The organism is Massilia orientalis (assembly GCF_030411975.2).
GTDB classification, from domain to species: domain Bacteria; phylum Pseudomonadota; class Gammaproteobacteria; order Burkholderiales; family Burkholderiaceae_D; genus Telluria; species Telluria orientalis.
The window spans coordinates 171459-226837 of record NZ_JASNRB020000010.1 but is presented as its reverse complement, the minus strand read 5'-3'; the positions used below and the strand labels follow the sequence as shown (position 1 = coordinate 226837).

General features: G+C 66.5%; 55 protein-coding genes (1 of these 55 only partly in view). 31 read left to right on the top strand and 24 right to left on the bottom strand.

Features of this window, described 5'->3' with window-relative positions:
* Positions 1 to 124 precede the first annotated feature (124 nt).
* Together QPK29_RS18230 and QPK29_RS18225 are read left to right on the top strand one after the other, a co-directional pair.
* Positions 125 to 772: a PRC-barrel domain-containing protein gene (locus QPK29_RS18230; RefSeq protein ID WP_371770098.1), complete on the top strand. Its 648-nt coding sequence runs from the start codon at positions 125 to 127 to the stop codon at positions 770 to 772.
* A 252-nt stretch (positions 773 to 1024) separates the two neighbouring features.
* Positions 1025 to 2245, top strand: a complete 1221-nt coding sequence (locus tag QPK29_RS18225) for a glycosyltransferase family 9 protein (RefSeq protein WP_371770099.1) — start codon at positions 1025 to 1027, stop codon at positions 2243 to 2245.
* 6 nt (positions 2246 to 2251) lie between these two features.
* Here the strand turns inward: QPK29_RS18225 and QPK29_RS18220 are convergent, their stop codons facing one another.
* From QPK29_RS18220 to QPK29_RS18210, 3 genes are read right to left on the bottom strand one after another with little or no spacing between them, the layout of a single operon-like run.
* The gene (locus QPK29_RS18220; RefSeq protein ID WP_156650953.1) at positions 2252 to 2410 is read right to left on the bottom strand and encodes a nuclear transport factor 2-like protein; all 159 of its coding nucleotides are present in this window, start codon (positions 2408 to 2410) and stop codon (positions 2252 to 2254) included.
* Positions 2380 to 2703, bottom strand: a complete 324-nt coding sequence (locus QPK29_RS18215) for a nuclear transport factor 2 family protein (protein WP_056136471.1) — start codon at positions 2701 to 2703, stop codon at positions 2380 to 2382. Before QPK29_RS18215 ends, QPK29_RS18220 begins: the two co-directional genes overlap by 31 nt.
* Positions 2704 to 2714: 11 nt before the next feature.
* Complete coding sequence (locus QPK29_RS18210) at positions 2715 to 3083, bottom strand: DUF6404 family protein (RefSeq protein WP_371770100.1); 369 nt, start codon at positions 3081 to 3083, stop codon at positions 2715 to 2717.
* Between the two features lie 116 nt (positions 3084 to 3199).
* Between QPK29_RS18210 and QPK29_RS18205 the strand changes: the two genes are divergently transcribed.
* The 3 genes from QPK29_RS18205 (at position 3200) to QPK29_RS18195 (ending at position 5656) form a co-directional block, all read left to right on the top strand.
* On the top strand, positions 3200 to 3646 hold the full coding sequence (locus QPK29_RS18205) for a MarR family winged helix-turn-helix transcriptional regulator (RefSeq protein ID WP_371770101.1): 447 nt from the start codon (positions 3200 to 3202) through the stop codon (positions 3644 to 3646).
* Positions 3636 to 5111 carry an MDR family MFS transporter gene (locus tag QPK29_RS18200; RefSeq protein WP_371770102.1) on the top strand — a complete coding sequence of 492 codons (1476 nt, stop codon included), beginning with the start codon at positions 3636 to 3638 and terminating at the stop codon, positions 5109 to 5111. Before QPK29_RS18205 ends, QPK29_RS18200 begins: the two co-directional genes overlap by 11 nt.
* A 65-nt stretch (positions 5112 to 5176) precedes the next feature.
* Positions 5177 to 5656 carry a VOC family protein gene (locus QPK29_RS18195; protein ID WP_371770103.1) on the top strand — a complete coding sequence of 160 codons (480 nt, stop codon included), beginning with the start codon at positions 5177 to 5179 and terminating at the stop codon, positions 5654 to 5656.
* 4 nt (positions 5657 to 5660) lie between these two features.
* On the opposite strand, the gene QPK29_RS18190 is transcribed toward QPK29_RS18195, so the two are convergent.
* A complete protein-coding gene (locus tag QPK29_RS18190) occupies positions 5661 to 7742 on the bottom strand; it encodes a tetratricopeptide repeat-containing diguanylate cyclase (RefSeq protein WP_371770104.1) in 2082 nt (693 codons plus the stop codon).
* Between the two features lie 405 nt (positions 7743 to 8147).
* Here QPK29_RS18190 and QPK29_RS18185 point away from each other — a divergent pair, with 405 nt between their 5' ends.
* Positions 8148 to 10811 carry a glycoside hydrolase family 3 C-terminal domain-containing protein gene (locus tag QPK29_RS18185; RefSeq protein WP_400189796.1) on the top strand — a complete coding sequence of 888 codons (2664 nt, stop codon included), beginning with the start codon at positions 8148 to 8150 and terminating at the stop codon, positions 10809 to 10811.
* Between the two features lie 19 nt (positions 10812 to 10830).
* Positions 10831 to 11751 carry an alpha/beta hydrolase gene (locus tag QPK29_RS18180; protein ID WP_160410231.1) on the top strand — a complete coding sequence of 307 codons (921 nt, stop codon included), beginning with the start codon at positions 10831 to 10833 and terminating at the stop codon, positions 11749 to 11751.
* 86 nt (positions 11752 to 11837) lie between these two features.
* Here the strand turns inward: QPK29_RS18180 and QPK29_RS18175 are convergent, their stop codons facing one another.
* Positions 11838 to 12281 (bottom strand): FKBP-type peptidyl-prolyl cis-trans isomerase, encoded by a 444-nt coding sequence (locus QPK29_RS18175; protein ID WP_371770106.1) that lies wholly within the window; start codon positions 12279 to 12281, stop codon positions 11838 to 11840.
* A 218-nt stretch (positions 12282 to 12499) separates the two neighbouring features.
* Here QPK29_RS18175 and QPK29_RS18170 point away from each other — a divergent pair, with 218 nt between their 5' ends.
* The 3 genes from QPK29_RS18170 to QPK29_RS18160 all read left to right on the top strand — a co-directional run bounded on the left by QPK29_RS18170 (position 12500) and on the right by QPK29_RS18160 (position 14348).
* The gene (locus QPK29_RS18170; RefSeq protein ID WP_400189795.1) at positions 12500 to 13306 is read left to right on the top strand and encodes an HDOD domain-containing protein; all 807 of its coding nucleotides are present in this window, start codon (positions 12500 to 12502) and stop codon (positions 13304 to 13306) included.
* A gap of 39 nt (positions 13307 to 13345) precedes the next feature.
* The gene (locus tag QPK29_RS18165; RefSeq protein ID WP_160410228.1) at positions 13346 to 13762 is read left to right on the top strand and encodes a secondary thiamine-phosphate synthase enzyme YjbQ; all 417 of its coding nucleotides are present in this window, start codon (positions 13346 to 13348) and stop codon (positions 13760 to 13762) included.
* 85 nt (positions 13763 to 13847) lie between these two features.
* Positions 13848 to 14348 carry a hypothetical protein gene (locus tag QPK29_RS18160; protein WP_160410227.1) on the top strand — a complete coding sequence of 167 codons (501 nt, stop codon included), beginning with the start codon at positions 13848 to 13850 and terminating at the stop codon, positions 14346 to 14348.
* 207 nt (positions 14349 to 14555) lie between these two features.
* On the opposite strand, the gene QPK29_RS18155 is transcribed toward QPK29_RS18160, so the two are convergent.
* Positions 14556 to 15098, bottom strand: a complete 543-nt coding sequence (locus QPK29_RS18155) for an NUDIX hydrolase (RefSeq protein WP_156403722.1) — start codon at positions 15096 to 15098, stop codon at positions 14556 to 14558.
* Between the two features lie 279 nt (positions 15099 to 15377).
* On the opposite strand from QPK29_RS18155, the gene udk reads away from it, so the two are divergent.
* Positions 15378 to 16019, top strand: coding sequence for a uridine kinase (gene udk, locus QPK29_RS18150; RefSeq protein ID WP_371770107.1), 642 nt, complete (start codon positions 15378 to 15380; stop codon positions 16017 to 16019).
* Here the strand turns inward: udk and QPK29_RS18145 are convergent.
* Entirely contained in the window at positions 15994 to 16905 is a 912-nt protein-coding gene (locus tag QPK29_RS18145) for a DMT family transporter (RefSeq protein ID WP_371770108.1), read from the bottom strand. The two genes, udk and QPK29_RS18145, sit on opposite strands and share 26 nt — an antisense overlap.
* Before the next feature lie 101 nt (positions 16906 to 17006).
* On the opposite strand from QPK29_RS18145, the gene QPK29_RS18140 reads away from it, so the two are divergent.
* A complete protein-coding gene (locus QPK29_RS18140; protein ID WP_371770109.1) occupies positions 17007 to 17906 on the top strand; it encodes an AraC family transcriptional regulator in 900 nt (299 codons plus the stop codon).
* Between the two features lie 12 nt (positions 17907 to 17918).
* Here the strand turns inward: QPK29_RS18140 and QPK29_RS18135 are convergent, their stop codons facing one another.
* From QPK29_RS18135 to QPK29_RS18120, 4 genes are all read right to left on the bottom strand, one after another.
* Positions 17919 to 18863, bottom strand: a complete 945-nt coding sequence (locus QPK29_RS18135; RefSeq protein WP_371770110.1) for a tetratricopeptide repeat protein — start codon at positions 18861 to 18863, stop codon at positions 17919 to 17921.
* A gap of 2 nt (positions 18864 to 18865) precedes the next feature.
* Positions 18866 to 19372: a hypothetical protein gene (locus QPK29_RS18130; RefSeq protein WP_371770111.1), complete on the bottom strand. Its 507-nt coding sequence runs from the start codon at positions 19370 to 19372 to the stop codon at positions 18866 to 18868.
* A 288-nt stretch (positions 19373 to 19660) separates the two neighbouring features.
* Entirely contained in the window at positions 19661 to 19852 is a 192-nt protein-coding gene (locus QPK29_RS18125; RefSeq protein ID WP_156403720.1) for a hypothetical protein, read from the bottom strand.
* A gap of 139 nt (positions 19853 to 19991) precedes the next feature.
* Complete coding sequence (locus tag QPK29_RS18120; protein WP_371770112.1) at positions 19992 to 20849, bottom strand: peptidase associated/transthyretin-like domain-containing protein; 858 nt, start codon at positions 20847 to 20849, stop codon at positions 19992 to 19994.
* Positions 20850 to 21066: 217 nt separating this feature from the next.
* Here QPK29_RS18120 and QPK29_RS18115 point away from each other — a divergent pair, with 217 nt between their 5' ends.
* Positions 21067 to 21576 carry a DUF6622 family protein gene (locus QPK29_RS18115; RefSeq protein WP_371770113.1) on the top strand — a complete coding sequence of 170 codons (510 nt, stop codon included), beginning with the start codon at positions 21067 to 21069 and terminating at the stop codon, positions 21574 to 21576.
* A gap of 3 nt (positions 21577 to 21579) precedes the next feature.
* On the opposite strand, the gene QPK29_RS18110 is transcribed toward QPK29_RS18115, so the two are convergent.
* A complete protein-coding gene (locus QPK29_RS18110; protein ID WP_371767704.1) occupies positions 21580 to 22032 on the bottom strand; it encodes a DUF2214 family protein in 453 nt (150 codons plus the stop codon).
* Positions 22033 to 22135: 103 nt separating this feature from the next.
* Complete coding sequence (hrpA, locus tag QPK29_RS18105) at positions 22136 to 26257, bottom strand: ATP-dependent RNA helicase HrpA (RefSeq protein ID WP_371770114.1); 4122 nt, start codon at positions 26255 to 26257, stop codon at positions 22136 to 22138.
* Positions 26258 to 26311: 54 nt separating this feature from the next.
* Here hrpA and argA point away from each other — a divergent pair, with 54 nt between their 5' ends.
* Both argA and QPK29_RS18095 read left to right on the top strand, forming a co-directional pair.
* Positions 26312 to 27625, top strand: coding sequence for an amino-acid N-acetyltransferase (argA, locus tag QPK29_RS18100; protein WP_082577168.1), 1314 nt, complete (start codon positions 26312 to 26314; stop codon positions 27623 to 27625).
* A gap of 187 nt (positions 27626 to 27812) precedes the next feature.
* On the top strand, positions 27813 to 28085 hold the full coding sequence (locus tag QPK29_RS18095) for an oxidative damage protection protein (protein ID WP_056136429.1): 273 nt from the start codon (positions 27813 to 27815) through the stop codon (positions 28083 to 28085).
* A 45-nt stretch (positions 28086 to 28130) separates the two neighbouring features.
* Here QPK29_RS18095 and QPK29_RS18090 read toward each other — a convergent pair whose 3' ends face one another.
* Positions 28131 to 28457: a hypothetical protein gene (locus QPK29_RS18090; RefSeq protein WP_371770115.1), complete on the bottom strand. Its 327-nt coding sequence runs from the start codon at positions 28455 to 28457 to the stop codon at positions 28131 to 28133.
* Positions 28458 to 28459: 2 nt separating this feature from the next.
* Positions 28460 to 29137, bottom strand: coding sequence for a ribose-5-phosphate isomerase RpiA (gene rpiA / locus QPK29_RS18085; protein ID WP_056136425.1), 678 nt, complete (start codon positions 29135 to 29137; stop codon positions 28460 to 28462).
* Between the two features lie 116 nt (positions 29138 to 29253).
* On the opposite strand from rpiA, the gene QPK29_RS18080 reads away from it, so the two are divergent.
* From QPK29_RS18080 to QPK29_RS18060, 5 genes are all read left to right on the top strand, one after another.
* Positions 29254 to 30777, top strand: coding sequence for a poly(ethylene terephthalate) hydrolase family protein (locus QPK29_RS18080; protein WP_371770116.1), 1524 nt, complete (start codon positions 29254 to 29256; stop codon positions 30775 to 30777).
* On the top strand, positions 30774 to 30914 hold the full coding sequence (locus QPK29_RS18075; RefSeq protein WP_371770117.1) for a hypothetical protein: 141 nt from the start codon (positions 30774 to 30776) through the stop codon (positions 30912 to 30914). The genes QPK29_RS18080 and QPK29_RS18075 overlap by 4 nt, the downstream gene beginning before the upstream one ends.
* A 20-nt stretch (positions 30915 to 30934) precedes the next feature.
* Positions 30935 to 31300 carry a VOC family protein gene (locus tag QPK29_RS18070; RefSeq protein ID WP_371770118.1) on the top strand — a complete coding sequence of 122 codons (366 nt, stop codon included), beginning with the start codon at positions 30935 to 30937 and terminating at the stop codon, positions 31298 to 31300.
* Between the two features lie 26 nt (positions 31301 to 31326).
* Positions 31327 to 31866: a gamma carbonic anhydrase family protein gene (locus QPK29_RS18065; protein ID WP_371770119.1), complete on the top strand. Its 540-nt coding sequence runs from the start codon at positions 31327 to 31329 to the stop codon at positions 31864 to 31866.
* A 146-nt stretch (positions 31867 to 32012) separates the two neighbouring features.
* Complete coding sequence (locus QPK29_RS18060; RefSeq protein ID WP_371770120.1) at positions 32013 to 33038, top strand: flagellin N-terminal helical domain-containing protein; 1026 nt, start codon at positions 32013 to 32015, stop codon at positions 33036 to 33038.
* A 27-nt stretch (positions 33039 to 33065) separates the two neighbouring features.
* Here the strand turns inward: QPK29_RS18060 and QPK29_RS18055 are convergent, their stop codons facing one another.
* From QPK29_RS18055 to edd, 4 genes are all read right to left on the bottom strand, one after another.
* The gene (locus tag QPK29_RS18055; RefSeq protein WP_056136415.1) at positions 33066 to 33551 is read right to left on the bottom strand and encodes a hypothetical protein; all 486 of its coding nucleotides are present in this window, start codon (positions 33549 to 33551) and stop codon (positions 33066 to 33068) included.
* 70 nt (positions 33552 to 33621) lie between these two features.
* Positions 33622 to 34185 carry a Rhs element Vgr protein gene (locus QPK29_RS18050; RefSeq protein ID WP_371770121.1) on the bottom strand — a complete coding sequence of 188 codons (564 nt, stop codon included), beginning with the start codon at positions 34183 to 34185 and terminating at the stop codon, positions 33622 to 33624.
* An 8-nt stretch (positions 34186 to 34193) separates the two neighbouring features.
* Positions 34194 to 34817: a bifunctional 4-hydroxy-2-oxoglutarate aldolase/2-dehydro-3-deoxy-phosphogluconate aldolase gene (eda, locus tag QPK29_RS18045; RefSeq protein ID WP_371770227.1), complete on the bottom strand. Its 624-nt coding sequence runs from the start codon at positions 34815 to 34817 to the stop codon at positions 34194 to 34196.
* A gap of 20 nt (positions 34818 to 34837) precedes the next feature.
* A complete protein-coding gene (edd, locus tag QPK29_RS18040) occupies positions 34838 to 36760 on the bottom strand; it encodes a phosphogluconate dehydratase (protein WP_371770122.1) in 1923 nt (640 codons plus the stop codon).
* A 209-nt stretch (positions 36761 to 36969) separates the two neighbouring features.
* Between edd and pgi the strand changes: the two genes are divergently transcribed.
* From pgi to QPK29_RS18015, 5 genes are all read left to right on the top strand, one after another.
* Entirely contained in the window at positions 36970 to 38610 is a 1641-nt protein-coding gene (gene pgi, locus QPK29_RS18035) for a glucose-6-phosphate isomerase (protein WP_371770123.1), read from the top strand.
* A 9-nt stretch (positions 38611 to 38619) separates the two neighbouring features.
* Positions 38620 to 39516 carry an SMP-30/gluconolactonase/LRE family protein gene (locus QPK29_RS18030; RefSeq protein ID WP_371770124.1) on the top strand — a complete coding sequence of 299 codons (897 nt, stop codon included), beginning with the start codon at positions 38620 to 38622 and terminating at the stop codon, positions 39514 to 39516.
* Between the two features lie 164 nt (positions 39517 to 39680).
* Positions 39681 to 41150 (top strand): glucose-6-phosphate dehydrogenase, encoded by a 1470-nt coding sequence (zwf, locus tag QPK29_RS18025; protein ID WP_371770125.1) that lies wholly within the window; start codon positions 39681 to 39683, stop codon positions 41148 to 41150.
* A gap of 10 nt (positions 41151 to 41160) precedes the next feature.
* A complete protein-coding gene (locus QPK29_RS18020; protein WP_056136401.1) occupies positions 41161 to 42015 on the top strand; it encodes an SIS domain-containing protein in 855 nt (284 codons plus the stop codon).
* The gene (locus tag QPK29_RS18015; protein WP_371770126.1) at positions 42012 to 42596 is read left to right on the top strand and encodes a YdeI/OmpD-associated family protein; all 585 of its coding nucleotides are present in this window, start codon (positions 42012 to 42014) and stop codon (positions 42594 to 42596) included. The genes QPK29_RS18020 and QPK29_RS18015 overlap by 4 nt, the downstream gene beginning before the upstream one ends.
* Here QPK29_RS18015 and QPK29_RS18010 read toward each other — a convergent pair whose 3' ends face one another.
* Positions 42597 to 43208: an NAD(P)-dependent oxidoreductase gene (locus QPK29_RS18010; RefSeq protein ID WP_371770127.1), complete on the bottom strand. Its 612-nt coding sequence runs from the start codon at positions 43206 to 43208 to the stop codon at positions 42597 to 42599.
* 142 nt (positions 43209 to 43350) lie between these two features.
* On the opposite strand from QPK29_RS18010, the gene QPK29_RS18005 reads away from it, so the two are divergent.
* Both QPK29_RS18005 and QPK29_RS18000 read left to right on the top strand, forming a co-directional pair.
* Positions 43351 to 43731, top strand: coding sequence for a winged helix-turn-helix transcriptional regulator (locus tag QPK29_RS18005; protein ID WP_371770128.1), 381 nt, complete (start codon positions 43351 to 43353; stop codon positions 43729 to 43731).
* 71 nt (positions 43732 to 43802) lie between these two features.
* Positions 43803 to 46283, top strand: coding sequence for a glycoside hydrolase family 95 protein (locus tag QPK29_RS18000; RefSeq protein WP_371770129.1), 2481 nt, complete (start codon positions 43803 to 43805; stop codon positions 46281 to 46283).
* On the opposite strand, the gene QPK29_RS17995 is transcribed toward QPK29_RS18000, so the two are convergent.
* Both QPK29_RS17995 and QPK29_RS17990 read right to left on the bottom strand, forming a co-directional pair.
* A complete protein-coding gene (locus tag QPK29_RS17995; protein ID WP_160410217.1) occupies positions 46280 to 47575 on the bottom strand; it encodes an MFS transporter in 1296 nt (431 codons plus the stop codon). The genes QPK29_RS18000 and QPK29_RS17995 overlap by 4 nt on opposite strands.
* Before the next feature lie 8 nt (positions 47576 to 47583).
* The gene (locus tag QPK29_RS17990; RefSeq protein WP_371770130.1) at positions 47584 to 48150 is read right to left on the bottom strand and encodes a TetR/AcrR family transcriptional regulator; all 567 of its coding nucleotides are present in this window, start codon (positions 48148 to 48150) and stop codon (positions 47584 to 47586) included.
* Between the two features lie 113 nt (positions 48151 to 48263).
* On the opposite strand from QPK29_RS17990, the gene QPK29_RS17985 reads away from it, so the two are divergent.
* Together QPK29_RS17985 and tal are read left to right on the top strand one after the other, a co-directional pair.
* A complete protein-coding gene (locus QPK29_RS17985) occupies positions 48264 to 48761 on the top strand; it encodes a GAF domain-containing protein (RefSeq protein ID WP_160410215.1) in 498 nt (165 codons plus the stop codon).
* A 42-nt stretch (positions 48762 to 48803) separates the two neighbouring features.
* The gene (gene tal, locus QPK29_RS17980; protein WP_371770131.1) at positions 48804 to 49733 is read left to right on the top strand and encodes a transaldolase; all 930 of its coding nucleotides are present in this window, start codon (positions 48804 to 48806) and stop codon (positions 49731 to 49733) included.
* A 68-nt stretch (positions 49734 to 49801) separates the two neighbouring features.
* Here tal and QPK29_RS17975 read toward each other — a convergent pair whose 3' ends face one another.
* Positions 49802 to 51391 (bottom strand): methyl-accepting chemotaxis protein, encoded by a 1590-nt coding sequence (locus QPK29_RS17975; protein WP_371770132.1) that lies wholly within the window; start codon positions 51389 to 51391, stop codon positions 49802 to 49804.
* A 401-nt stretch (positions 51392 to 51792) separates the two neighbouring features.
* On the opposite strand from QPK29_RS17975, the gene QPK29_RS17970 reads away from it, so the two are divergent.
* Together QPK29_RS17970 and QPK29_RS17965 are read left to right on the top strand one after the other, a co-directional pair.
* Positions 51793 to 52659 (top strand): TauD/TfdA family dioxygenase, encoded by an 867-nt coding sequence (locus tag QPK29_RS17970; RefSeq protein WP_400189794.1) that lies wholly within the window; start codon positions 51793 to 51795, stop codon positions 52657 to 52659.
* Position 52660: 1 nt separating this feature from the next.
* A complete protein-coding gene (locus QPK29_RS17965) occupies positions 52661 to 54067 on the top strand; it encodes an MFS transporter (RefSeq protein WP_371770134.1) in 1407 nt (468 codons plus the stop codon).
* 13 nt (positions 54068 to 54080) lie between these two features.
* Here QPK29_RS17965 and tssK read toward each other — a convergent pair whose 3' ends face one another.
* Positions 54081 to 55379 carry the 3' portion of a type VI secretion system baseplate subunit TssK gene (gene tssK, locus QPK29_RS17960; RefSeq protein WP_371770135.1) on the bottom strand. It continues 36 nt past the right edge of the window, so only the last 1299 of its 1335 coding nucleotides appear in the window; the start codon falls outside the window, past its right edge — the gene reads right to left on this strand; its stop codon occupies positions 54081 to 54083.

Sequence of the window (55379 nt, the reverse complement as noted above, 5' to 3'; positions counted from 1 at the left end):
CGTCGGCGCGTACCGCATTGGCGCACGATTGAGTGGACGCAAACGCGTACGAGGAGGCCCGTCTACCCTTGATGGGTACCGCACACCGACAGCCCTGCAATCATCGACATCAGGAGGACGAGAGATGAGCTACGCAGATCGCGACAAATACGGCATGTACAAGGCCACCGGGCGACATGCCGGCCCCGGCCCGGCGCTGATGGGCGCCGACACCCTGATCGGCGACAGTGTCGTCAACGCCGCCAACGACGACCTGGGCGACATCAAGGAAATCATGCTCGACATGCAGACCGGCCAGGTCGCCTACGCCGTGCTGTCCTTCGGCGGCTTCCTGGGCATGGGCGACAAGCTGTTCGCCGTGCCCTGGCAAGCCCTGCACCTGGACACCGTCAACAAGCGCTTCGTGCTCGACATCGAGAAGGAACGCCTGCGGAACGCCCCCGGCTTCGACAAGGATGCCTGGCCCGACATGGCCGATGCGCAATGGGCCCAGCACATCCACAGCTTCTATGGCACCGACCCGATGCGTTCCGGCGCGCCCAGCATGGGACCGGACGTGGCGATGCGCGGCATGGTCGGCGGCGGCGCTGGCGCCAGCACGGGCGCGGGTGCCGGCATGGGCTCGATGGGCGCGGGGCATGCCGGCTCGTCCGACATGGGCACGGGCAGTGCCATGCCCGGCGGCGGCGCCGGCGGTAGCCTCGATCCACGGCCCGGTACGGCCGGCAGCGACACCGACCTGAGCAAGATCCGCGGCAGCAACCTGGGCTGACGCCGGACCACGCACCATCGGCCCGCAACGGCCGGTGGTGCACGTCGTTACAACTTGTAACCTCAACAGTGCATCGTTTTGCCATGCAATCTGGCAGACTGACGGGATGCAATATTTACTAATCAGCCATTTCCCATTACCCCGGCATGCAATACGGACGTCATCTTGGTCTGGTAATTCTTAACAAAAGCTTTACCCAACTTTACAGCACCGACTGTTTTACCCCGGCCATTCGCCCTCTACAATTTTGCTATGAAGATCTCGAGTGAACAGACGCTGAAACTGGACAGCTGGGGTGGCCACGCACAGCCGGGCGCATTCGATACGGACTGGCTGGCCGACACGGCCGCCCGCACGGCATTGGTCGACCGCGCGCTGCTCGCGCGTGCCGACAGGATCCTGTTCATCGCCCACCTGGCGCTGGGCGATTTCACTTACCTGCAAAGCTGCTTCGCCGCCTTCGCGCACGCCTTCCCGCACCTGAAGATCGACCTGTGGGTCGACGAGCGCCGCCGCACGCGCCGGGCCGCGGACTGGCCGCATCTGAAAAAATACGCGCTGTACGACTGGCTGGCCGAATGCCCCTGCTTCAACAAGGTTTACGACGAAACCTACAGCCCCGCGCTGTACAAGGCCTCGCTGCAGGAGGCAAGGCAGCAGGATTACCCGATCGTCGTGTCGCTCGCCGTGCTGGACCGGCACAAGTACGCGGGCCTGGCCCGCAAGATCAGCCCGCACGGCTTCGTCGTGGGCCAGAAGAAGCGCGTGCGCTCCTATGACCTCCCGAAGCACCTCGCCTACCGCAAGCTGGACGCCTTCATTTCCGCTTACAACACGGCATCGCATCCGGACCAGCACATCAGTGACATCTACGCCGACTGGTTCACGCAGCTGTTCGGCATCACGATCCCGCCGGCCGCACGCTATCCCGTGCTGTCCATCCCCGACCGCTGGCTGGACTACGCGCACGGCCAGTTCGCCGCCTGGGGATTCGGCGGCACCGGCGTGACGGCGCCCAAGGTCGTGTTCCTGAATGCGTACTCGAAATCGGTCGAGCGCTCGTGGCCGCTTGAACGGGTCATCGAACTGATCCGCACGATGCAGCAGGACGCCGCGTGGCACGACGCCGGCTTCATCGTCAACGTCGTCCCGGAAGACCTGGCGCGCGCCCGTGCCCTGTTCGCCCGCCACGACCTCGCGCGCACCCATCTGTTCAGTGCCGAAGACAATTTCTTCCAGCTGCCGGCCATCCTCGGCCTGTGCAAGCTGATCGTCTCCGTCGAGACGGCCGTCATGCATTTGGCGAATGCGGTGCACGTCCCCGTGATCGCGTTGATGCGTCAAAAGAATCCGGAATGGGCACCCATCGACAAGCACAACAGCACCGTGATTACGGTCGCGCGGCGTGACGACTGGGTCGACAGGATCGACGTGGACGAAGTGATGGCCGCACTGGCCTGGCAGACGCTGTAAGCCGCTTCAGGAGGTGATGGGCGCGGCCAGCGCTTCCGCCGTGCCCTTGGCCGCGATGCGCTGCAGCGTCCGCTCCAGCATGGCCGTGTCCGGATAAATGCGCACGCTCGTCACCTTGCCCCAGCGGACCTCGATCAGGTTGACGCCCTCGGCGGACGTCTGCACGCCATCCGTGCCGTGGTCGTCTCGGTCCAGATCGCCTCGACCTGCGTGCGCCACGGCCAGCCCGACACGCGGACCTCGTGCAACGTGAACCGGATGCCCTGCAGCAGGCGCAACAGGCGCTCGTACCATGCGCGGATGGCTTCCGGCGTGCGGCGCGTCCCGGACAGCGCATGCGTACCGACGAAGTAATGCACGGCGTCCGGTGCGAGCTCGTCCGTGATGGCGTCGATGCTTCCCGCGCTGAGGCCGGCAAAGGCGTTGGTGATCCTGCGCCGCACGATGGCGTGGTACATGCGTCCCCCGTTCAGCCTGTCTGTTCGTCCCGGCCGAACGATTCCCAGGCCGGGAGCCCGAATTCCCTGCGTTCGCGCGTATAAAACCACGCCATCATCACGCCGAACGCCGCACCCGCGCCGCCGGACCTGAGCGCCACGCCCAGGAAGTCCAGTCCCTGCTGCGACCACACGAGCAGCCACATGAACAGGCCCCATGCGCACGTGAACCACGTCCCGTAGACGAGGGCGACGTGGGCGAAGCCGAGGAAGTGCGGCGGGCGGACGCGGACGCCAAGCTTCCACAGCAACCGGAACAACGGCGGCGCGGCGTGACGGCGCGCCAGGCCGCGCGCGGACAGCATGGCGAGGGAACGGTCCAGTTGGGCTCGAAAATGCATAGTGCGCCACCTTATCAAATGTGTCGCCGAAAAAATGCGTGCATTGTCACGAAGACACCATTTGCATGCGCGGCGCGATGCGCGTAATATAGTTAGGTAGCCTACCTATATTACCCATGCCCAACTACGACCAACACATCGAACGCCTGTCCGAAGACCTGCGCACGGCCCTCAAGGGCCTCGTGCGCCAGATGCGGCGCGACACGGAGCGCCAGGAACAAGGCCTGTCGCTGATACAGGCGATGCTCCTGCACCTGATCCACGAGCATCCCGGCATCGGCGTGGCCGAGCTCGCGCGCATGCAGCAGGTGCGCAGCCCGACGATGAGCGGCCAGGTCAAGGCGCTGGAAGCGGCCGGCCTCGTCGAGCGCGCCGCCCAGGAACACGACCGGCGCAGGAGCGGCCTGCACGTCAGCCCGGCCGGCCACAAAGCGCTGCGCCAGTTGCGCGACCGCCGCCACGACTGGCTGTCGCAACGCATCGCCCGCCTGCCGCCCGACCAGATGGCCGCGCTCGCCGGCGCCATCGACGCCCTCAACTTCCTCGCCGACCATGAAGATTGAATCTCCCACGCAAGCCGACGCCCACGAAATCCGTTCCGTCTACCTGGCCCTGATGGCCGTGCTGGGCCTCGGGGCACTCGACCAGAGCATCGTCGCCACCGCCCTGCCCCGCATCGTGGGCGACCTGGGCGGCATGAACCACTTGTCGTGGGTCGTGACGGCGTACGTGCTCGCGTCCACCGCCACGATGCCGCTGTACGGCAAGCTGGCCGACCAGTACGGCCGGCGTCCGATGATCTTCACGGCGCTCGCGACCTTCCTGCTGGGCTCCGTGCTGTGCGGCTTCGCGCAGAGCATGACGCAGCTGATCGCGTTCCGCGCCATCCAGGGCATGGGTTCCGGCGGCTTCATGCCGCTGGCGCAGATCATCATCGGCGACCTCGTGCCGCCGAAGGAACGGGCGCGGCGCCAGGGCTCGATCGCCATCGTGTTCGCGGTCACCAGCGTGCTCGGTCCCGTGCTGGGCGGGATGATGACGGACCTGCTGTCGTGGCACTGGATCTTCTTCATCAACCTGCCCGTCGGCGCCGTCGCCTTCTACGCCATCGCGCGCTCGCTGCGCAAGCCCGTGCAGACGCACGCGCACCGCATCGACTATCTTGGCTCCGTGCTGCTCACCGTGACCATCACGGCGCTGCTGCTGATCCTCGCGCTGGGCGGCACGGAATGGGCGTGGGATTCGGTGCAGGTGCAGGTGTGCGCCGCGCTGACGGTCGTGCTCGGCGGTTGGCTGATGGTGCACCTGCGCCGCGCGGCCGAACCCGTGCTGCCGCCGGACCTGTTCCACAGCCGCGTCTTCAACATCGCCAGCATCGTGATGGCGCTGACGTTCATGGGCCTGATGGGCGCGAGCGTGTTCTTCCCGCTGTTCTTCCAGCTCGTGATGGGCAGCAGCCCCGCGCATTCGGGCATGATGACGGTGGCGATGATGGTCGGGATGATCGCGTCGTCCACGCTGAACGGCCGCGTGCTGTCGCGCTCGGGCAAGTACAAGGCCGTGCAGGTGGCGGGACTGTCGGCGGCGGTGCTGGCGTTCGCGGTCCTCGCGTGGGGCATGGACACGGCGCGCGGCTACTGGATCATCGAGCCCGCGATCTTCATGCTGGGCGCGGGCCTGGGCCTCGTGATGCCCAACATGACGATCGCCGTGCAGAACGCGCTGCCCGTCCCGCGGCGCGGCGTGGGCACGGCGATGCTGACGTTCTTCCGCTCGCTCGGCGGGCTGCTCGGCGTGACGGGCTCCGGCGCCATCCTCGCGCACCAGGTGCACGCGCACGGCATCGCCGACGTCGCACGCGCGGCGAGTGCGCTGCCCGCCGCGCAGGCGCTGACGGTGGACGTGTACCGCCACGCCATCGCCAGCATCTTCGGCGCCGGCGCGCTGATCGTGCTGGCGGGGCTCGTCGCGCTGTTGTTCCTGCCGGAACTGCCGCTGGCGGGGCATCCCGCGCAGCCGGAGCGATGAGCAGCCACGCGCCGCGCGCTGTGCTATCGTTTCCGCTCCATTTCCAGACCACGAAGGGAGACGAGATGATCAGCAAGAACACGATTTGCCTGTGGTACGACAACGACGCCCTGGATGCGGCGACGTTCTATGCGCAGACATTCCCCGACAGTGCCGTGGGCGCCGTCCACCGCGCGCCCGGCGACTATCCGGCCGGCCAGGAAGGCAGTGTCCTGACGGTGGAGTTCACCGTGATGGGCATCCCGTGCCTCGGCCTGAACGGCGGTCCCGGCGTCAAGCACACCGACGCGTTCTCGTTCCAGGTCTCGACCGAGGACCAGGAAGAGACGGACCGCCTGTGGAATGCGATCGTCGGCAACGGCGGCGAGGAGAACGCGTGCGGCTGGTGCCGCGACCGGTGGGGCGTGTCGTGGCAGATCACGCCGCGCGTGCTGATGGAAGCGTTTACGGGCACCGACCGGGCCGCGGCCAAGCGCGCGTTCAACGCGATGATGGAGATGAAGAAGATCGACGTCGCCGCGATCGAGGCAGCGCGGCGCGGCTGATCGGTCACGCGCGCACCATGGCGTGCAGGGTGCCGCCGCCCGAGCCGCGCCTGGGCGGCGCCGCCCGTTCCACCACCTGGCGCGGGCCGTGCACGCCCTCCAGCGCCAGCAGCGCGGCGACGTCTTCGCCGTCGCGGTCGAGCGCCGCCATCACGGTGTCCGCCGGCGCGTACAGGCGCGTGACGATGCGCGCCTGGTTGCGGCCCTGCGCCTTGCCCTGATACAGCGCCCAGTCGGCCAGGCGCACGGCGCACTGCCAGTCGAACGCGGTGCCGGCGCCCGGCAGCGCGACGATGCCGGCGGTGAGCGTCACCGGGATCGCGCACGTGCCCGCGTCGACGGGCCTGGCGCCGATCGCGTCCAGGATCCGCTCCGCCATGCCGGCGACGCTGGCCGGGTCCATGGCCGGCGCGTGGATCATGAATTCCTCGCCACCCCAGCGCACCACCATGTCGGTGTCGCGCACGGCCGCGGCGAGTCGGCGCGCGACGTCGACGAGGACCGCGTCGCCCGCGCCATGGCCCCAGCGGTCGTTGATGCTTTTAAAATGGTCGATGTCCATCAGGACGAAGCAGTCGACCGCGTCGGGCACCGGGTGCCGGCGGTCGTCCTTGCGGACGCTCATCCGGTTCGTCAGCGAGCGGCGGTTATGCAGGCCCGTCAGCGCGTCGTGGGTCGAACCGAATTCGAGCTGCACGTTCAATTCCTTCAGCTGCGCGTTGCTGCGCGCCGTGCGCCGGTACAGGACCGTCACGACGGCGCCCGCCAGCACCGTCAGCACGGCGGCGAACGTCGTCGCGAGCTGCACCGTGCGGCGGTTGTTCAGCTCGGCATCCTTCAGCCGGTTTTCACGCTGCAGCAGGACGATCTGCTGGCTGCGGCGGTGGGCGTCGAATTCTTCCTGCAGCGTCGCGATCGCGCGGTCGCGCGCGACCCGGGCGCTCTGCTGTTGCAGCGACTGCTGCTCGCGCACGATCGCCAGCGCCTGCTGGTACTGGCCCGCGCGCTCCAGCATGCGGCCCTTCTCGTCCAGCATCGCCTCGAGGTCGCCGGTGAGCTTGTCCTTGCGCAGGTGCGCGATGACGCCGTCGACCCAGGGCAGGCCCTCGGCGATGCGCCCCTGCCCCATCAGCGAAAAGCCGAGATTGGCGCGCGCCATCTGGATGACGTTCTGGTCGTTGCCTTTTTCCGACACGACCAGCGCCTCGCGCGACTCCGCTTCCGCGCGGACGTAGTCGTGGTGCTGCAGATAATAGTCCGCGATATTGCCGCGGGCCGCCGCTTCCATGCCCTGGAATCCCGCGCGCACCGCCGTCGCCAGCGCATTCTCGAACGCGGCGATGCCTTCGCCGTCGCGGCCGATCCTGACCAGGGCGATGGCACGGGTGAACTGCAGCGACGCGAGCGACCGCAGCGACATCTTCTTTTCCGCCAGCCCCAGGTCGGCATGCTCGATCGCCTTGGCGGGATTGTCGGCATTCGCGTACAGCTGGGCGATCCGGGCGTACAGCACGGCGCGCCTGCCGCTTTCGCCGGGCTGGCCCTGCAACAGCCGCAGGCCGCGCAGGTAGGCCGCCAGCGCCTCGTCCAGCCGGGCGCGCAGGTTCAGGATATCGCCCTGCGTGCGCTCGACTGACACCTTGAACGTCAGCGCCGTGTCTTTCGGCGCCTGGGCCACGATCCTGTCGAGCAGCGCCTGGGCATCGTCCAGCCGATGGGCGTCGAGCAGCTCGCGCACCTGGCCCAGCATGGCCAGCGCCACGCCCGCCGTGTCGCCCCTGGCCTGCGCCAGTTGCAGCGATTCGCGTTCCAGCGTGTAGGCCGAGTCCTGCTGGCCCAGGTCTTCCCTGAGCACCACTTCCGTGCGCAACAGCATCTGCCGGGCGTTGTAGGGCGCGTTCGGCCCCAGGTCGCGGCGCGCGGCCTGTACCCGGTCGAGCGCCGCGCGCGGGGCGTCCTGCGCGATCTCCCGGATCGCGTCCACTTCCGCCCGGGGATCGATGGTCGGGGTACCGGCGTGCGCAACCGGCCCCAGCGCCGTGGCGGTCACGAGCAGGAAGGAGACGAGGCGGTGAGGAAAAGGCATGACGAGGCGCCGGCTGGAAGTCAATACTTCTGTTGAGGCCATTATGGACTCAACTTTGACTTTCCTCAACGAAACAATACGAGCGATGTGCGAGCACAACATTGTGAATATGTTCGCGTATAACATTAATGTTACGTAACAGTAGAGCGCCTGCCGCGACCGATACCCATTCCGATATCGGCTCTCACCAAAAAGTTATTGGCTTCCGAACAATTCCTCCACTACATTGTTCCTCGTCCGGCTCAATGTGCGCATTCCTTCCATCCCGCACCCGTGATCGACCCACGGTTGCGGCAGCGATCGAACGCCGTCTATGAGCCGGGCACCTCTTGTTATCGCAATCATTTCTCACTCATCTATCATGTACGGAGCCCATCCGATGGCATGACCTTTTAAGGTACCCCTATGCAAAAAGATAAGACCAAACGAATTGGTCAAGCAGGAGACTTATCGAGAGGCATCACGCGCACCGCCCTGTGCGGCGCCCTGATGCTCGCCGCGGCGCTGCCGGCCGTGGCACAGACCACCACCACATCCCCTGAAGCGCGCACGGATGCGGACGCCCGCGCCCGCGCCCTGGTCGCGCAGATGACGCTGGACGAGAAGATCGACCAGCTGCTCAACGTCGCACCCGCCCTGCCCCGCCTCGGCATTCCCGCCTATAACTGGTGGACCGAGTCGCTGCACGGCGCGCTGGGGCCGCTGCCCACGACGAACTTCCCGGAACCGATCGGCCTCGCCGCGACGTTCGACGCGCCGCTCGTGCACAAGGTCGCGTCCGCGATCAGCACGGAAGTGCGCGCGCTGCACACGCTGGGCCGCCAGACGGGCCACCTGGGCCGGATCGGCACGGGCCTCGACACCTGGTCGCCGAACATCAACATCTTCCGCGACCCGCGCTGGGGCCGCGGCCAGGAGACCTATGGCGAAGACCCGTACCTGACGGCGCAGCTGGGCGTCGCGTTCATCCAGGGCATCCAGGGGCCGAACCCGGACCTGCCGGACGTCGTCGCCACGCCGAAGCACTTCGCCGTGCACAGCGGCCCGGAGTCGACGCGCCACGTGGCCGACGTGTTCGTGTCGCGCCACGACCTGGAGGACACGTACCTGCCCGCCTTCCGCGCCGCCATCGTCGATGCGAAGGCAGGATCGATCATGTGCGCCTACAACCGCATCAACGGCCAGCCGGCCTGCGGCAGCGACCTGCTGCTGAAGGAGCACCTGCGCGACGCGTGGGGCTTCAAGGGCTATGTCGTGTCCGACTGCGATGCCGTCACGGACATCGACGAGCACCACAAGTACGCGCCCGATCCCGCCGCGGCGGCCGCCGTCGCGCTGAAGGCCGGCACGGACAACGAGTGCAACACGAAGACCCTCGGCGACACGAAGGGCCTGGGCGAGCGTTACCGCGAAGCGTGGAAGCGCGGCCTGCTCTCCATGGGCGACATCGACACGGCCCTCGTCCGCCTGTTCTCCGCGCGCTACCGCAACGGCGACCTCGCGGGCCTCGCGCAGCGCAAGCCGAACCAGACGCCGGTGAACGCGATCGACACGCCCGCCCACCGCGACCTCGCGCTGCAGGCCGCAAGCAAGAGCCTCGTGCTGCTGAAGAACGACGGCACCCTGCCGTTGAAGCCGGGCGTCAAAGTCGCCGTGATCGGCCCGCTGGCCGACGCCACGCGTGTCCTGCGCGGGAATTATTCGTCGACGCAGTCCGCGCCGCCGGTCTCCGTCGTCGACGGCCTGCGCCGCGTGCTGCCGCAGGCGCGCGTGACGCTCGTGCCGGCCGCCGCGTCGATCACGGACGGCGACCCGGTCCCGACCAGCGCGCTGCGCACGCCGGACGGCAAGCCTGGCCTGCGCGCCGAGTACATCAATGGCGGCGACAGCAAACCGGTCCTCGTCCGCACGGAACCGCGCCTCGAATCGCACGCGCTCCAGTTCAAGGACGTCGCGGACAAGCACAAGGTCGTGTGGACCGGCGCCCTCGTCGCGCCGGATACGGGCACGTACCGTCTCGGCGTGACGGGCGTGAAGGGCGAACTGACGATCGGCGGCAAGCCCGCCGTGCAGGCGACCACGTACTCGCAATGGGGCGAACCGCTGAAGCTCACCGACGTGCGCCTCGAGAAGGGCCAGCGCTATCCGCTGCGCTTCCAGGCCGAGACGGGATCCACGGGCGTGCCCGGGCTGTTCTGGAAACGCGTCTCGACGGCGCCCGAGCAGGACCTGAAGGCCGGCACCGCGGATGCCGACGTGATCGTCGCCGTCGTCGGCCTGACGTCGGACCTGGAAGGCGAAGAGATGGCCATCAAGGTCGAGGGCTTCGCCGGCGGCGATAAAACGTCGCTGGACCTGCCGGCCGAGCAGCGCGAACTGCTGGCCCGGGCCAAGGCGCTGGGCAAGCCGCTCGTCGTCGTCGTGATGAACGGCAGCGCCATCGACCTGTCGTGGGCGAAGGACAATGCGGCCGCGATCCTGGAAGCGTGGTATCCGGGCCAGTCCGGCGGCGCCGCCATCGCCGACGTGCTGACGGGCCGCGCCGATCCGGGCGGCCGCCTGCCCCTCACCTTCTACCGCAGCCTCGCCGACCTGCCGCCGTTCGACGATTACTCGATGCACGGCCGCACCTACCGCTACTACGCGGGCACGCCCGTGTATCCGTTCGGCGCGGGTCTCTCGTACACGACGTTCGACTATGCGCCGCTGCGCATCGAACCGGTCGCTGGAGCGCCCGAGAACGGCATCGTCGTCACGACGGAAGTCGCCAACACGGGCAAGCGCGACGGCGACGAAGTGGCGCAGCTGTACCTGACGCCGCCCGCGTTCGAGGGCGCGCCGCGTGTCGCGCTGCGCGGCTTCCAGCGCGTGCCGCTGAAGGCCGGCGAGCGGCGCAAGATCAGCTTCACGCTGTCGCCGCGCGACCTCAGTTTCGTCACGAGAGACGGCGTCCGCCAGCTCACGCCCGGCCAGTACAAGCTGACCGTGGGTTCCGGCCAGCCGGGCACCGGCGTGGCGCAGCAGGACGGCGCGCTGACCTTGAAACAGACCGTCGTGCTGGCGCAATAACCATAACAAAGGAGACTACATGATGAAGACCAGACTGTTGATTGCCAGCGTCATCGCCTATGCGCTCGCGGCACCCGTCCACGCGCAGAACGACAAGATGACGCCCATCGCGGCGCCCGCGCAACCGAACGCCATCGTGCTCAACACCGGCCCGCTGCCGGGCGCGAAAGCGCAGGAGAGCTGGCACAGCCAGTACGGCAGCGTCTTCGCGCGCAACGTCACGGTCGCGACGCTGACGCCGTTCCTGCCCGATCCCGCGAAGGCGACGGGCGCCGCCGTGATCGTCGCGCCGGGCGGCGGCTTCCGTACGCTGTCGATGAACAACGAGGGCTGGGACGTGGCGAAGGCGCTGGCCGACAAGGGCGTCGCCGCGTTCGTGCTGAAGTACCGGCTGAACCAGACCCCGCAGGACATGGATGCGTTCGCGGACGAGATGGCGAAGATGTTCTCGGGCGCGTCCCGCCCGAACCGTCCGCCGACCGATAATCCGGCCGTGACGCTGGCGCCGCAGATCGCCGACGCGCGCGCCGCGTTCGCGCTCGTGCGCGCGCGGGCGGGCGCGTGGCACGTGGACCCGGACCGCATCGGCATGCTGGGCTTTTCCGCCGGCGCGATGCTGACGATGGCGACGACGCTGTACGGCCAGGACGCGAAGCCCGCGTTCATCGGCGACATCTACGGCCCGCTCGCCGCCGTCAAGGTGCCGGCCGACGCGCCGCCGCTGTTCGTCGGGCTGGCGGCGGACGATCCGCTGTTCGGCAACAGCGGCTTCGGCCTCGTCGACAGCTGGCGCGCGGCCAAGCGGCCCGTCGAATTCCACCTGTTCGAACAGGGTGGACACGGCTTCGGCATGTACCAGAAGGCGACCACCAGCACCGGGTGGTTCGATGCGTTCGCGCGGTGGCTGGGCATGCACGGCTACCTGAAGCCGAAGGCGTGACGGACTCGCGCCCTTGACTACGTCGCCCCCGCCTCCGCGGGGGCGACGTCGTCAACGCCGACTGGCCATTAGTCCTGCGGCTCCGCTTACTGCACCGCCGTCAGCGCCACATCGAACACCAGCCCGGCATTCGCGGGAATCGCGCCGTTCCCGCTCGCCCCGTAGCCCAGGCTGGATGGAATCAGCAAGGTGCGCTTGCCGCCCACCTTCATGCCCGTCACGCCCTGGTCGAAGCCGGCGATTACCTGGTTCGCCCCGAGCGTGAACGAGAACGTGCCGGTGTCGAACTGCGTGCCCTTGTGGTCCGTCGCCGTGTCGCTGTACAGCCAGCCGGTATAGGTCACGGTGGCCGTCTTGCCGGTGGTCGCTTCGGTACCGGTGCCCAGCACGACATCCGTCGCGCTGAACTGGGACGGATTGGCCACGACGACGGTGCCGGACGACGACCCGCCGCCACCGCCGCCGCAACCGGCAAGGCTCAGGACGGCGACAAGGATGGCGGTGCAGGCAAAGGCAGGCTTCAGATTCATGGTGTCTCTCGTTATTAGAAGAACCTGCAACCATACCCCATGTACATGCCTGGATTGCCTTTACATTTGTTTTTCTTTGTTACAAATTCAAGCTTGATGTTCTGAGCAGGCGCATCAGCAACAAATTGCCCGTGAGGACGAAAAAATTCGATAGGGCAATAGCAGCGCGGCGTACACTGAATCGGTCGCGTCGGACCGACGACGCTGGATGACGAAAGATGCCCATGATTAGCCTCACGACATTGTTTGACGACGTCAAACTGCCCACGATCTCCGCAGTGGCCCATGCCCTGATCGAAACCCTCGATGACGACGACGCATCCGCCAGGAACGTGGCGGCGATCATCGCGCGCGACCCTGCTCTGACGGCCAAGCTGATGCGCCTGGCGAACAGCGCCCGCTTCGGTTCGCGCCGCAACGTCAGCTCGCTCGACGAGGCGATCTCCCTCGCGGGCATGGCCCACATCCGCACGCTGGCGCTGGCCACGTGCTTCTCCGACGCCTTTCCCGCCCTGCCCGGCCTGGATTCCGACGAGTTCTGGAAAAGCAGCATGGCCTGCGCCGGCTACGCGAAATGGCTCGCGGGCGGCATCGGCCTGGACGGCAGCGAAGCCTGGCTGGCCGGCATGATGCTGCGCCTGGGCGAACTGCTGGTCTACCAGGTGGACCCGACGACCTTCGCCGCGATCGAGCAGCTGCCGCACCTGCCGGGCGGCCGCTGGGAACGCGAGCAGCGCCTGCTGGGCCTGTCGGAAGGCCAGATCACGGCGGAACTGGGACGACGCTGGAACTTCCCCGACAAGATCGTGCGTGCGCTGGAGAACTCGTCCGACCCGATGGCGGGGCACCCGTTCTGCCAGCTGGGCGGCATCATCCACCTGGCCAGCCTGCTGGCCGACACGCCCAGCGACGACCCCGCGATCCTCGACACCCTGCCGGCCGAAGTGGTCGACACGCTGCGCCTGTCGCGCGAATGGATGTCGGTGCGCTTCCCGTCGCATGCGTCGTTCTCGGCCGAACCCTGAACGATCGTGTAGCATGGTCGGATCTGCAAGGAGCCGACCATGTCCTATCAGTCCACCCTCGAATTCAACACGTTCGGCCGCGGCAGCCGCGACATCACCGCGGCCGTCGCCGACGTCGTCACCCGCTCGGGCATCCGCTGCGGCCTCGCGCACGTGTTCGTGCAGCACACGAGCTGTTCACTCCTGATCACCGAAAACGCTGACCCGGACGTGCGCCACGACCTGGAGACCATCATCCGGCGCCTGGTGCCGGACGGTGATCCCGCGTACCACCACGATACGGAAGGACCGGACGACATGGCGGCGCATGCCCGCGCGATGCTGACGTCCACGTTCGTGACGGTGCCCGTCGGCGACGGGCGGCTGATGCTCGGGACGTGGCAGGGGATGTATTTGTGGGAGCATCGGGTGGCGGAGCATCGGCGTAACGTGGTCGTCACGGTGATGGGGGACTGAGTCACGGCATTCCGGTGAGATTCCGAGGAATTCTTGCGAGTGCAAACGGGTATCCTGCAAGCTCGTCAACGACACCCCATCGACCATGCGATTCCGTTCCGCGGCCTTCGGCGCCCTCGCGCTCTGCACGTCCCTGGTATCCCACGCAAGCGCGTACGACGACGCGAGCCGCGCCGCGGCGGCCGCCAGGTTCGTCGCCGCACTCCAGCACCAGCGCTTCCAGGAGGCCGCCGCCCTGTTCTCACCGGAAGTCACGCGGGATACCGCGGCGACGGCGCACACGCTGAAGCGGATCGATGACACCGTCGGCGGATTCTCGACGATGCAGCCGGTGACCCGGCCGCTGGAAGGAAAAACCATCCGCCTGCTGGTGCCGCCGCGTAAAAACGTCCTGTTCGGCGTCCAGAAGTCCATCCAGTTCCGTTACGCCTCCACCGCCGGCGACGGCAAGCCCGTCTATTACGAAGTCCACGTCACGCCGGACGACAAACCGCCGCAGGTCTTGTCGTTCGCGCTGCAATTCCCGGCGGCGGATGCGCAGTCGGCGCAACGCGCGAGCCGGCTTGCCGCTGCCATCGACCGCTGATGCCTGCGCCGTCCGGATTCAAATGGGCGATCGCGCTCCAATGCGCGTGGTTCCCCGCCCTGCTCCGGCCCCGCGGTCCCTTGGCAATTGAAATACGCGTTCCTGCGAGCCGGCGTGCTACTGATCGCCTCCCAGGTTGCTGGAACATACTGTCCGTACAAGCACAGCCGGGACGCAAGGCACTGATTGCACCGGAAAGCGAATTCCTCAGTCCTCGAACCGCAGCGGATCGAACGTGCCGGCCAGGCCGTGGATGCCCTTGTACAGATCGGCCATGGCGCGGACATCGCTGCCCGACCTGTCGAGCAGATGGGCCAGCGCCGGCGACAACGGCTGGGGCAGCCGGTCCAGCTCGCACCATTGATACCCCAGGCATCCGTCGCCCAGGCGCGGTTCGAACTCCTGCGGTACGACGGCGACGTAATTGTGCTGGACGAAGAAGCGCGCATCGGAAAACGGCGTCAACCGGCTCAACGCGAGATCGCCTTCATATGCGCAGCGCTCGGCGATGGTGTTGATCGCGACCTGCAACGGCGACTGCCCGGCGAGGACGTCTGCCGTCCATGTCCCCCACTCGGGGCCCGCGCCATCCGCAGGAATACATTGCTTGACGAGCACGCGGCCCGTGTCCTCGGCAAGCACGATCGCGCAAGCGGCAATGCCCTGCCAGCTTCCACGGGCCGGTACGACCCAGCTCGGCCGCCTGACGAGGTCGGAACCGGCCGTCGACGTACTTTGGAAATTCGCCATCTTTACCTCGCTTGCAGTGCGTGATTCACTGCGTATGCTTAACATTTATTCAACGTAGGATCACTCCTACATAATGTTAATCATCCACGAGATTCGTTTAACGGTCGAGCGATTTCAACCAAGAGTACAATTTCCCGACAGATCATTATGTACTGGTTGCGACGTTGCAACAGAAATGAGTCATTGTCAATACAATGATGACTTGATGCGGAAGGTGATGGGGAGAAGCTGGCCGTACCGGCCCTGTCAGTCCCTGCACCACTCCGGTATCATGCAGGGATGAACCAGATTCCTTTCCAGCCGTTCGTCATTGGCGTCGCCGGCGGCAGCGGCAGCGGCAAGTCGACGGTGACCCAGCAGGTGCTGGCGTCGTTCGGCACCGAGATGGTCTCCGTCGTGATGCAGGACGATTACTACCGCGACCAGTCCGACCTCACCCCGGAAGTCCGCCGCAAGCAGAATTACGACCACCCGCAAGCGTTCGACTGGCCGTTGCTGGTCCAGCACGTGCAGGCGCTGCGCAACGGCGAAACGATCGCGATGCCGGAGTACGACTTCACGATCGACAACCGCTCCACGAAAACGATCCCCGTAAAACCGGCCCCGGTCATCGTGATCGAAGGCCTGTTTGCCCTGTACGACGCGGACCTGCGCGACATGATGTCGCTGAAGATCTTCGTCGACACCGCGGCCGACGTCCGCTTCATCCGCCGCATGCAGCGCGATATCGCGGAACGCGGCCGCACGATGGACAGCATCGTCAATCAGTACCTCGAAACGGTCCGCCCGATGCACAAGCAGTTCATCGAGCCGACCAAGCGCTACGCCGACGTCATCCTCCCCCACGGCGCGAATGATCCCGCGGTCGACGTCATCACCACCAAGGTGGCGAGCGTCATCGGCAACTTGAAGCGGTTTTGATCCCTGGCGCGGCGGCGGCAGCCGGCTTCCTGAAAGCCAGCAGGTTGCCGCCGAGGACCAGCGCGACGCCGCCGAAGGCCGGCAACGTCCAGTGATACCCCTCGAGCACGGTCGATACGCTCAACGCGACGACGGGAAACAGCACCGTCGAGTAGGCCGCGCGGTCCGGCCCGATGCGCCCGACCAGCACCAGGTACGCTGTGAATGCGATGACGGAACCGGGGACGGCGAGATAGAACAGCGCGCCCAGGTAGCGCGGGCTGGCGTCGAGCGTGAACGGCATGCCCAGCAACCATGCGCCACCGCCGACGATGGTCGAGCCGATCAGCATGGCCCACGTGTTGGTCAGCAGCGGCGTCAGGCCGAGCGCCTGCATCCGGCTCGACAGCAGATTCCCCGTCGAAAAGCATACGGTGCCCAACAGCGACAGGCCCAGGCCCAGCAGCATGCCGTGGTCGCTCCAGTGGCCCTGCATCTGCGGCAGGAACAGCAGCGCGATGCCGGTCAGTCCCAGCAGCGAACCGACCAGCACCTGGCGCCGGATCGGACGCCCCATGAACAGGCGCAGGTTGACCGCGTTCCAGATCGGCGCCGTCGAAAAGACCACGGCCACGAGGCCGCTGGGCACCCACTGGCTGGCGTAATAAAAGCACAGGAAATTACAGCAGAACAGGGCGATGCCCTGCGCGAGCAGATAACGCCACGCCTGGCGCGGCGGCCACGCTTGCCGGCGCGTGGCGAGCAGGAACAGGAACAGCACGGCGGCGGCGATCCAGAAACGGTAGGCGATCGACACCGGGGCCGGAACGACGCCGAGCTGGAACTTGATCGCGATCCAGGTGGTGCCCCAGATGACGACGGTGAGCAGGTAAAGGAAGATATTCATGCTGCCATGATGGGCGCGGCCGGCGGCGCCGACTTGTCTGGTCTTGCGCTTTTCCGACGCCCTGTCGGTACGGGCTGCGGAAGAATGCTAGACTTTTTCGCATGCACTCCCGTCCCGCTCCCCGCCCCTCTTCCGTCGCGCACGCCGTCTTCGACACCATGTGCGGCACCGACGCCACGCTCGAACGCTTCGTGTGGCTGGGCGACGGCATGGCCGCGGCGATCTGGCAGCGCGACACCCGTGAAGCGCTGACCGTGTACGACCGGCCCGGCCACCACACCCTCTCCTGCTACCTGGGCGGCGGCTACCGCACGGAACGCAGCGGCATGCACAGGCAGTACGGCGCGCCGCAGCGCCTGTGCACGCTGCCGGACGACCACGAATCGGAATGGGTGGTGCGCGACCATCTGCGCCTGCTGCACGTGTACTTCATGCCGGAGCATTTCACGCGCCGGGCCGTGGTGGAACTGGACCGCGAACCGCGCGAGATCACGCTCACCGACCGCACCTACTTCGAAAGTCCCGCCCTGCTGCGCCTGTGCCAGTCGCTGATCGCGACGCCGTGGGAAGGCGCCGACCATCTGCTGCGCGCCAACGAGATCACCCACGACACGCTGAGCGAACTGCTGCGCTCACAAGGCGTGCTGCGGCGCGAACTGCGGCTCAAGGGCGGCCTCGCGCCGCTGCTGCGCCGCCGCCTCGCCGACTACATCGACGCGAACCTGGCACAACCCATCACGCTCGGCACGCTGGCGCAGGTGGCCTGCCTGTCGGAGTTCCACCTGGCGCGCATGTTCCGCGTCTCGTTCGGCATGCCGCCGTCGGCCTGGATCGCCGGGCGCCGCCTCGAGCAGGCCCGCACGCTGTTGAAGACCACCACCCTGCCCCTGCAGCAGGTCGCCGACCTGTGCGGCTATGCGGACCTGTCGCACTTCGGCCATCGCTTCCGGGCCGCGACGGGCACGTCGCCGCGGCGCTTCCGGCAAGTCGTGGCGCCTTGAGAATCCGCCTCCTCAAGGCCGGAAAGTCGCATTCCAGCCGGCGAAAAACAGGCCGTACGCCCGCTCGCCAACGGCCGCCTTGATCGCCTCCAGCTCGCGCTTCGCTTCCCGGTGCCCCAGTTGCTCGGCAATGAAAAAATGGCGCGCCGCCAGCTTGTAATCGGGATGCGGAGCGCCCGCATGCATCTGTCCCAGAAGGTAGGCCTCGGCCTTGTCGATACCATGCAGCCTGATCCCGGGACCCGGGGGCGGCGGCGGCGGTGGCGGCGGACCCGGGACGACCGTCTTGCGCGGCGGCGGCGCAGGCGGCAGCTTCCTGAGATGACGTCTCGCATCCGCCGACCCCGCGTCCGCGGCCCGACGAAACCAGTGTCGCGCCTTCGCGATATCCTGCGGAACGCCAAACGATTCGTCCCAATACAACTCGCCCAATTGCTCCATGGCGAGCAGCTTGACGTCCCTCTCGTGGGTATGCACGTGATCCAGGATCGTGTCGCACTGCCCCCTGGCATCGGGGCCAGGATAAGGGACCCGCGCCGTGGCCGCGCGTTCGAAGAATTGCAGCGCCAGCGGGATATCCGGCACGACGCCTTCTCCCCGACGATACATTTTCCCCAGCGCGAACAGGGCGCTGATGCATCCATGGTCGGCCCCGTCGCGATAGCGCCGCTCGGCCGTCCTGCGGTTTTTGCGCGCGCCGTATCCGTTCGCATAACACAACCCGGCATAAAAGTTCCCGTACGGGACACCCAGTTCGCCGGCTTTCCTGAACGCGGCCAGGATCGCGTCCGGGTCCTTGAACCTGCGGCTATGCTTGAGCCGAATGAAGGCTTCGACCAGCGACGCATGGGCGTGGTCCGCAGCGTCGAGCTCACGCAGCATTTTGATGGAAACCTTCTCGTCGTCGGCGACGAAGCGGTGAAAAGCGGATCGTGCAAATCGATAGCCGGCGCTCATGGTCAGGCGTTCTCCTGATGATGGGTTGAAACCGGGACACCCGTGACGTCGCCGCCGAACGAGAACACGTTCACGTCGAGCGTCCCGGGCGGCAGCGCGGCGTCGCATCCCAGGCTCTGGATGATCGTGGCAGCAGGGTGCATTGCGGCACGCAGGAGGATGACCGCGTCCAGCGCTTCCTTGCCCGGCAAGGCCGGCCCGGCCGTCGTCACGGAAACGCACACGCTCCCTGCGTCACGCAGACATGCGCCCTGCCGTTCCATGTGCGCCATCGCCGCGGTGCACGCGGCTTCCGCCCGTCCAGCCGTGCCGTAGCCATGACGCGCCAGGCGCGCGCCGCACGCCGGTTTGACGGCGTGGCGGACGTCGCCCCATGCGCAGCCGATCCAGTTGGGCGTATCGTCAGGGATCGTCAGCGCACGCACCAGACGGCGCACGAACTGTGCGCTGTCGGCACGACGGACCACGAACACGGCGTCGAAGGCAGCCAGCAGGACGGGGCTGGCCATGCCCGACCGGGTGTCATCGTCCCGCTCGGGCTCGCATACGGCAATGCGCAGGGCCGGTCCGGCATGACGCTCGGAGAGCTGGACAGCCGTGGCCAGCGCGCCGTGCTGTCCCAGCGGCCCCGATACGATCACCAGGTCCGTCGCGTCGTCCCGCCCACCCGCCGGGACGGCCTTCCTCGCGAAGATGACAGCCGGCCCGCCGTGGCGGCCGTCCGTAGCGAGGTCGTACCGCACCACGGCTGGACAGGACCTCGTTTCGATGTGCGAAAACGTCATCGTCGATGCCGATCAGCGCATGGGAGAAAAGTCGAAGTCCTTCACGAAGGCGACGACGGCGTGCCCTTGCACCAGCAGGATGCTCTCCGTTTTCAGTTGCGCCGCCAGCGCGTCGATGAAACTCTCCTTGATCCGGTCGCGCTCGCAGAACGTGTAGAACCTGGGCCAGCGCATGGTCAGGACATCGAGCGCCTCGCGACGCATGTGGTCCGAAATTTTGTCAGAAATTACCTTCACCGATAATGCCATTTCACCCTCTATCAAAACGCTGTAAGCGGATCACAAGAGTGAGAATATCACATCGTAAGGATTTTCTAAGACATTTTTATGTTTGTTTTACCATTCACAATGACACACCTATCGTCAGCGTAACCACATATCCTTTCACCGGATCCCCGCTCACGGAGGCCATCTGGAGCGACGTGCCGTCACTGAACACGTTGTCCGTCGCATAGCTCATCGAGGCCAGGTTGCGCGAGCTGGTGCTGTAGGCCGTCGTCGCATAGGCTTCGTTCAGGGTCGCCATCGGGAACGTGAACTGCGAGGTCTTGACGCGGTTGGCGGCGCTCGTTGCCTTCGCGAGGCTGGCGTAGATCTCGAAGTGGATGTGCGGCATGCGGCCCGAGTAGCAGCCCGGGAAGACCGTCGTGAACGTCACGGTGCCCGTGCTGTCCGCTTCCTGCACGCCGCGCAGGTAGTTCTCGCTCGTCAGGCCGCTCGCGTACATCGAGTAATTGCCGTCGCGGTCGCAGTGCCACAGGTAGACCGCGGCGCCGGCCGCGCTGGCGCAGCTCGCGCCCACGCTCACGATCTGCAGTTTCAGGGTCGTCGGGATGCCCGCCGCCGTCTTGCCGCCGGGAGAAACGCTCGTGCGGATGTCGCTGCGCACGATGCCGGACAGCGCCAGCGCGTTCGCGATGCCGTTGCCGTTGCTGTTGGTGCCGTCGCCCGGGTACGGGCCGCCCGTCTCCTCCGGGATGACGGAACAGGTGCCGGTGGTGGTGGTGGTCGTGCCGGTGCTGCCCGTGGACGTCGTCGATGACGCCACGATATCGCCGGACGCACCGCCGCCCCCGCCGCAACTCGTGAGCGGCACGGCAGCCGCGGACGCGAACAGCCAGCGCAGCGACTGGCGCCGGCTGGCCTGGGTGGCGAGCATGCGCTCGAGGTCTTCGGCAAGGCTGTGGTGTGAGTGATCCATGTGTCCCCCTGGGTTACGGAAGGCGCATTGTCGGATGGGGAAACGTTAAGCGCGGTCAACCACCGTAAAGCTGTGTAAAGACGCTGCATTTCGCGCCGCCCTGCCGCATTTCGCGCCGCGATCCGGGCATGTCGTCGCACCGGCGCACGGGTACGCGGAGGCGCTGGCACAGTGGCACCAACTTAACTCGCACTGAGCGCACTTTACGGAGCCGACCATGCTGATCCAGATCCTGACCCACACCCCGCTGTACGTCTGGGCGATCCTCGCCTTCCTCGTCTACCGCGGTATGGCCGCCATGCGCGACCGCGACATGGAAGTCCGCAAGCTCGTCATGATTCCGGCCGTGATGCTGGTGCTGTCGCTGCAGGACATCAGCGCGAAATTCGGCCTCGGCGGCTGGGCGCTGGCCGCATGGGCGGTGGCGGCGGCCGGCGTGGCGCTGGCTGCGGGGCTGGCCGGTTCGGAACGCATCGCGGCGAGCGCGGTGCCGGGCCACGTCCGCGTGCGCGGCAGCCGCCTTCCGCTCGTCATGATGATGGCCGTGTTCTTCACGAAGTACGCGGCGTCGGTGGCCGTGTCGGTCGCGCCGCAGCTGCGTCAGGAAACGCTGTTCGCCTGCATCGTGTGCGGCCTGTTCGGCGTCTTCAACGGCTGGTTCATCGGCCGGCTGGTGGGCGACATGGCGTCGGTGCGCATGCTGCCGGCCAGCGCGGCAGCCGCCTGAGAATCAGTACCCGACCCCGCGGGCCATCATGGCCGCGAAGATCGGAATCAAGGCGAACACGTGGATCTCCAGCAGCATCGTCCGGCGCAGCGCATTGACTTCGTCCAGCGCCGGCACGAACGCCGCATCCGCCTTCGCCCGTTTTTGCCAGGCGAGGATGCGCAACGTGGGCTTGATCGAAATGAGGCCCACGGCGGCGAAGGCGGCGATCTTGGCCCAGAACATCGGGTTGTGCATGTAGAACCCGGCGCCCTTCGCGCCATACGCCACGCGCAGGAAGCCGACGATCAGGATAGCCAGCGCCATGATGCCGTACGCCGCGTCGAAGCGCCCCAGCAGACGCACGGTCTGCGGCGACATCGCGGCGGGCCGCATCAGCGCCAGTTCGGCGGCGAGGGCGGACGCGATGCCGAATACGATCAGGTGGTGGACGATGGCGAGTACGAGGTCGGTCATGGCAAGATCGTTGGCAGTGATGAGATATCAACTGTAGCAAACTTCGGGGTCAGAGCCCGATTTTGGGCAATTTCCAAAAATCGGGCTCTGACCCCGGTGTTGACTAGCGCAGCATCGACTCCCATACTTTCTGCAGGCGCTTGCTGGACACCGGCATCGGCGTACGCAGCTCCTGCGCGAACAGCGACACGCGCAGTTCTTCCAGCATCCAGCGGAACTCGATCATGCGCGGGTCGAGGTTCTTCAGCGGCTGGTTCTTCACCGTGCGCTGGAACTGCGTCGCCGCCGTCTGCCACTCGGCCATCAGCTGCGCATCGCGCGCCGGATTGCCGCGCAGCTTTTCCAGGCGCACGTTCATCGCCTTCAGGTAGCGCGGGAAGTGCGCCAGCTGGCTGTACTCCGTTTCCGCGATGAAGCGCTTGTGCACGAGCCCCTGCAACTGCGCCTGCATGTCGCCCGCGACGGCAGGCGGCAGGCCTTGCAGGCGCTTCGGCAGGCCGTGGAACTCCGCGAGGATCTGGCCGGCCAGGCGCGCCGTCTCGTTGATCAGCAGGCCGATGCGGCCCTTGCCCTCGTCCTTGCGCTTGTTGAACGAGGCGGCATCGTGCGGCAGCGGATCCTGCAGGCAGGCGATCTCGATGGCCTTGTTGACGATCTGCTCGCGCAGTTCTTCCGGTGTACCCACCGACATGAACTGCATGCCCATCTGCTGCAGGCCCGGCACGTTCTTTTCCGCGAATTTCAACTGGTCCTTGAACTGCAGCGCGAACAGGCGGCGCAGGCCGATGCGGTGCGTGCGCGCCGCCACGTTCGGATCGTCGAAGACTTCCAGGTCGCAGTGCGTGCCCTTGTCGACGAGCGCGGGGAAGCCGATCAGCGTGATCTTGCCCTGCGTGATCTCCAACAGCTCCGGCAGTTCGCCGAACGTCCAGCCGGTGATGTTCGTGTGGGCGGTCGGCGCGGCGGGTGCGGCCGGTGCGGGCTTGCCTTTCGCCGGTGCCTGCGCGGCCTGCGCAGCCAGCGGTTTGGCGCTTGACGGCCCGGCAGCCGGTGTCGTCTCCGCCATCCGCTGGAAACTCTGGCGTGCCTGGCCGCCCAGTTCCGCCTGCAAGGTGGCGAGATTGCGGCCCATGTCGAGCTGGCGGCCGTGTTCGTCGACCACCTTGAAGTTCATGAAGAGGTGGGCCGGCAAGGTCTCCAGCTTGAAGTCCGTCGTCATCACGCGCACGCCCGTCTGCGCGTGGATGTCGGCGATGAGCGCGTCGATCAGGTCGCCGCGGCCGAACTGCACGGGGTCTTCGTTACGCTCGAAGAAGCGCGCGGCATACTCCGGCAGCGGCACGCAGTGACGGCGCAGCTTCTGCGGCAGGGACTTCAGCAGCAGCTGCACTTTTTCCTTCAGCATGCCCGGCACGAGCCAGTCCGCGCGCTCGCGCGGGATCTGGTTCAGCGCGAACAGCGGCACGGTCAGGGTCACGCCGTCGCGCGGGCTGCCCGGTTCGAAGTGGTACGACAGGCCCATCTCGATGCCGGTGACGTTCATCGTCTTCGGGAACAGCTCCGTCGTGACGCCCGCCGCTTCGTGGCGCATCAGTTCTTCGCGGTTCAGGTACAGGAGCTTGGGGTTGTCGCGCGATGCGTCCTTGTACCACTTCTCGAAACCCGCGCCGTTCACCACGTCCGACGGGATCTCGTTGTCGTAGAACGCATGGATCAGCTGGTCGTCCACGAGCACGTCGAGGCGGCGCGACTTGTGCTCGAGGTTTTCGATTTCCTTGATCAGCTTGTGGTTGTGCGCGAAGAACTGCGACCGCGTCTCGTAATCGCCGCCGACCAGCGCATCGCGGATGAAGATCTCGCGCGCCTCCGCCGGATTGTGCTGCGCATAGTTGATGCGGCGCTGGCTGTAGACGACGATGCCGTACAGCGTCGCGCGCTCGCTCGCCGTGACCTGCGCCGTGCGCTTTTCCCAGCGCGGCTCGCCCCACGATTTTTTCAGCAGGTGGCCGCCGATCTTCTCGACCCACTCCGGCTGGATCTGGGCGATGCAGCGCGCGTACAGGCGCGTCGTCTCGACCAGTTCCGCCGCCATGATCCATTTGCCGGCCTTCTTGCCGAGCGTGGACCCCGGCCAGATGTGGAACTTGATGCCGCGCGCGCCGAGGTAGGCGCCGGAATCGTCTTCCATCTTGTAGCCGATATTGCCGAGCAAGCCAGTCAGCAGCGCCATGTGCAGCTGCTCGTACGTGGCCGGGGCTTCGTTCAGGCGCCAGCCCTGTTCCCTGACGATGGTGAGCAGTTGCGAATGCACATCGCGCCACTCGCGCAGGCGCACCTGCGACAGGAAGTTCTCGCGGCAGTTGTCCTGCAGCTGGCGGTTCGTCTTCTTGTGCTCGATCGCCTGCTCGAACCAGCGCCAGATCTTCAGGAAGCTTAAAAATTCGCTCTTCTCGTCGGCGAACTTCTTGTGCTTCTCGTCGGCCTGCTGCTGGTATTCCATCGGCCGGTCGCGCGGGTCCTGTACGGACAGCGCGGATGCGATGATCAGCATCTCGGTGAGGCACACGTTGTCGACGGCGGCCAGGATCATGCGGCCCACGCGCGGGTCGAGCGGCAGCTTGGCCAGTTTGCGGCCCATCGCCGTGAGTTCGTTGGCGTCGTCGACGGCGCCCAGCTCCTGCAGCAGCTGGTAACCGTCGGCGATGGCGCGGCCCTGCGGCGGCTCGACGAACGGGAATGTCTCCACGTCCGTCAGGTGCAGGGACTTCATGCGCAGGATGACGGCCGCCAGCGACGAGCGGAGGATCTCCGGGTCCGTGAATTTCGGCCGCTGCAGGAAATCGTCTTCCTCGTACAAGCGGATGCAGACGCCATCCGCGACGCGGCCGCAACGGCCCGCGCGCTGGTTGGCGGCGGCCTGCGAGATCGCCTCGATCTGCAGTTGCTCGACCTTGTTGCGGTAGCTGTAGCGTTTTACGCGCGCCAGGCCGGCGTCGACGACGTAGCGGATGCCGGGCACCGTCAGCGACGTCTCGGCCACGTTCGTCGCGAGGACGATGCGGCGCGCGTTCGTCGTGCGGAACACGCGGTCCTGTTCTTCGACCGAGAGTCTCGCGAACAGCGGCAGGATCTCCACGTGCGGCGGATGATGCTTGCGCAGCGCTTCGGCGCAGTCGCGGATCTCGCGCTCGCCGGGCAGGAACACGAGCACGTCGCCGGATCCCAGGCGGCAGAGTTCATCGACGCCGTCGACGACGGCATCCATCAGGTCGCGCTTGTCGCGCGCGGCCTGCGCCTTGGAGACCGATTTGCCGTCGGCCGCGGGTGCGAATTCCTGGTCGCGTTCGACGGGGCGGTAGCGCACCTCGACCTTGTACAAGCGGCCCGACACTTCGATGACGGGCGCCGGCTTCTCGGGCGTGCCGAAATGGCGCGCGAAGCGGTCGGCGTCGATCGTCGCGGACGTGATGATCACCTTCAGGTCCGGCCGGCGCGGCAGGATCTCCTTCAGGTAGCCGAGCAGGAAGTCGATGTTCAGGCTGCGCTCGTGCGCCTCGTCGATGATGATCGTATCGTAGGCCTTGAGCAGCGGGTCGGTCTGGGTTTCGGCCAGCAGGATACCGTCCGTCATCAGCTTGACCCAGGCGCCGGACGACAGCGTGTCGTTGAAGCGGACCTTGTAGCCCACGTGCTCGCCCAGCGGCGAACCCAGTTCGAACGCGATACGCTTCGCGGTCGACGACGCGGCGATGCGGCGCGGCTGCGTGTGGCCGATCATGCCCTTTTCGCCGCGGCCCAGCTCCAGGCAGATCTTCGGCAGCTGCGTCGTCTTGCCCGAGCCGGTTTCGCCGGACACGATCACGACCTGGTTTTCCATCAGCGCCTTCGCGATTTCGGCGCGGCGGCCGGAGACAGGAAGGTCTTCCGGGAAGGTGATCGGGGGGAGCGGATTGCGCACCGACTCTTTGCGCGCGGGGCGCTCCTCGCGCGGACGCTGGCCGCCTTCGCGCGGCTTGGCCGGGCGCTCCTGCGCCTGTGCATCCGCACGCAAGGTGGAGCCTGACGACGGACGCACCTGCGCCTGCGCGAGCGCGTTCGCGAGCGCGCCCTCGCGCGCAGGCGGGCGCGGACCGCGACGGGCGTCGCCGCGCGGCGGTTGCGAAGAGCGGTCGGGGGATGCGGCGCGCGCCGGCTTGGGCGCAGGCTTGTTACTCTGTTCAGACATTGATTTTTACGAGGATTTGGTGCGCAAGTCGCGCAGCGAATTATAATGCGGCAAATGGAAAACCCTACCCAATTCGTCCAGTGGCTGCGCTCCGTCGCGCCATATATTCACGCATTCGGCGGCAAGACCTTCGTCGTCGCTTTCCCCGGTGAACTGGTGTCGGCCGGCGCCCTGCCCGTGCTGGCGCAGGACCTGTCGCTGCTGGTCGGACTCGGCATCCGCGTCGTGCTGGTGCACGGGTCGCGGCCGCAGGTGGCCGAGCAGCTCGCGCTGCGTAACGTCGCGGGCCGCTTCCACAACGGCGTGCGCGTCACCGACAGCGCGGCGATGGAATGCGCCAAGGAAGCCGCCGGCGAACTGCGCCTGGACATCGAGGGCGCGTTCAGCCAGGGCTTGCCCAACACGCCGATGTCGAATGCGCACATCAGCATCGTGTCCGGCAACTTCGTCACCGCGCGCCCGCTGGGCGTGATCGATGGCGTCGACCACGAGCTGACGGGCGTGACGCGCAAGGTCGCCGCCGCCAAGATCCAGCCCATCCTGGAGACCGAGGACAACATCGTCCTGCTGTCGCCGCTGGGCTTCTCGCCGACCGGCGAGGTGTTCAACCTGACGATGGAAGACGTGGCGGTATCCGCCGCCATCGCCCTGCATGCCGAAAAGCTCATCTTCATCACGGAAACGCCGCTGATGAAGGATGCCGGCGGCGGCGACATCCGCGAACTGTCGTCGCACCAGGCCGAAGCCGTGCTGCAGGCGGGCTTCCTGCCGAACGACGCGTCGTTCTACCTGCAGCACGCGATCAAGGCGTGCAACAGCGGCGTCGACCGCGCCCACATCGTCCCGTTCTCGACGGACGGCTCCGCGCTGCTGGAACTGTTCACCCACGACGGCGTGGGCACGATGATCACGCACGACAACCTGGAGAGCCTCCGCCAGGCCACAATTGAGGACGTCGGCGGCATTATCAAGCTCATCGAACCGCTCGAAGCGGACGGCACGCTGGTCAAGCGTCCGCGCGAGCTGATCGAACGCGAAATCGAGCAGTTCTCCGTGATCGAGCACGACGGCGTCATCTTCGGCTGCGCCGCGCTGTACCCGTTCCCGGAATCGAAGATGGCGGAAATGGCCTGCCTGACCATCAGTCCGGAGGCGCAAACGCAGGGCGACGGCGAGCGCATCCTGAAGCACATGGAAAACCGCGCCCGCGCCGCCGGCATGAACAAGCTGTTCGTGCTGACCACGCGCACGTCGCACTGGTTCAAGAAGCGCGGGTTCGTGCCGGCGACCGTCGACGACCTGCCCAAGGACCGGGCGCACATGTACAACTGGCAACGCAGGTCGCAGATTCTGATCAAGCAGCTGTAAAACCGTCGTTCCCGCGCAGGCGGGAACCCATGCAGACTTTCCGAAGCCAAGCGTCAAACATGCCGCACCGCTTCCAAAGTACTGAATTCTGTTGCTCAGCATGGGTCCCCGCTTTCGCGGGGACGACGCGGCAGCGGCCGCGTCGCTTTATAATCACGTTTTCCGATACCGAACCAGGAGCAAGAACATGGCCCGCACCGTCCACTGCATCAAACTGAACAAAGAAGCCGAAGGCCTGGCTTTCCCACCGTACCCGGGCGAACTGGGCAAGCGCATCTATGAAAGCGTGTCGAAGGAAGCCTGGGATGGCTGGCTGAAGCACCAGACGATGCTGATCAACGAAAACCGCCTGAACATGGCCGACGCGCGCGCCCGCAAATACCTGGCCACGCAAATGGAACGCCATTTCTTCGGCGAAGGCGCCGACGAGGCTGCCGGCTACGTACCGCCGAGCGCCTGATTTATTGCAGCGGGGCAGCCTTGCCGCCCCGCTGCAGAAAACGCCTTACATCTGCCGGCACTGGCGCAGTTCGCACCGCGCCATGAACACTTTCCCGCGCATTTGCCCGTCCTCGCAGCGCATGCGATAGACCTCGACAGGTCCCGGCTCCGTGATGAGCCCGGCGCCCTGTCCGCCCGTACACCCTTGCTGCTTCGCCATCTTCTCGACGGTCGCCGACGACACGCCCATGCGGAACGGAATCGTCTCGACGGCCGGCGCGGTATCGGCCGCAGCCACGGGTGCGGCCGGTGCGGCCGGCATCTGCCTGTGGAACATGGAGCAGCCGCCCAGCACCGCGACGGCCGCGCAGATAAGCGCCAGGCGGCTCATGCTCAGAACGTCAGCTTCTTGACGCCGTCGCCCGTGCCCAGCAGGCAGACGTCGGCGCCGCGGCGGGCGAACAGGCCGACGGCGATCACGCCGACGATCTGGTTGATCTCCGATTCCAGCGCCACCGCATCCGTGATGGCCAGGCCGGCCACGTCCAGGATGTAGCCGCCGTTGTCCGTGACGAACGCGTCCGTGCTGCCCGGCTTGGTACGCAGGCGCGGCTGGCCACCCAGCGCGACCAGCTTGCGGCTGACGGCGTTCGCGGCCATCGGCACCACTTCGACCGGCAGCGGGAATTGTCCCAGCGTCTCGACCAGCTTGGAGCCGTCGGCGATGCACACGAACTTGCCCGACACGGACGCGACGATCTTTTCTCGCGTCAATGCCGCGCCGCCGCCCTTGATCATGGCGCCGGTGGCATTGATCTCGTCGGCGCCGTCGACGTAGACGGAAATCGATTCGACGTCGTTCAGGTCGAACACCTCGATGCCGTGGCCGCGCAGGCGCGTCGCCGTCGCTTCCGACGACGCGACCGCGCCCTTGATGCGCGACTTGATCTTGCCGAGTTCGTCGATGAAGAAGTTGGCGGTGGAACCGGTGCCGACGCCGATGATTTCGCCGTCGACCACGTATTCGATGGCGGCGCGCGCCACTGCTTGCTTGAGTTCGTCCTGAGTCATGATGTTGGAAGGAGGTGAAGAAGAATCCGACATTTTAACGGATTCACATGTCGCGCCGAATATCATGCCAATTCAGCATATAATCTTGCAACCAAAGAAACACCCGCCGACGACCCATGCTCCGGATCCTGACCACCCTGCTGCTCGCCTTCGTCCTCGCGCACACCGCGACGGCCGCCGACTTCACGCCGTCCGCCCCGCCCGGCCCATACCGCGTCGGCTTCCACGTCCGCCAGCAGTACGACCGGGCGCGCGTCTACCAGCACCCGCGCAGTCCCGTCACGGCGCAGGCAACGAGCGGCGACCGGTCGCGGCCGCTGCAGACGCTGATCTGGTATCCGGCCATCGGCACGGGCGGCGCGCTGACCTACCGCGACTACGTGGCGACGGTGGCGACGGAAGAGGAATTCAGCCGCATGCCGGACCAGGTGCGCCGCGCCACCGACGCGCTCGTCGAGACACGCACCCCGCAGGTCCAGCGCGACCTGTCCAGCCCCGTGCGCGCCCTGCGCGACGCGCCCGAGCGCCCCGGTAAATTCCCCGTCGTGATCTACGCGCCGAGCCACAGCGCCTACGCCATCGAGAACACCGACCTGTGCGAATACCTCGCGAGCCACGGCTACATCGTGATCGCAACGCCGTCGCTGGGCCCGCGCTCGCACACGATGACCGCGAGCCTGGAGGGCGCCGAAGCGCAGGCGGACGACATCGGCTTCCTGGTCGGCTACGCCCACACGCTGGCGCAGGCGGACACGAACCGCATCGCCGTCGTCGGCCACAGCTGGGGCAGCCTCGCAAGCGTGCTGGCCGCGGCCCGCGACGACCGCATCCGCGCCCTCGTCACGCTGGACGGCTCGCTGCGCGCCGCGTACGACTACGTGAACGGCGGCCCGCGCGCCGCAGGCTACGTCACGCCGGAACGCCTGGGCATCCCGCTGCTGTACATGACGCGCCTGCAGGACGAAGGCGCGATCGGCTCCGAACTGCTGGGGCGCATGCGTTATGCCGACGTGTATCTCGCCACGCTGGATGCCGCGAGCCACATGGATTTCTCGTCGTGGTCGCTGCGCATGGCGCCGGACGCCGCCTTCGGCAAGCGCACGCGCGCGCAATCGGCCCAGACCTACGGCGCGATGGCGCGCATGGTCGAACGTTTCCTCGACGCCCGCTTGCGCAACGATGCCCCGGCACGCCGCCAGCTGGACGACGCCGTCGCCGCGAACCGTCCGCCGGCCGGCTTCGTCTCGTTCGCGCTACGCCGCGCCACGGGCGCGCCGCCGACGTTGGACACGTTCCTCGAACAACTGGGCCAGCAGGGCTTCGAGCACATCGCCACCATCTACGACCGCCTGCACGCGCAGAATCCCGACCTCGCCCTCGACCCGCTGCAAGCCCACGACTGGGGCATGAAGCTGTTGCGCGAACGGCGCGCCGCCGATGCCATGCAGGTGTTCCGGCTGGGCGTCAAACTGTATCCGGAACGCTTCGACTTCCTCTACGACGGCCTCGGCCAGGCGTACGAGGCGGCCGGCGAGCGCGACGCGGCCATCGCGAATTACCGGCAGGCGCTGGCGCTGGAGCCGGGGCAGGCGCATGCGCGCGAACGGCTGGGGGCACTGGGCGTCGCGGTGGCGCAATGAAATACGTCATCGGCGCCGTCCTGCCCCTTCCCCTGGCGGCAGGCGCCGACGTGGAGGAGACCGTCGTCTTTCCGATGCCCGCCTATCCGGCCTCCGTCCAGGCCAGCGATGCGTACGACGGGGTCGACGTAACCTGAACAAATAATCCGGAGGTCACATGAAGCGAGTCACTGGCATCGGCGGCGTCTTCTTCCAGGCAAACGACCCGGCCGCGCTGAGCGCCTGGTACACGCGCCACCTGGGCATCGACGTAAAGCCATGGGGCGGCGCCGCGTTCGATTGGACGGACCCCAAGGGCACCACCGCCTGGTCCGTGTTCGCTGCGGACAGCGACCAGTTCACGCCGAGCCGGGCCCCGTTCATGATCAACTATCGCGTCGACAACCTCGCCGCCCTGCTACAGGCCTTGCGCGACGAAGGCTGCAATGTGCTCGACAGGACGGACGACGGCGAATACGGCAAGTTCGGCTGGGTCATCGATCCCGAAGGCAACAAGGTCGAGCTGTGGGAACCGCCGGCCTGATCACCCACCGTTAAAAAAACTTCACCATGCCGCTCTCGAACTACCTCGACACCGCTCCGCAGCTTGCCGAGCGCGTCTACGTGCACGCCTCGGCCCAGGTCATCGGCAGCGTCCGCCTCGGCGCGGACAGCTCGATCTGGTGCAACGCCGTGCTGCGCGGCGACGTCAACGACATCGTCATCGGCCGCTGCACCAACGTCCAGGACCTGACGATGGGCCACGTGTCCCACAAGACGCCCGCCAGGCCGGACGGCTCGCCGCTCGTCATCGGCGACTACGTCACCATCGGCCACGCCGTCATCCTGCACGGCTGCCGCATCGGGAACGAATGCCTCATCGGCATGGGCACCATCGTGATGGACGACGTGGTGGTCGAGGACCGCGTCATGGTCGGCGCCGGCAGCCTCGTCCCACCGAACAGGACGCTGGAAAGCGGCTTCCTGTACATGGGCCGGCCCGTCGTCAAGGTGCGGGCGCTGACCGAGGCCGAGATCGCGTACCTGCGCTATTCGGCCGAGCATTATGTGCGCATCAAGGACAATTACCTGAACGGATCCACCGGGTAATTCCAACAATCGACCGTCCGCGCGCAAGCCGGCCCTCTGCAGCAGAAGCGCCGAAAACTGCAAAATCGAAAAAATATTGATTCAATATTTAATACGAAGTGGAATCCGGTCGCCCTATTATCAGGAGATCATTGACTGTTTCATAAATGCTGAGTCTTCACACCAATTTCGTATCGCTGTCGGCGCTGAAGGTCCTGGGCCGTACCCAGGCCTGGCTGTCGACGTCGATGACGCGCCTGTCGACCGGCTACCGCGTCAACTCGGCGCAGGACGACGCCGCCGGCCTGCAGATCGCCACGCGCCTGAAGGCGCAAAGCAGCGGCATGACCGTGGCCATGCGCAACACGCAGAATTCCATCTCGCTGCTGCAAACTGCCGACGGGGCACTGAGCGAAGTCAGCGACATCCTCATCCGCATGAAGGACCTGGCGACCCAGGCCGGCGATACCTCGTCGTCGAGCGCCGACCGGGACACCCTGCAGGCGGAATACGATTCGCTGACGGACGAACTGTCGAACATCTTCAGCAACACGGGCTTCGGCGGCACCACGCTGCTGAACACCTCCGCAACGACGGGCGGAAAACTCGGGGATACGGCGGGCCTCTCGTTCCAGATCGGTGCCGACAGTGCGGAAACGATGCATGCCGATTTCTCGCAGCAGCTGCACGACGTCGACCTCCTGCTGCAGGCCGCCACGACCAGCGACATCACCTCGCTCGACGGCAGCGGGAATACCGTGGTCACCATCGTCACCCGTTTCGCGGGCGACAGCTCGACCACCAACACAACGCCGGGCCACACCCTCGCCGACATCCTGATCCCCACGACGACGAATATCCCCGACGGTTTCGGCGGCACGATCACGGTCCATGGCACGATGACGCTCGTCGCCGATCCCGCGGCGACGATCGGCAAGCTGGGCGACGCCCTCGACGCCGTGTCGGCGCTGCGGTCCGGACTGGGCGCGGCCGCGAACCGCCTGGACCACGCCTACAACAACCTGGCGAACGTCTCGACCAATACGCAGGCCGCCACCGGCCGCATCATGGACGTCGACTTCGCGACGGAGTCGTCGGCCATGACCGCGAACCAGATGCTCATGCAGTCCAGCACGGCCATGCTGAAGCAGACCAACAGCCTGGCCTCGATGGTGATGGCGCTGCTGCAGTAACGGCGCCCCTGCCAGCCGACGACGGCGTCAATCGCCCGGCGGCAAACACCCGTACATGCGCGGCCCTTCCCTGTCGCCATTCCAGATCTGGTGCACGACCGCACTGCCGTCATGCTGGCGTGCCAGGCAGAACCTGGCCTCGTAGCTGGACGCGGCGCTGCCCTTGCCCGGCCGCGCCTCGATGCGCAGGCTGTAGATCCGCCCCGGCGCCAGCGGCGCGGGCGTCGTGCGCGGCAGCGACGCCACCTTGCCGCCGTACGGCACGCACATGCCGAACGTGAGGGGGAATGTGCGCTCCTTCGGCATCGTCATCTTCCACACCGGGCGTGCGCCCTCCCACACGACGATCGACCGGAATTCCGGCGTGCCCAGGCGTTCCTCGCGCGGGGTGATGGTGAAGCACGGGCCGCCACGCGGGCCTTCGCGCACCTCGGCCGCGCCGACGCGGGCGCACGCCGGCGCGGCCAGGCACCAGGCACACAGCAGCACGGGGATGCGATAGGGGACGGACATGATGACCTCAACGGAGCGCAAGGCGAAAGCCTACGACGGCAGCACCGTTAAATTTTGAGGCTACGCAAGCTCAGGCGGAGACAGACGCTACCATCCGCGCGAAGCGGCGTGCGCTGCCGCGCGGCAGGTTGTCCGGGTCGCGCGGGTCGGCGAGGAAGCGGGCCAGCACCTGTTCGTACAACTCGATCTGGTGCGCATACCGGCGCTGGCGCATGATGCGCGGGTTGCGCATGTATTTCAGCGCAAAATAATCCGCGAGCAAGTCGCCCTGGGCTTCCATGTTGTAATCGGACAGGAGCGCGCCCGGGCGCAGTTCGTAGCGGTACGACAGGCCGATGCGGAAGGCGCCGCGCAACCGGACCGGGTAGCCCAGCTGGTGCTGCCACACATGCACCATCTCGTGCATGAACCAGTGGATCGTGTGCGGATCGCCCGCGCCATAATCGGGCAGGAAACAGGAGCGGTGGAAATAAATGCTGCCGTTGGGCGTCATGGCGCAGTTTTTCGGCTGCACCAACGGCAGGTAGCGGCGCCCATGCACGCGCACGCGCGCCACATCGATGGCGCCGCCGAACAGCAGCGACGCCATGCGTATTTCGGCCGGGGTCAGGCCCCGGACCAGGCGCCGCCGCATGCTTGGGCTCAGGCCGCCTTCAGCGCGGACGCGGCCTTGGCCAGCTCGGTGATCAGGCCCCAGTCGCCGGCCTTCATCGCATCCGCCGGGGTCAGCCAGGAGCCGCCCACGCACGCGACGTTCTTCAGCGCGAGGAATTGCGGTGCCGTCTCGATCGAGATGCCGCCCGTCGGGCAGAAGGTCACGTCCGGCAGCGGACCGCCGATGCCCTTCAGCATGCCGACGCCGCCCGCCGGCACGGCCGGGAACAGTTTCAGCTGCTTGAAGCCGGCTTCGCGCGCCACCATCACTTCGGACGGGGTCATGCAGCCCGGCAGCAGCGGCAGGCCGCTTTTCTTCGCCGCCTCGATCAGCGACGGCGTCAGGCCCGGCGACACGCCGAACACGGCACCGGCATCGCGCGACGCGGCGAATTCTTCCGGCTGCGTCAGCGTGCCGACGCCGACGATCGCGCCTTCCACCTGGGCCATCGCGCGGATCGCGTCCAGGCCGTGCCTGGTGCGCAGCGTGACTTCGAGCACGCGGATGCCGCCGGCGACCAGCGCCTTGGCGAGGGGGACGGCATGGTCCGGGTCGTCGATCGCGATCACGGGGATCACGACGGCGGATTTCATGATGTCCAGCAGGGTCATATCGTTACTCATCGTTGTACTCACTTCGCGGTGGATTTGCGGAACAGGAAGTCTTCATCGGAACCCGGCATGATCTCGCCGCTGTCGGTGCCTTCGTGCAGGGGTACGGTCGTGTCGATCGGCGACGGCAGCGGGAAGTGGGCGGCGCCCTCCTCGGCCGCGCTGACGGATTTGCGGAACACGTCGAACAGCTCGCGGCCCATGCCGATGTGGCCGGAGCTCAGGTCGGCGGTTGCCATCTTGCGCGCGGCCCATACGTCTTCCGGCACCAGCGCGTCCAGCGTGCCCTGGGTGGCGTCGACGCGGATGATGTCGCCGTCGCGCACGAGGCCCAGCGGACCGCCGGCCAGGATTTCCGGCGACACGTGGATCGCGGCCGGGACCTTGCCCGATGCGCCCGACATGCGGCCGTCGGTGACCATCGCGACGTGGTAGCCGGAATCCTGCAGGTTGGCCAGTGCCGGCGTCAGCGCGTGCAGTTCCGGCATGCCGTTGGCGCGCGGGCCCTGGAAGCGGATCACGGCGACGAAATCGCGGTTCAGCTTGCCGGCCTTGTAGGCGTGCATGAAATCTTCCTGCGAATCGAACGTCAACGCCGGTGCTTCGACGATGTGGTGTTCCTTCTTGACGGCCGAGATCTTCATCACGGCGCGGCCCAGGTTGCCCTGCACGAGGATCAGGCCGCCGTTGTCGCTGAACGGGTTCGTATGCTTGCGCAGCACCGATTCGTCGCCGCTCTGCTCCGGCAGGTCGCGCCAGACGACCTTGTCGCCGTCCAGGAACGGTTCCTTGCAGTGGTTGCGCAGGCCGCGGCCCAGGATGGTGTTGACGTCGTCGTGCACGAGGCCGGCGTCCAGCAGTTCGCGGATGACGAAGGTCGGGCCGCCGGCGGCCTGGAAGTAGTTCACGTCGGCGTCGCCGTTCGGGTACACGCGCGTCAGCAGCGGCACCACTTTCGACAGCTCGTCGAAGTCGTTCCAGTCGATCACGATGCCGGCCGCGCGCGCGATCGCGACGAGGTGCAGCGTGTGGTTCGTGGAACCGCCCGTCGCGTGCAGCGCGGCGATGGCGTTGACGATGCATTTTTCGTCGACGATGTGGCCGATCGGCATGTACTCGCCGCCCTGCTGCGAGATCTTGACCGCATGCTGGGCCGCGGCGCGGGTCAGCGCCTCGCGCAGCGGGGTGTCCGGATGGACGAAGGCGGCGCCCGGCAGGTGCAGGCCCATCATCTCCATCAGCATCTGGTTGCTGTTAGCGGTACCGTAGAAGGTACACGTACCGGCGCTGTGGTAGGCCTTGGCCTCGCCTTCCAGCAGCTCTTCGCGCGTGGCCTCGCCCTTCGCGTAGCGCTGGCGCACGGCGGCCTTTTCCTTGTTCGAGATACCGGTCGCCATCGGGCCGCCCGGCACGAAGATGCCCGGGATGTGGCCGAAGTGCAGCGCGCCGATCAGCAGGCCCGGCACGATCTTGTCGCAGATGCCGAGGTACAGGCTGGCGTCGAACATATTGTGCGACAGCGCGATGGCGGTCGACATGGCGATGGTGTCGCGCGAGAACAGCGACAGTTCCATGCCCGGCTGGCCCTGCGTGACGCCGTCGCACATGGCGGGCACGCCGCCGGCGAACTGCGCCACGGCGCCGACTTCACGCACGGCGTCCTTGATGACCTTCGGATAGGCTTCGTACGGCTGGTGCGCCGACAGCATGTCGTTGTACGAGGAAACGATCGCCACCGACGGCTGCTTGGCCTCGCGCAGCTTGAGCTTGTCGTTGGCCGGGAAGGCGGCAAACCCGTGTGCCAGGTTCGTGCACGCCAGCACGCTGCGCTGCACGCCCTTGACGCGCGCGGCGTCGAGATGCGCGAGATACGCCTGGCGCGAAGCCCGGCTACGCTTGATGATCCGGTTGGTGACCTGTTCTACTACGGGGTGCAGCGCCATGATCTGTTCCTTGTGAATTAGATTTCTGAAATTTTACTACGAAATGGGGATTCCCGCTCACTAATCACTGACTGAGGGGTCCGGAAACGTAGTCGAGATGCGCGCGTGATACGCGGCCGCGCGAAGGCGCTTTTTTGTGTAGTGAATTTACGCCTGCTTCCTGTATGATTCGCTAACCTGCACAAAATGACATCATACCGTCCATCACCATGCGCCAACCACCCCTGACCAGCACCACCAGTTACCAGGCCCTCCAGTCCCACGCCCAGGACGCCCAGCAATGGCAGATGCGCGACCTGTTCGCGCAAGACCCGCAGCGCTTCGAGCGCCTCTCGCTTGACGCGGCCGGGCTGTTCCTAGACTATTCAAAAAACCGTTTGGACGGGCGCACGCTTGCACTGCTGGCAAACCTGGCGCGCGAGCGCGGCGTCGAGCAGTTGCGCGATGCCATGTTCGCCGGCGACAAGATCAACCTGACGGAACAACGCGCCGTGCTGCACACCGCCCTGCGCGCGCCGAAGGACAAGCAGATCACGGTGGACGGCCAGGACATCACGGCCGACGTGCACGCCGTCCTCGCCCGCGTCAAGACGTTCAGCGACGCCGTGCGCAACGGTGCGTGGCTGGGTCACACGGGCAAGGAAATCACGGATATCGTCAACATCGGCATCGGCGGCTCCGACCTCGGTCCGAAGATGGTCTGCCTGGCGCTGCGCCAGTTCGCCCATCCGCGCCTGACGATGCACTTCGTCTCCAACGTCGACGGCCACGACATGGACGCCGCGCTGGCGCGCGTGAATCCGGAAACGACGCTGTTCATCATCGCCTCGAAGACGTTCACGACGGCCGAGACCATGATGAACGCGAACACGGCGCGCAGCTGGTTCCTCAAGCATGCATCGGAAGAGGCGTTGGCAAAACACTTCGTCGCGGTGTCGACCAACGTGGAAGCGATCAAGAAATTCGGCATCGACCCGGACAACATGTTCCCGTTCTGGGACTGGGTCGGCGGCCGCTATTCCGTCTGGTCCGCGATCGGCCTGCCGGTCGCGCTGTGCGTCGGCTACGGCTATTTCGCCGACTTCCTCGCGGGCGCGCACGCGCTGGACGAGCACTTCCGCACCGCGCCCATCGAGCAGAACCTGCCGATGATCCTGGCCCTGGTCGGCTTCTGGAACCGCGAATTCCTCGGCTGCCCGTCGGTGTCGATCGCGCCTTACCACCAGGACCTGAACCGCTTCCCCGCGTACCTGCAGCAGCTCGACATGGAAAGCAACGGCAAGCGCGTCACGCGCGCCGGCGACACCATCACCGACTACGCAACCGGCCCGGTGATCTGGGGCGACGTCGGCACGAACGGCCAGCACGCCTACTTCCAGCTGCTGCACCAGGGCACGGACGTCACGCCGATGGACTTCATCGCCGCGCTGCGTCCCGCGCATGAATTCCAGAACCACCACGCCGCGCTGCTCGCGAACTGCTTCGCGCAGTCGGAAGCCTTCATGAAGGGCAAGACGGCCGACGAGGTGCGCCAGGACCTGGCCGGGCAGGACCCGGCCGAGATCGAGCGCCTCGTGCCGCACAAGACCTTCCCGGGCAACCGTCCGAGCAACACGATCCTGATGGAGTACCTGACCCCGGCCACGCTGGGCGCGCTGATCGCGCTGTACGAGCACAAGGTGTTCGTGCAGGGCGCGATCTGGGACGTGAACAGCTACGACCAGTGGGGCGTGGAACTGGGCAAGGTGCTGGCCAAGAAGATCGAGGCGGAGCTGAACGGCGAGGCGCAACCGGCGCAGCACGATGGTTCGACCAACGGCCTGATCGCCCGCGCCAGGGCCGCCGTCTGAGGAGGTGCCATGAAGACCGAAAAATTCCACATCGTGCATGACGAACGGATGCTGGTCGGCGAATCGGCCGTCTGGCATGCGGTCGAATCCGCGCTGTACTGGGTCGACATCGACGGTAAGTCGGTGCACCGCCTGCATCCGTCGAGCGGCAAGTACTCGCGCTGGAACACGGACACCGAGCCGTCCGCCATCGCCGTCGACCAGGACAACAACCTCGTGCTGGCCACGCGCGCCGGCTTCGTCTACCTGAACACGACGACGGGCGACATCGACGACATCGCGCCGGCACCGTACGACACGTCCATCGTCCGCTTCAACGACGGCCGCACGGACCCGGCGGGGCGCTTCTGGGTCGGCACGATGTACGAGCCGCGCGACCAGCAGAAGGCCGAGATGTACGTGCTGGACAAGGGCGGGCTGCGCCTGGCCTGGGCCGGCGGCATGACGAACTCGAACGGGCTGGCGTTCAGCCCGGACGGCAAGACGATGTACCACTCGGACACGACGAGCCACCGCGTCGACGCGTACGACTACGACGTCAAGACGGGCACGGCATCGAACCGCCGCAACCTCGTCACCTTCTCCGACGACAAGAAGGCGGCCGACTACGGCGGCCGTCCGGACGGCGCGGCGGTGGACAGCGAAGGCAATTACTGGTCCGCGATGTTCGAAGGCGGCCGCATCGTCAAGCTGTCGCCGACGGGCGAGCTGCTGCAGGAAATCGAGCTGCCCGTGCGCTGCCCGACGTCCGTCGCGTTCGGCGGCCCCGATCTGCGCACGCTGTTCGTCACCAGCGCCAGCAAGGGCCGGTCGAACGACGAGCTGGCGAAGTATCCGCACAGCGGCAAAGTACTGGCATTTACCGTCGACGTGCCCGGCATCGAGCAGGCCGAGTACCGCGGTTGATTTCCGGGCGGGCACACCGTGCCCGCCCTCCCCTTTCTCTCGCGCCCACGCCGCCACGGATGTGGCACCATTACCTTCGACCACACCCTTCTGCGTAGTAAAATTTCTTGCGCTATCCATAATCGTGTAGTAAATTTACAGCATTTCACTCCTCGACAGACACCATGGCACTTTCCGATTTCGATCTCGTTTTCTTCGGCGGCAGCGGCGACCTCGCGATGCGCAAGCTGTTGCCGGCGATGTATGCCCGTGACGTGTGCAACGACCTGCCCGCGACGGCGCGCATCATCTGCGTCGGCCGCGACGAGATGTCGCAGGAAGCGTTCATCGAGATGGTGGAAACCAATGCAAAAACGCACGTGAAGGAAAACGTCGACGCCGGCGCATGGCAGACGTTCCTGAACCGCATCACCTACGTCGCCGTCGACGCCGGCAACGTGGCGACCTACGCGGCGCTGGCGGAAGCGCTGCGCAAGGATTCTTCGCTGACGCGCGTGTACTACCTCGCGACGCCGCCGCAACTGTTCGCGACGATCTGCGAGAACCTGGCCGCCGTCGGCCTCGTCACGCCGAATTCGCGCGTCGTGCTGGAAAAGCCGCTGGGCCGCGATCTCGCATCGGCCAAGCAGATCAACGCCGACGTCGGCAAGGTCTTCGCCGAATCGCAGATCTACCGGATCGACCACTACCTCGGCAAGGAAACCGTGCAGAACCTGCTGGCCCTGCGCTTCGGTAACATCCTGTTCGAGCCGCTGTGGCGCCGCGAGTGGATCTCGGACGTGCAGATCACCATCGCGGAAAAGATCGGCGTGGGCAACCGCCTGGGCTATTACGACAACTCGGGCGCGCTGCGCGACATGCTGCAGAACCACCTGCTGCAACTGCTGTGTATCGTCGCGATGGAACCGCCGACGTCGATCGCGCCGGACGCCGTGCGCGACGCCAAGCTGCAGGTCCTGCGCTCGCTGAAGCGCTTCACGCCGACGACGCTGTCGCAGAACATCGTGCGCGGCCAATACCGCTCGGGTTATGTCGACGGCCAGGCCGTGCCGGGCTACCGCGACGAACCGGGCGCACCGAAGCAGTCGAAGACGGAAACCTTCGTCGCGATGAAGGCCGAGATCGACACGTGGCGCTGGGCCGGCGTGCCGTTCTACCTGCGTACCGGCAAGCGCATGGCCGACCGCCTCGCGGAAATCGTCGTGCGCTTCAAGCCTATCCCCCATTCGATCTTCAACCAGCCGACGTCGAGCTTCCAGCCGAACAGCCTCGTGATCCGCCTGCAGCCGGACGAAGGCCTGTCGATGAACCTGATGGCCAAGACGCCGGGCGATTCGATGCGCCTGAAGCAGGCCGAACTCGAACTCGATTTCCGCGAACAGTTCAAGTCCCCGCGCATGGAAGCGTACGAGCGCCTGCTGCTGGACGTCCTGCGCGGCCAGTTGACCCTGTTCATGCGCGGCGACGAGCTGGAAGCCGCGTGGGAATGGGTCGAGCCGATCCTCGAATACTGGGAGCAGGACGACACGACGCCGGTCCCGTACACGTCCGGTACGTGGGGCCCTGCCTCGTCGTCCGCGCTGATCGGCCGCGACGGCCTGCAGTGGCGCGAAGAGGCGCTGCCGGAAGACTGAAGGAACTAACGTGCTGCTCGATTCGATCCGTACCCAGCTCGACTCGCTGTCCAAGTCCGAGCGCAAGGTGGCGCTCGCCGTGCTGGCCGCGCCCAGCGCCACCGTGAGCCAGAACATCACGGCGCTGGCGCGCAGCGCGCAGGTGTCCGAGCCGACCGTCGTGCGCTTTTGCCGCACGCTCGGCTACGACGGCTGGCACGAGTTCAAGCTGAAGCTCGCGCAAGGCCTCGCGCTGGCGCTGCCCGGTGCCAGCGAGCAGCCGGCGCAGGACGACCTGGCCGCGGACCTCGTCAACAAGATCTGCAGCCGCTCGATCAACACGCTGCTCGACCTGCGCAACAACCTTAAGCCGGAACTGATCCAGAAGGCACTCGACATCCTGTCGCGCGCCAACAAGATCGAGTTCTACGGCCAGGGCACGTCGGGCTTCGTCGCGGCCGACGCGCAACACAAATTCTTCCGCTCGGGCGTGCCGACCGTCGCGTACACCGACCCCGCGATCCACGCCATCGCGGCCGCGCTGCTGCGCGAGGGCGACGCGCTGGTCGCGATCTCCCAGCGCGGCAACAACCCGTCGCTCACGCGCTCGGCGAAACTCGCGCGCCGCGGCGGTGCCGAAGTGATCGTGCTGGCACCGTCCGGCACGCCGCTCGCGGACATGGCGAGCCTCCTGATTCCAATCGACCTCGTGTTCGCGACCGATCCGTACACGCCGATCTCGGCGCGCCTCGCCTACCTCGTCGTGATCGACGTGCTCGCGGTCGGCCTCGCGCTGCAGCGCGGTCCGGAGTTCCGCAAGAAGATGCAGAACGCGCAGAAGGCGCTGCAGGAATTCGACCTGCAGTTCGATTCGTTCATCGGATGACCGCCCCGGTCTTCTTCGCAACCGCAGAAGACTTCCGCGCCTGGCTCGCGGCCCATGCACACGAGGCAAAGGAACTGCTCGTGGGCTTTCACAAGGTCGGCACGGGCAAGCCGTGCATGACCTGGTCCGAATCCGTCGACCAGGCGCTGTGCTACGGCTGGATCGACGGCGTGCGCAAGGGCGTCGACGAAGGCGCCTACACGATCCGCTTCACGCCACGCAAAGCCGGCTCGATCTGGAGCGCGGTGAACATCGACAAGGTGACCAGGCTGCGCGAGCAAGGCCTCATGACGCCGGCGGGCGAAGCGGCGTTCGAGCGGCGCTCGGAAGACCGCTCGCGCGTGTATTCGCACGAGCGCGAGACGCCCGCCGAACTGGCGCCCGAGGACCTGGCCCGCTTCCGGCGCCACAAGTCCGCGTGGGCGTATTTCGAAGCGTGCCCGCCCGGCTACCGCAAGCGCATGCTGCACGTCGTGACGAGTGCCAAGAAGCCGGAGACGCGGGCGGCGCGGCTCGACCGGCTCATCGCGGCATGCGCGGAAGGCCGGCGGCTCGACGAGTGGACGCCGGCAAAAAAATAATCAGTAACCGACCGTGAATCGCTCGCGCACGTGCGCCGGCTTTTCGATCTCGTCGACCAGCGCGATGGCGTAATCCTCGTACGAGATCGTGCTGCCCTTCTCGCTCACCAGCAGTTCGTCCTTGGCGAGGCGGAACTTGCCGGTGCGCTCGCCCGGCACGAACAGCGCGGACGGCGAGATGAACGTCCAATCGAGATCGTTCACGCCGCGCAGCGCATCCAGGAAATCGGCGCCCTTCGTCGCCTCGTCCTTGTACGCGGCCGGGAAATCGGGCTGGTCGACGAGGCGCTTGTCCGGTGCGACGAACAGGCTGCCGGCGCCGCCCACGACGAGATAACGTTTTACGCCGGACGCGCGCACGGCGCCGATCAGTGCTTGCGGGTCGGTGTCGAGGAAGCGCACCGAACTGACCACGGCGTCGTGGCCCTTCAGCACCTCGGCCAGGCCAGCCGGATCGGCGACGTCGCCGCGTGCTGCCGTGACGCCCGCACGCGCCGGGACTTTCGCAGGATCGCGGACGATGGCCGTGACCTGGTGATTGCGCGAAACGAGTTCGTTCAGGATGCGCGTGCCGACGTTGCCGGATGCGCCGATGAGTGCGATGCGTGCCATGGAATTCCTTTGGTCTGTGGTTAAGAATAGGTCTGAAAACGAGACCGTCGAATCATCTTATGCTAGTCTGCATGGGCCGCACAAGAAGTCAGCGCGGCGTGATCAGGTCAGCCGACACTGACCCGCAACCCGTGAACACACCATGTCCAAGACCTCCCTGCTCGCCGCCGACCGCCCCTTCGATCAACCCTGCCCCATCCGCGACGTGCTGGATCGCATCGGCGACCAGTGGAGTCTCCTCGTTCTCGACGCACTCGAAGGCGGCACCAAACGCTTCAACGAATTGATGCGCGCACTGGGCGACATCTCCAAGCAGATGCTGTCGCAGACCCTGAAGCGCCTGGAGGAAGACGGCTTCGTGCGCCGCACGGTGTATCCGGAAGTGCCGCCCCGGGTCGAGTACGACCTCACGCCTCTGGGCCACTCGTTCCTCGTGCCGATGCGGGGTCTTGTCGCGTGGGCCGACGAGCATCATCGGCATGTGTGCGAGGCGCGGGCACTGTACCGGACCAGCGCGCCGTAACGAAAAACGTTTCCTGGCTTGGTTTTTATTTATAATAAACAATAACCTTCCACAAAAACCAGGAGACAATTTTGAGCAAAGCAGGTCACCAACAGGTCAACCCTACCCGGCGCCGCGTGCTCGGCACGCTGGGCCTCGCGGCCGCCGCCGCAGGCATGCCTGGCCTCGCCGGCGCAACCGTCGTGACACGCACTGAGGGCGACAAGGACAAGCTGGCGCTGTGGTACGACAAACCGGCGCGCCAATGGGTCGAGGCCCTCCCCGTCGGCAACGGCCGGCTGGGCGCGATGGTGTACGGCCGCCCGCTGCAGGAGCGCCTGCAGCTGAACGAAGACACCTTGTGGGCCGGCGGCCCGTACCGTTTCGACAATCCCGGCTTCAAGGCCGCGCTGCCGCGCGTGCGTGCGCTGATCGACGAAGGCAAGTTCATCGAAGCGCGCGACCTCGTGGCGAAAGAGATGATCGCGCAGCCGGCCACGCAGATGCCCTACGGCGCGGCCGGCGACCTGCTGTTCGACTTCCACGGCGTCGATGGCGCGCAAGGATTCCGGCGCACGCTGGACCTGGACAGCGCGATCGCGACCACGCGCTTCGCCAGCGGCGCCGTGCGCCACGTGCGCGAGGTGTTCTCCAGCGCGCCCGACCAGGTGATCGTGCTGCACCTGCAAGCCACCGGCGGCACGCTCGACTTCGACGTCGGCTACCGCCACCCGCGCGAGGTCAAGTATGGCGACGGCACGTTCGACGTCACGAAGGCCAGACATGACGTCCCTGCGGGCGCCCCGTGGGACGTCAGCGAAGACCTCGCGGAAGCCCAGCGTCCCGCGAGCCTGTCCATCCGCGCGGACGGCCCGCGCGCCCTGCTCGTCGAAGGCCGCAACGCCGACCACGCCGGCGTCAAGGGCGCCCTGCGCTACGCCGTGCGCGTCATGGCCCTGGGCGATGGCAAGGTGGACGTCGACGGCGACCGCCTGCGCGTGCGCGGCGCGCGCGAGGTCACGCTGCTGATCGGCGCCGCGACCAGTTTCGTCAGCCCCCGCGACATCGACGGCGACCCGGTCAAGGCCGTGCGCGAGCGCGTGGACGCCGCCGCGCGCAAGCCGTATGCGCGCCTGCGTGCGGACCACGTGCAAGCACACCGCGCGCTGTTCGGGAGGCTGTCGCTGCGACTCGGCCGCGCCGACGCCGGCACCGCCCCCACCGATGCGCGCATCGCCGCCGTCCCGCAGACCGACGACGCGTCCCTCGCGACGCTGGCCGCGCTGTACCTGCAATACGGCCGCTACCTGCTGATCTCGTCGTCGCGCCCGGGCAGCCAGCCCGCGAACCTGCAGGGTATCTGGAACGAGGGGATCAATCCGCCGTGGGGCAGCAAGTACACCATCAACATCAACACCGAGATGAACTACTGGCCGGCGGAAGCGGCCAACCTGGCGCCGTGCGTGGAGCCGCTGGTGAAGATGGTCGAGGAACTGGCCGTCACCGGCGCGGCCGTCGCGCGCGAGTCCTGGGGCGCGCGCGGCTGGGTCGCGCACCACAACACGGACCTGTGGCGCGCGGCAGCGCCCATCGACGGGCCGAACTGGGGCATGTGGCCCTGCGGCGGCGCGTGGCTGTGCAAGACGCTGTGGGACCACTACGAATACAACCCCGACGACGCCTACCTTGCCCGCATCTACCCCGCGTTGAAAGGCGCGGCGATGTTCTTCGTCGACGTTCTCGTCGAGGATCCGAAGGGCCGTGGCCTCGTCACGTCGCCGTCGCTCTCGCCCGAGAACCCGCACCACCCGGACGTCGCCGTGTGCGCGGGGCCGGCGATGGACCGCCAGATCGTGCGCGACCTGTTCGCATCGACACTCGCGGCGCACGCGAAGCTGCGCGATCCGGACGCGGACTTCCGCAAGGCGGTGGAAGCGAAACGCGCACACCTGGCGCCGGACCGCATCGGCGCGCAGGGCCAGTTGCAGGAATGGCTGGACGACTGGGATGCGCAGGCGCCGGACCAGCATCACCGCCACGTGTCGCACCTGTACGCCGTCTATCCCAGCGAGCAAATCAACGTGCGCGACACCCCCGACCTGATCGCAGCGGCCAAGGTGTCGCTCAACACGCGCGGCGACATGTCGACAGGCTGGGCCACCGCATGGCGCCTGGCGCTGTGGGCGCGCATGGGCGACGGCGAACACGCGTACAGCATCCTGCGCGGCCTGCTGGCGCCGGAGCGCACCTACCCGAACATGTTCGATGCGCACCCGCCGTTCCAGATCGACGGCAACTTCGGCGGCGCGGCCGGCATCCTGGAAATGCTCGTGCAATCGTGGGGCGGCGAGATCCGCATCCTGCCGGCGCTGCCGCGCGCGTGGCCGGAAGGTGCCGTCCACGGCATTCGGGCACGCGGCGGCATCGAGGTCGACCTGGACTGGACCGGCGGCCGCGCCACGCGCGTCGCGCTGCGCGGCAAGCCGGGGCAAGCGGCGAAGGTGCGGATCGGCGAGCGCCTCGTGACCGTCAAGCTCGACGCTTCCGGCCGCGCGCGCGTCGCGCTCACTTAGTTCACCGCCTCCGGCACGGGTACCGGCGCGGCGGCGCGGCGCCGCGCCAGCAGCACGATCAGCGCGGCGACGCCGCACGCCGCGGCCGCCGTGTACACGGCCGGCGAATACGTGAACGCGATCGTGCGGATGCGGCCCGCGCCGTAGGCCGCCACGGCCGCCCCGAGCTGGTGGCCGGCGAAGACCCAGCCGAAGATCATCGGCGCGCGCTTGCCCCACGCCTGCGCGGCCAGCTTCACGGTCGGCGGCACGGTCGCGATCCAGTCGAGGCCATAGAACATGGCGAACAGCGTCAGGCCCGTGAGCGTGAAGTCGGCCGACGGCAGCCACGCCAGCGACAGCCCGCGCATGCCGTAGTACCAGCACAGCAGGTAGCGGCTGTCGTAACGGTCGGACAGCCAGCCCGACAGGATCGTGCCCACGAGATCGAACGTGCCCATCATCGCCAGTACCGACGCGGCGGGGACGGCGCCCAGGCCCGCGTCGCCGCACAGCGAAATGAAGTGGGTCTGGATCAGGCCATTCGTCGACAGGCCGCAGATGAAGAAACTGCCGAACAATACCCAGAACACGCGGTCGGCACGCACGCTGGCCAGCGTGGTGAACGGCGTGCGGATCGAGACCGGTGCGCGCGCCGGCACGACGGGTTTGATGGTCGTGTCGCCGCCATAGGGTGCGAGCCCCAGTTCCTGCGGATGGTCGCGCACGAACAGCAGCGCGAGAATCGCCACGAAGGCGCAGCTGGCCATCACGGGCAGCAGCGCCAGGCGCCAGCCGCCATGCTCGATCAGCCACGTGCCGACGGGGAGGAACACGAGCTGCCCCGTCGCCGAACTCGCGGTGAGCAGCCCCATGACGAGGCCGCGGCGCTGTTCGAACCAGCGGTTGGCGACGACGGCGTTGAGCACCAGCGCCGTCATGCCGGAACCGAGCCCCAGCATCACGCCCAGCAGCAGCACGAGCTGCCAGAAGTCCGTCATCTGGCGCACGAGACCGAGGCCGGCCGCGATGACCATCAGCGCCGTCACCATCACGTTGCGCAGGCCGAAGCGCTCCATCAGCAGCGCGGAAAAGGGTCCCATCAGGCCGAACAGGGCGAAACGCACGGCGAGCGCGGACGAGATCTGGTCGACGGTCCAGCCGAATTCCTGGCTCAGGGGTTTCAGCAGCGCGCCCGGCAGGCCGAGGGCGGCGGACGACGACAGCGCCGTCAGGAAGGTGATGGCGGCGACGAGCCAGCCGTAGTGCAGGCCGCGGCGGCCCATCCACTGGGCAAGAGAGGTGGAAAGCATGAGCGTCCTTAGTCGAGAAGACGGGCCGTGGCCGCGTCGAGGATACGGCGGGCATACGCGTCGTCATCGACAGACCGCGCCAGCACGAGCGCGCCGACCATCGTGGCGAATGCGGCGAGTGCGTCGTCCGGCGTCGCGTCGGGTTTTTTCCTGCGCATGGCGGCGCCGAGGATGTCGACGAGGGTCTTGACGCCCGCCTCGAAATGGCGCGGCAGTTCCGGGCCGTGGCGGGCCGCGTCCGGGCCGAGCGAGGCGATGATGCAGCCGGAACCGACGCGGCCGCGGTGGCCCGGCGTCAGGTAGCGGCGCACGAGGGCCGCGTAGGCGCTCTCCCCCGCGTCCGCCGCCGCGCGCCGCCAGCCGTCGATGCCGGTCTCCAGCGCGCGGTCGCAGGCCTGGGCGATCAGGTCGTCCTTGGACTTGAACTGTTTATAGAACGCGCCGTGCGTGAGGCCGGCCGCGGCCATCAGCTCGGCGAGGCCGACGCCGTCAAAGCCCCGTTCGCGGAACAGGCGGCTGGCGGCGTCGATGACGGCCTGGCGGTTTTCCTCCGCCTGGATTCGATTGACTCGCATGGTTTCCTCCAAATTGGATGTCAATCATAATCCATTTTCCAAAATAGATGTCAAGCACAATCTATTTTTACTGCCGTAAAATACGTACTTTCGACAACGCAGCACCGTCCGCCATGCACATCAATCCCGAACGCAGCACCCGCCCCGACTACGACCTGCTGGTACGCCAGGTCGCCAGCGTCCTCGAGGGCGAGCGCGACCTCATCGCCAACGCGTCGCAATTCTCGGCGCTCGTCTACGACACCCTCGCCGACCTGAACTGGGCCGGCTTTTACCTCACCGTGCCCGCGAAATCGGGCAATGGCGAAGATTTGCTCGTCGGCCCGTTCCAGGGCAAGCCCGCGTGCGCCCGCATCCCGTTCGGCCGCGGCGTGTGCGGCACGACGGCCGTCAAGCGCGAAACCATGGTCGTGCCGGACGTGCACGCGTTCCCGGGCCACATCGCATGCGATTCGGCGTCGAATTCGGAAATCGTTATCCCGCTCGTCAAGAACGGCAGGCTGGTGGGCGTGTTCGATATCGACAGCCCGCTGCTCGACCGCTTTTCCGGCGAGGACAAGGCCGGGCTGGAGGCCATGGTGGCGGCGTTTCTCGAGGCGACCGACTGCTGATTCCGGATACAATAACCGCCTGACCTTTCTCTCCCCCGCATCATGAACCAACTCGAACAGCTCAAGCAGTACACCACCGTGGTGGCCGACACCGGCGACTTCCAATCGATCAAGGCCTACGCACCGCAGGACGCGACGACGAATCCGTCGCTGATCCTGAAGGCCGTCCAGAAGCCGGAATACCGTCCGCTGCTGGAAAAGACGATCGCCGACTTCCCGAACGCATCGACCGAGGAAATCGTCGACCGCCTCCTGATCGCGTTCGGCACCGAGATCCTGAAGTTCGTGCCGGGCCGCGTCTCGACCGAAATCGACGCCGCCCTGTCGTTCGACACGGAAGCGACGGTCGCCAAGGGCCGCGAACTGATCGCCCTGTACGAAGCGGCCGGCATCGAACGCTCGCGCGTGCTGATCAAGATCGCGTCGACGTGGGAAGGCATCCGCGCCGCCGAGATCCTCGAGAAGGACGGCATCCGCTGCAACCTCACGCTGCTGTTCTCGCTGTGCCAGGCCGTCGCCTGCGCCGAAGCGGGCGTGCAACTGATCTCGCCGTTCGTCGGCCGCATCTACGACTGGTACAAGAAATCCACGGGCACCGACTACCAGGGCGCGGACGATCCGGGCGTGCAGTCGGTCAAGCGCATCTACCAGTACTACCGCAAGTTCGGCTACAAGACCGAGGTGATGGGCGCGAGCTTCCGCAACACGTCGCAGATCCTGGAACTGGCCGGCTGCGACCTGCTGACCATCTCGCCGGACCTGCTGCAGAAGCTGGCCGACACCGAAGGCGCCGTCGAGCGCAAGCTGGTGGCCGACGCGAATGCGGACATCGAGAAGATCGCACTCGACGAAAAGACGTTCCGCTTCATGCTGAACGAAGACGCGATGGCGACCGAGAAGCTGGCCGAAGGCATCCGCGCGTTCTGCGCCGACTCCGGCAAGCTGAAGAAGATGATCGAAGAAATGCGCTGATCCGCACGGACCGCGCAAGTAAGACGGCAGCCCGCGGGTGAACTGAACCCGCGGGCTGCCGTTTTTGTTTAACGCATGAGCATCGGGCGCGGCGCCTCGAACGCGTCGAGACGGAATACGCTGACCAGCTGTCCCAGCGCGGCCGCCTGTTCCTGCAGGCTCTGGGCCGTATGGGCCGCCTGCTGCACGAGCCCCGCGTTCTGCTGGGTCACCGTGTCCATCTGCGTGATGGCCTGGTTCACCTGCTCGATGCCGGCGCTCTGTTCGCGGCTCGCGTGGCTGATCTCGGCCATGATCGCATGCATTTGCTGCACGCTGTTCAGCACCTCGGTCATCGTCACACCCGCTTCCGTGACGAGCACATTGCCCGCCTCGACCTGCTGCACCGAACTCCCGATGAGTTCCTTGATTTCCTTCGCGGCGGCGGCCGAACGCTGGGCGAGATTGCGTACTTCCGTCGCGACGACGGCGAAGCCGCGGCCCTGCTCACCCGCACGCGCCGCTTCGACGGCGGCGTTCAGCGCGAGGATATTCGTCTGGAACGCGATGCCGTCGATGACGGCGATGATGTCGACGATCTTCTGCGACGATGCGTGGATCGAGCCCATCGTGTCGACGACGCGCGCCACGGCCGCGCTGCCCTTCTGGGCGACGCCGGCCGCGGTGTCGGCCAGCGCGTTCGCCTGGCCCGCGTGGTCGGCGTTCTGCTTCACGGTCGACGTCAACTCCTCCATCGACGCGGCCGTCTCCTCCAGCGAGCTGGCCTGCTGCTCCGTGCGCGACGACAGGTCGAGGTTGCCGCCGGCGATTTCGTCGGATGCCTGCGAGATCGTCGTCGTCGCGCCGCGCACGTCGCCGACGATCTTCGCCAGGTTGTCGCGCATGGATTTCATTGCGAACAACAGGCTCGAATCGTCGCCTGCGCGCGTGTCGACCCGCACCGCCAGGTCGCCGGCGGCGATGCGCGCGACGATCTCGGTGGCGTAATCCGGCTCGCCGCCGAGGCGGCGCATCAGCCAGCGCGTGAGCAGCATGGCGCCGGCGGCGCCCAGCACGACGCTGCCCAGCACCAGCGACACGATCCACATGCGCGACGCCGTGTAGCGCGCATTGCCCTCGACCGCCGCGGCGCGGCCGCCTTCCGTGTACATGTCGACGATCTTGTCGACGTGGCCCCGCAGCGCCACGACCAGCTTGTTCGACTCGCCGCGGATCAGCTTCTTGGCCAGCTCGGCGTCGCCTGCGCGGGCCGCGGCCCGGATTTTGGCGTCTTCCGCCATATAGCGGTCCCACATCTCCAGCAGGTCCGCATACGTCTGCTTTTCCTCGGGCGATTCGAGCAATTTCACATAATCGTCCTGCATTTTATGGAGGTCATCCAGGTCTTTTGCAATGACCTTGTCATATTTATCCATTTCCGTCTGTTCGCTGGAAATGATGTATTGCAATTCGCGCGTGCGGATACGTGCAATCTGCGATTTGATGTCTTCGATGACGCGAATACCGGGCATCCAGTGCGATGACAATTTCATCGACGTGTCATTAACTTGTGCTAATTGCCATATTGCGACACCGCCAACAAGCGCGGTTAGCGCAAGGATAGCGGCAAATGCAATTCCCAATTTAGTAGCGAGGCGCAAGCTTGATAAATATCTCATGTTGACGTTTGAATATGTTGACCTTCATGTTACAATGTTTCCTTACGTCAACCATGATAACGCACATGAGTTGTCTACATATCCCTGTTTTTCACTCTTGTCGAGTTTTTGCGACACCTCGTTCTTGATTCCAGAACGTAACATTTTCGCACAACGATATTTAAATAACAGGAATTAGATTGCGAAAAAACATTGGCATATTTTAGAATTTAAAAACTTACCTAACGGCAACTTTTGGAGTTCTTTACATGCTCACTTCCATTTCCCGCATTGGCAAAATCGTATTCGCCAACGCTGCCATCGACTGGAATACCGACCTCGATTCCATTCTCGAAATTCTGTTGAAACATTTTGATAGTTTTAACGGGAATGGCTTTTACGCGCATCCCAATGAGGTGCAATTGCGCACCGAATTGGGGCGTGTTCCGGTATTGGCCCATTTCACCGAAGGATTACTCGGCCTGCGCACGCATGGTGCAGTGATTCATAACCTCGGCCTGGCCGGACTGCCGGAAGAACGCCGCAACGCGGCCCTGTACGCGCTGACCCTGATGCTCGGCTATCCCACCTCGACGGACCAGCGCACCGGCCGCGTCGCGTGGGATGTCCGCGCCAGGCCCGCCACGGAAGGCGGTAGCCGCTTCACGACCTTCTCCGAGCGCGTCGGCAACGCCGACATGCACACGGATTCGTCGTTCTATCCGATGCCCGAAGAGCAGTTCGTCCTGTACGTGGTGCACGCCGCACGTTGCGACGGCGGCAAGTCGCTGCTGGTCGACGGCGACGACATTTACGACGCGCTGCAGCGCACGGACGAAGGCCGCGCCGCGTTCGACCTGCTGTGCACCACGCCGGTGCCGTTCCGCGTCCCGGCCGTGTACGCGGCCGGCGAGGAAACCGTCGAAGTCCACGTGGCCCCGGTGTTCGGACCGGTCACGCGTGCCGCGTCCCGCTACAGCGTGAAGCCGGCGCCGCGCTTCGCGATGCGCTGGCGCTACGACTCGATCCTGAAGGGGCTCGACGCCCGCCCCGACCTGGCCACGCCCGCCCTGTGCGACGCGCTGGCGCTGATGAACGAGGTGGTCGAAAAAGGCGCCGTTCGCTTCGAGGAACAGCTGCCGGACGACACGCTGATGCTGGTCGATAACCACCACATGCTGCACGGCCGCACGACCTACACGGACGAGCGCCGCCACCTGATCCGCATCCGCATCTCGGATGTGCCGAACGCCGAACGCATCGGTCCATCGGGAGTGGCAAGGGACTGATATGACAGAAACCGTTCTGACCCGCGGCAGCATCGCCAACGCCGCGGTCCAGGCGCCCGCCGACGGCCTGCCCGCGGCGCGCCGCCGCTGGGCGATGCTGGCCCTGATGACGGGCGTCTCGATGGCGTCGCTCGACACGGCGATCGCCAACACGGCGCTGCCCGAGCTGGCCCGGCAACTGCACGCCGGCGCCGCCGCCTCCGTCTGGATCGTCAACATCTACCAGTTGGCGATGGTCGCCACGCTGCTGCCGTTCGCGGCGCTGGGCGAGCGCGTCGGCTACCGGAGAGTCGCCACGGCCGGCCTGGCGCTGTTCACGGTGGCATCCTTATTATGTGCGCTGGCGTGGAACCTGCCGCTGCTCGTGGGCGCGCGCCTGCTGCAGGGCCTCGGCGCCGCCGCCCTGATGGGCGTGACGACGGCGATGATGCGCGCCATCTATCCGGCGCACCTGCAGGGCCAGGGTTTCGGCCTGAATGCCCTCGTCGTGGCGGTGGCGTTCGCCGTCGGTCCCACGCTCGCATCGCTGATCCTGGCGCTGGCCTCGTGGCCGTGGCTGTTCGCCATCAACGTGCCGATCGGCGCCGCGGCGTTCGTGCTCGCCCGCCGCGTCCTGCCCGACAACGCGCGCGGCAAGCACGGCTTCGATGCCAGCGCGGCGCTGTGCAACGTGGGGGCGTTCGGCTTCCTGATCCTGTTGCTGGGCGATGCGGCGCATGGCGTGCCGCCCGCGCGCCTGGGTCTGGAGGCCGTGGCGACGGCCGCGTGCTTCGCGCTTCTGTTGCGGCGCCAGCGCGGCCATGCGGCGCCGATCCTGCCGACGGATCTGCTGGCGCGGCCGCTGTTCGCGCTGTCGGCGCTGACGGCCGTGTGCACGTTCGCCGTCCAGAGCCTCGCGTTCGTCGCCCTGCCCTTCCACTTCGAGCAGGTGCTCGGCCGTTCGCCCGTCGAGACGGGCTTCCTGCTGGCGCCCTGGCCCGTGCTGGTCGGGATCATGGGCCCGATCTCCGGCCGTTTGTCCGACCGCCATGAATCCGGGCTGCTGGCGGGAATCGGCCTGCTGGTGCTGTGCGCCGGCATGGCGGCGCTGCTGTGGATGCCGGAGGCGCCGTCCACGTTCGCGATCGCATGGCGCATGGCCGTGTGCGGCATCGGCTTCGGCCTGTTCCAGGCGCCGAACATGAAGGCGATCATGGGCAGCGCGCCGCGCGAACGGGCCGGCGGCGCGAGCGGCATCGTCGCGACGGCGCGCCTGACGGGCCAGGCCGGCGGCGCCGCGCTGGTGGCGGGCTGCCTCGTGCTGTCGGAGCGCCATGGCACCACGTATGCCCTCGCCGCTGCGGCGGGCATCGCGTTGCTGGGCGCCTGCATCAGCTTTGCGCGGCTGCACCCGCGCACGCGAGGCTGACGAGAAGCCGGGATCACTGCGTGAACGCGATCAGTTCGATGTTCAGTTCACGCATCCCGGCCGGGGCATAGATCGCGATCGCCTCCGCTTTCAGCGCATTTTCGTAGAGCCCGTTCCTGGTCGACACCGAGAAATAATAGGTGTCGGGCCGGACCGGGACCGCGGCCGGCACCTGCGGCATGTGGGTCAACGCGATGCCGGGAAGGGCCGACGCCACGATGCGTTCGATGTCGTCGGGCGATCCGATCTTGAACCGGATCGGCACGGCGGACACCAGTTCGAGCGCCGGCATGTCCGCGCTCACGGCCAGGCAAAGCTGCGTGTCCTGGGCCAGCTTCGCCGGATCGAGCGCGCCTCTGAAATGCGTGCGGCGATTATCCTCGGCCACGAGCGGAATCGTGAAATACCTGGCCGAGATGACGGTATCGACGAGGTCGCGGATCAACGCATCGAGCTGTGCGAACGTGACGCCGGGATCCGCGTGGTCGTAGGCCGGCAAGTCCGACGTCGCGTACCTGTCCGAAAAGGTCATCAGGCCGCCCGCAAGCGCGAGCAGCTTCTCGTACAGCGCTTCCGGGTGCTGTACGCGGGAACGCGAGCAGTGCTGCAGGGATGCGTTCGCGGTGCTGATGACGTTCAGCATCCACCAGGACGTGATGTCGCCGGCGTGGACCTCGTAGGTGGACGCGTTCGTCTTCCGGTGCGCGGCATGAAGGGACACGATCTTCGCGGTCAATGCGCTCATCAGGCCGTCGAGCAGTTGCTGGAGCGGACGGGCAGCACTGATCGCCACGCACGGCGGGACAAACGTCGGATCGACCTCGAAACCGCCACGCGGATCACGATGGATGCGCAACACGGGAAAACTGACGTGGCCATCGCGCGGCTCGGCATGCGAAACGAGCCGGGCCCGCTTCTTCAGGAACGGCACGTCGATCGGCACCGCGTCGCTGAACAGGTCGGATGTTTCCGACTCGGCCAACGCGTAACGACCGCCCTCCTCCGCATTCGCGCCATGCGGCCGAATGGTCGGAAGCGCGGCATACATCGTGAACGTATTGATCTCCGGGGGCAGTCGGGCCAGGTCGACCGGGACCGGCAACAAGTCCGTCGCGGGGGCCTCGTAGACCGCCCCGTCCGGGAAGATCAGCGACATGGCCTGCGCTTCGAGCAGATTATGGCCCAACGCATCCATATTCCACTCCAGTAGACGTGCACCCCAAAAATTCGGATTGAGCGCCGACGCCATCCTGAGCAGCCGCGTCTCGTGGTACAGGTCCTGCCGCTGGAAATGCTGGGGTCCAAGCGTCAA

Coding starts and splice junctions, on each gene's coding strand:
- QPK29_RS17995 (WP_160410217.1), bottom strand. CDS start 47,575: ATGCTTTCCACCTCTCTTGCCCAGTGGATGGGCCGCCGCGGCCTGCAC.
- QPK29_RS18165 (WP_160410228.1), top strand. CDS start 13,346: ATGTCCTATCAGTCCACCCTCGAATTCAACACGTTCGGCCGCGGCAGC.
- QPK29_RS17975 (WP_371770132.1), bottom strand. CDS start 51,391: ATGAGATATTTATCAAGCTTGCGCCTCGCTACTAAATTGGGAATTGCA.
- QPK29_RS18110 (WP_371767704.1), bottom strand. CDS start 22,032: ATGACCGACCTCGTACTCGCCATCGTCCACCACCTGATCGTATTCGGC.
- QPK29_RS18130 (WP_371770111.1), bottom strand. CDS start 19,372: ATGGCCAGCCCCGTCCTGCTGGCTGCCTTCGACGCCGTGTTCGTGGTC.
- QPK29_RS18125 (WP_156403720.1), bottom strand. CDS start 19,852: ATGCGTCGCGAGGCGCTCGATGTCCTGACCATGCGCTGGCCCAGGTTC.
- QPK29_RS18210 (WP_371770100.1), bottom strand. CDS start 3,083: ATGCATTTTCGAGCCCAACTGGACCGTTCCCTCGCCATGCTGTCCGCG.
- QPK29_RS18145 (WP_371770108.1), bottom strand. CDS start 16,905: ATGAATATCTTCCTTTACCTGCTCACCGTCGTCATCTGGGGCACCACC.
- QPK29_RS18075 (WP_371770117.1), top strand. CDS start 30,774: ATGAAATACGTCATCGGCGCCGTCCTGCCCCTTCCCCTGGCGGCAGGC.
- pgi (WP_371770123.1), top strand. CDS start 36,970: ATGCGCCAACCACCCCTGACCAGCACCACCAGTTACCAGGCCCTCCAG.
- QPK29_RS18090 (WP_371770115.1), bottom strand. CDS start 28,457: ATGAGCCGCCTGGCGCTTATCTGCGCGGCCGTCGCGGTGCTGGGCGGC.
- QPK29_RS18225 (WP_371770099.1), top strand. CDS start 1,025: ATGAAGATCTCGAGTGAACAGACGCTGAAACTGGACAGCTGGGGTGGC.
- QPK29_RS18080 (WP_371770116.1), top strand. CDS start 29,254: ATGCTCCGGATCCTGACCACCCTGCTGCTCGCCTTCGTCCTCGCGCAC.
- QPK29_RS18010 (WP_371770127.1), bottom strand. CDS start 43,208: ATGGCACGCATCGCACTCATCGGCGCATCCGGCAACGTCGGCACGCGC.
- QPK29_RS18120 (WP_371770112.1), bottom strand. CDS start 20,849: ATGGATCACTCACACCACAGCCTTGCCGAAGACCTCGAGCGCATGCTC.
- QPK29_RS18200 (WP_371770102.1), top strand. CDS start 3,636: ATGAAGATTGAATCTCCCACGCAAGCCGACGCCCACGAAATCCGTTCC.
- rpiA (WP_056136425.1), bottom strand. CDS start 29,137: ATGACTCAGGACGAACTCAAGCAAGCAGTGGCGCGCGCCGCCATCGAA.
- QPK29_RS18135 (WP_371770110.1), bottom strand. CDS start 18,863: ATGAGCGCCGGCTATCGATTTGCACGATCCGCTTTTCACCGCTTCGTC.
- QPK29_RS18205 (WP_371770101.1), top strand. CDS start 3,200: ATGCCCAACTACGACCAACACATCGAACGCCTGTCCGAAGACCTGCGC.
- edd (WP_371770122.1), bottom strand. CDS start 36,760: ATGGCGCTGCACCCCGTAGTAGAACAGGTCACCAACCGGATCATCAAG.
- QPK29_RS18030 (WP_371770124.1), top strand. CDS start 38,620: ATGAAGACCGAAAAATTCCACATCGTGCATGACGAACGGATGCTGGTC.
- QPK29_RS18005 (WP_371770128.1), top strand. CDS start 43,351: ATGTCCAAGACCTCCCTGCTCGCCGCCGACCGCCCCTTCGATCAACCC.
- QPK29_RS18170 (WP_400189795.1), top strand. CDS start 12,500: ATGCCCATGATTAGCCTCACGACATTGTTTGACGACGTCAAACTGCCC.
- QPK29_RS18215 (WP_056136471.1), bottom strand. CDS start 2,703: ATGTACCACGCCATCGTGCGGCGCAGGATCACCAACGCCTTTGCCGGC.
- QPK29_RS18065 (WP_371770119.1), top strand. CDS start 31,327: ATGCCGCTCTCGAACTACCTCGACACCGCTCCGCAGCTTGCCGAGCGC.
- QPK29_RS18055 (WP_056136415.1), bottom strand. CDS start 33,551: ATGTCCGTCCCCTATCGCATCCCCGTGCTGCTGTGTGCCTGGTGCCTG.
- QPK29_RS18050 (WP_371770121.1), bottom strand. CDS start 34,185: ATGCGGCGGCGCCTGGTCCGGGGCCTGACCCCGGCCGAAATACGCATG.
- QPK29_RS18115 (WP_371770113.1), top strand. CDS start 21,067: ATGCTGATCCAGATCCTGACCCACACCCCGCTGTACGTCTGGGCGATC.
- QPK29_RS18230 (WP_371770098.1), top strand. CDS start 125: ATGAGCTACGCAGATCGCGACAAATACGGCATGTACAAGGCCACCGGG.
- QPK29_RS18070 (WP_371770118.1), top strand. CDS start 30,935: ATGAAGCGAGTCACTGGCATCGGCGGCGTCTTCTTCCAGGCAAACGAC.
- QPK29_RS18160 (WP_160410227.1), top strand. CDS start 13,848: ATGCGATTCCGTTCCGCGGCCTTCGGCGCCCTCGCGCTCTGCACGTCC.
- QPK29_RS18195 (WP_371770103.1), top strand. CDS start 5,177: ATGATCAGCAAGAACACGATTTGCCTGTGGTACGACAACGACGCCCTG.
- QPK29_RS18015 (WP_371770126.1), top strand. CDS start 42,012: ATGACCGCCCCGGTCTTCTTCGCAACCGCAGAAGACTTCCGCGCCTGG.
- tal (WP_371770131.1), top strand. CDS start 48,804: ATGAACCAACTCGAACAGCTCAAGCAGTACACCACCGTGGTGGCCGAC.
- QPK29_RS18175 (WP_371770106.1), bottom strand. CDS start 12,281: ATGAATCTGAAGCCTGCCTTTGCCTGCACCGCCATCCTTGTCGCCGTC.
- QPK29_RS18060 (WP_371770120.1), top strand. CDS start 32,013: ATGCTGAGTCTTCACACCAATTTCGTATCGCTGTCGGCGCTGAAGGTC.
- udk (WP_371770107.1), top strand. CDS start 15,378: ATGAACCAGATTCCTTTCCAGCCGTTCGTCATTGGCGTCGCCGGCGGC.
- hrpA (WP_371770114.1), bottom strand. CDS start 26,257: ATGTCTGAACAGAGTAACAAGCCTGCGCCCAAGCCGGCGCGCGCCGCA.
- eda (WP_371770227.1), bottom strand. CDS start 34,817: ATGACCCTGCTGGACATCATGAAATCCGCCGTCGTGATCCCCGTGATC.
- QPK29_RS18185 (WP_400189796.1), top strand. CDS start 8,148: ATGCAAAAAGATAAGACCAAACGAATTGGTCAAGCAGGAGACTTATCG.
- QPK29_RS17985 (WP_160410215.1), top strand. CDS start 48,264: ATGCACATCAATCCCGAACGCAGCACCCGCCCCGACTACGACCTGCTG.
- argA (WP_082577168.1), top strand. CDS start 26,312: ATGGAAAACCCTACCCAATTCGTCCAGTGGCTGCGCTCCGTCGCGCCA.
- QPK29_RS18155 (WP_156403722.1), bottom strand. CDS start 15,098: ATGGCGAATTTCCAAAGTACGTCGACGGCCGGTTCCGACCTCGTCAGG.
- QPK29_RS18140 (WP_371770109.1), top strand. CDS start 17,007: ATGCACTCCCGTCCCGCTCCCCGCCCCTCTTCCGTCGCGCACGCCGTC.
- QPK29_RS18095 (WP_056136429.1), top strand. CDS start 27,813: ATGGCCCGCACCGTCCACTGCATCAAACTGAACAAAGAAGCCGAAGGC.
- QPK29_RS17965 (WP_371770134.1), top strand. CDS start 52,661: ATGACAGAAACCGTTCTGACCCGCGGCAGCATCGCCAACGCCGCGGTC.
- QPK29_RS18180 (WP_160410231.1), top strand. CDS start 10,831: ATGATGAAGACCAGACTGTTGATTGCCAGCGTCATCGCCTATGCGCTC.
- QPK29_RS18190 (WP_371770104.1), bottom strand. CDS start 7,742: ATGCCTTTTCCTCACCGCCTCGTCTCCTTCCTGCTCGTGACCGCCACG.
- QPK29_RS17990 (WP_371770130.1), bottom strand. CDS start 48,150: ATGCGAGTCAATCGAATCCAGGCGGAGGAAAACCGCCAGGCCGTCATC.
- zwf (WP_371770125.1), top strand. CDS start 39,681: ATGGCACTTTCCGATTTCGATCTCGTTTTCTTCGGCGGCAGCGGCGAC.